Annotated in this window: 50 protein-coding genes and 1 pseudogene; 22 read left to right on the top strand and 29 right to left on the bottom strand. The window is 61.3% G+C overall.

The window, feature by feature from the left end:
* Positions 1–656: 656 nt before the first annotated feature.
* The 3 genes from A462_RS25590 to A462_RS25580 all read right to left on the bottom strand — a co-directional run bounded on the left by A462_RS25590 (position 657) and on the right by A462_RS25580 (position 2,964).
* On the bottom strand, positions 657–1,556 hold the full coding sequence (locus tag A462_RS25590; RefSeq protein WP_008432408.1) for a hydroxymethylglutaryl-CoA lyase: 900 nt from the start codon (positions 1,554–1,556) through the stop codon (positions 657–659).
* A 12-nt stretch (positions 1,557–1,568) separates the two neighbouring features.
* Positions 1,569–1,967 carry a MerR family transcriptional regulator gene (locus A462_RS25585; protein ID WP_003211806.1) on the bottom strand — a complete coding sequence of 133 codons (399 nt, stop codon included), beginning with the start codon at positions 1,965–1,967 and terminating at the stop codon, positions 1,569–1,571.
* 67 nt (positions 1,968–2,034) lie between these two features.
* On the bottom strand, positions 2,035–2,964 hold the full coding sequence (locus tag A462_RS25580) for a LysR family transcriptional regulator (protein ID WP_003211805.1): 930 nt from the start codon (positions 2,962–2,964) through the stop codon (positions 2,035–2,037).
* Between the two features lie 150 nt (positions 2,965–3,114).
* Here A462_RS25580 and A462_RS25575 point away from each other — a divergent pair, with 150 nt between their 5' ends.
* Positions 3,115–4,344: an acyl-CoA dehydrogenase gene (locus A462_RS25575; protein WP_003211803.1), complete on the top strand. Its 1,230-nt coding sequence runs from the start codon at positions 3,115–3,117 to the stop codon at positions 4,342–4,344.
* Between the two features lie 139 nt (positions 4,345–4,483).
* Here the strand turns inward: A462_RS25575 and A462_RS25570 are convergent, their stop codons facing one another.
* Together A462_RS25570 and xthA are read right to left on the bottom strand one after the other, a co-directional pair.
* Positions 4,484–5,824 carry a substrate-binding domain-containing protein gene (locus A462_RS25570; RefSeq protein ID WP_003211801.1) on the bottom strand — a complete coding sequence of 447 codons (1,341 nt, stop codon included), beginning with the start codon at positions 5,822–5,824 and terminating at the stop codon, positions 4,484–4,486.
* Positions 5,825–6,025: 201 nt separating this feature from the next.
* Positions 6,026–6,838 carry an exodeoxyribonuclease III gene (xthA, locus tag A462_RS25565; RefSeq protein WP_003211800.1) on the bottom strand — a complete coding sequence of 271 codons (813 nt, stop codon included), beginning with the start codon at positions 6,836–6,838 and terminating at the stop codon, positions 6,026–6,028.
* A gap of 202 nt (positions 6,839–7,040) precedes the next feature.
* On the opposite strand from xthA, the gene A462_RS25560 reads away from it, so the two are divergent.
* The 7 genes from A462_RS25560 to A462_RS25530 all read left to right on the top strand — a co-directional run bounded on the left by A462_RS25560 (position 7,041) and on the right by A462_RS25530 (position 18,075).
* Positions 7,041–7,691 carry a GNAT family N-acetyltransferase gene (locus tag A462_RS25560; RefSeq protein WP_003211798.1) on the top strand — a complete coding sequence of 217 codons (651 nt, stop codon included), beginning with the start codon at positions 7,041–7,043 and terminating at the stop codon, positions 7,689–7,691.
* 64 nt (positions 7,692–7,755) lie between these two features.
* Positions 7,756–9,483, top strand: coding sequence for an autotransporter assembly complex protein TamA (locus A462_RS25555; protein ID WP_008432416.1), 1,728 nt, complete (start codon positions 7,756–7,758; stop codon positions 9,481–9,483).
* Complete coding sequence (locus tag A462_RS25550) at positions 9,483–13,166, top strand: translocation/assembly module TamB domain-containing protein (protein ID WP_008432418.1); 3,684 nt, start codon at positions 9,483–9,485, stop codon at positions 13,164–13,166. The genes A462_RS25555 and A462_RS25550 overlap by 1 nt, the downstream gene beginning before the upstream one ends.
* Positions 13,167–13,311: 145 nt before the next feature.
* Entirely contained in the window at positions 13,312–13,785 is a 474-nt protein-coding gene (locus A462_RS25545; RefSeq protein WP_003211792.1) for a MarR family winged helix-turn-helix transcriptional regulator, read from the top strand.
* Positions 13,782–15,245 (top strand): efflux transporter outer membrane subunit, encoded by a 1,464-nt coding sequence (locus A462_RS25540; RefSeq protein ID WP_008432421.1) that lies wholly within the window; start codon positions 13,782–13,784, stop codon positions 15,243–15,245. Before A462_RS25545 ends, A462_RS25540 begins: the two co-directional genes overlap by 4 nt.
* A 15-nt stretch (positions 15,246–15,260) precedes the next feature.
* The gene (locus A462_RS25535) at positions 15,261–16,478 is read left to right on the top strand and encodes an efflux RND transporter periplasmic adaptor subunit (RefSeq protein WP_003211788.1); all 1,218 of its coding nucleotides are present in this window, start codon (positions 15,261–15,263) and stop codon (positions 16,476–16,478) included.
* A 64-nt stretch (positions 16,479–16,542) separates the two neighbouring features.
* A complete protein-coding gene (locus A462_RS25530; RefSeq protein WP_003211786.1) occupies positions 16,543–18,075 on the top strand; it encodes a DHA2 family efflux MFS transporter permease subunit in 1,533 nt (510 codons plus the stop codon).
* A 133-nt stretch (positions 18,076–18,208) separates the two neighbouring features.
* Here A462_RS25530 and lpxH read toward each other — a convergent pair whose 3' ends face one another.
* On the bottom strand, positions 18,209–18,958 hold the full coding sequence (gene lpxH / locus A462_RS25525) for a UDP-2,3-diacylglucosamine diphosphatase (protein WP_003211785.1): 750 nt from the start codon (positions 18,956–18,958) through the stop codon (positions 18,209–18,211).
* Complete coding sequence (locus A462_RS25520) at positions 18,955–19,458, bottom strand: peptidylprolyl isomerase (protein ID WP_003211783.1); 504 nt, start codon at positions 19,456–19,458, stop codon at positions 18,955–18,957. The genes lpxH and A462_RS25520 overlap by 4 nt, the downstream gene beginning before the upstream one ends.
* A gap of 246 nt (positions 19,459–19,704) precedes the next feature.
* Here A462_RS25520 and A462_RS25515 point away from each other — a divergent pair, with 246 nt between their 5' ends.
* A complete protein-coding gene (locus tag A462_RS25515) occupies positions 19,705–21,405 on the top strand; it encodes a glutamine--tRNA ligase/YqeY domain fusion protein (protein WP_008432425.1) in 1,701 nt (566 codons plus the stop codon).
* Between the two features lie 20 nt (positions 21,406–21,425).
* Positions 21,426–22,814 carry a cysteine--tRNA ligase gene (gene cysS / locus A462_RS25510; protein ID WP_008432427.1) on the top strand — a complete coding sequence of 463 codons (1,389 nt, stop codon included), beginning with the start codon at positions 21,426–21,428 and terminating at the stop codon, positions 22,812–22,814.
* A 572-nt stretch (positions 22,815–23,386) separates the two neighbouring features.
* Here the strand turns inward: cysS and A462_RS25500 are convergent.
* From A462_RS25500 to A462_RS25485, 5 genes are all read right to left on the bottom strand, one after another.
* Positions 23,387–23,710, bottom strand: coding sequence for a hypothetical protein (locus A462_RS25500; RefSeq protein ID WP_003211775.1), 324 nt, complete (start codon positions 23,708–23,710; stop codon positions 23,387–23,389).
* On the bottom strand, positions 23,707–23,994 hold the full coding sequence (locus tag A462_RS34810) for a DUF4225 domain-containing protein (protein WP_238544216.1): 288 nt from the start codon (positions 23,992–23,994) through the stop codon (positions 23,707–23,709). The genes A462_RS25500 and A462_RS34810 overlap by 4 nt, the downstream gene beginning before the upstream one ends.
* 174 nt (positions 23,995–24,168) lie before the next feature.
* Positions 24,169–24,657: an Hcp family type VI secretion system effector gene (locus tag A462_RS25495; protein WP_008432433.1), complete on the bottom strand. Its 489-nt coding sequence runs from the start codon at positions 24,655–24,657 to the stop codon at positions 24,169–24,171.
* Positions 24,658–24,822: 165 nt separating this feature from the next.
* Positions 24,823–25,164 carry a DUF6124 family protein gene (locus tag A462_RS25490; protein ID WP_008432434.1) on the bottom strand — a complete coding sequence of 114 codons (342 nt, stop codon included), beginning with the start codon at positions 25,162–25,164 and terminating at the stop codon, positions 24,823–24,825.
* 311 nt (positions 25,165–25,475) lie between these two features.
* Positions 25,476–26,027: a dihydrofolate reductase family protein gene (locus A462_RS25485; RefSeq protein ID WP_003211766.1), complete on the bottom strand. Its 552-nt coding sequence runs from the start codon at positions 26,025–26,027 to the stop codon at positions 25,476–25,478.
* Between the two features lie 160 nt (positions 26,028–26,187).
* On the opposite strand from A462_RS25485, the gene lepB reads away from it, so the two are divergent.
* A complete protein-coding gene (lepB, locus tag A462_RS25480; protein ID WP_008432435.1) occupies positions 26,188–26,856 on the top strand; it encodes a signal peptidase I in 669 nt (222 codons plus the stop codon).
* Between the two features lie 8 nt (positions 26,857–26,864).
* Here the strand turns inward: lepB and A462_RS25475 are convergent, their stop codons facing one another.
* From A462_RS25475 to A462_RS25430, 10 genes are all read right to left on the bottom strand, one after another.
* Positions 26,865–27,452, bottom strand: coding sequence for a TetR/AcrR family transcriptional regulator (locus tag A462_RS25475; protein WP_008432436.1), 588 nt, complete (start codon positions 27,450–27,452; stop codon positions 26,865–26,867).
* A 31-nt stretch (positions 27,453–27,483) separates the two neighbouring features.
* Positions 27,484–28,236 (bottom strand): 3-oxoacyl-ACP reductase family protein, encoded by a 753-nt coding sequence (locus A462_RS25470; RefSeq protein WP_008432437.1) that lies wholly within the window; start codon positions 28,234–28,236, stop codon positions 27,484–27,486.
* 134 nt (positions 28,237–28,370) lie between these two features.
* Positions 28,371–29,300 (bottom strand): hypothetical protein, encoded by a 930-nt coding sequence (locus A462_RS25465; RefSeq protein WP_008432438.1) that lies wholly within the window; start codon positions 29,298–29,300, stop codon positions 28,371–28,373.
* 115 nt (positions 29,301–29,415) lie between these two features.
* Positions 29,416–30,351 carry an alpha/beta hydrolase gene (locus tag A462_RS25460; protein ID WP_003211755.1) on the bottom strand — a complete coding sequence of 312 codons (936 nt, stop codon included), beginning with the start codon at positions 30,349–30,351 and terminating at the stop codon, positions 29,416–29,418.
* A gap of 106 nt (positions 30,352–30,457) precedes the next feature.
* Positions 30,458–30,826: a Na+/H+ antiporter subunit G gene (locus tag A462_RS25455; RefSeq protein ID WP_003211753.1), complete on the bottom strand. Its 369-nt coding sequence runs from the start codon at positions 30,824–30,826 to the stop codon at positions 30,458–30,460.
* Entirely contained in the window at positions 30,823–31,101 is a 279-nt protein-coding gene (locus A462_RS25450; protein ID WP_003211751.1) for a K+/H+ antiporter subunit F, read from the bottom strand. The genes A462_RS25455 and A462_RS25450 overlap by 4 nt, the downstream gene beginning before the upstream one ends.
* Positions 31,098–31,586 (bottom strand): Na+/H+ antiporter subunit E, encoded by a 489-nt coding sequence (locus A462_RS25445; RefSeq protein WP_003211750.1) that lies wholly within the window; start codon positions 31,584–31,586, stop codon positions 31,098–31,100. The genes A462_RS25450 and A462_RS25445 overlap by 4 nt, the downstream gene beginning before the upstream one ends.
* On the bottom strand, positions 31,583–33,265 hold the full coding sequence (locus A462_RS25440) for a monovalent cation/H+ antiporter subunit D (protein WP_008432441.1): 1,683 nt from the start codon (positions 33,263–33,265) through the stop codon (positions 31,583–31,585). Before A462_RS25440 ends, A462_RS25445 begins: the two co-directional genes overlap by 4 nt.
* Entirely contained in the window at positions 33,262–33,606 is a 345-nt protein-coding gene (locus A462_RS25435; protein WP_003192163.1) for a Na+/H+ antiporter subunit C, read from the bottom strand. Before A462_RS25435 ends, A462_RS25440 begins: the two co-directional genes overlap by 4 nt.
* A complete protein-coding gene (locus A462_RS25430) occupies positions 33,606–36,527 on the bottom strand; it encodes a monovalent cation/H+ antiporter subunit A (RefSeq protein WP_008432443.1) in 2,922 nt (973 codons plus the stop codon). Before A462_RS25430 ends, A462_RS25435 begins: the two co-directional genes overlap by 1 nt.
* A gap of 186 nt (positions 36,528–36,713) precedes the next feature.
* Between A462_RS25430 and A462_RS25425 the strand changes: the two genes are divergently transcribed.
* Complete coding sequence (locus A462_RS25425) at positions 36,714–38,291, top strand: ABC-F family ATP-binding cassette domain-containing protein (protein ID WP_008432446.1); 1,578 nt, start codon at positions 36,714–36,716, stop codon at positions 38,289–38,291.
* A 6-nt stretch (positions 38,292–38,297) separates the two neighbouring features.
* Here A462_RS25425 and A462_RS25420 read toward each other — a convergent pair whose 3' ends face one another.
* Positions 38,298–39,218, bottom strand: coding sequence for a DMT family transporter (locus tag A462_RS25420; RefSeq protein WP_008432448.1), 921 nt, complete (start codon positions 39,216–39,218; stop codon positions 38,298–38,300).
* A gap of 92 nt (positions 39,219–39,310) precedes the next feature.
* Here A462_RS25420 and A462_RS25415 point away from each other — a divergent pair, with 92 nt between their 5' ends.
* From A462_RS25415 to A462_RS25385, 7 genes and pseudogenes are all read left to right on the top strand, one after another.
* Positions 39,311–39,874 (top strand): helix-turn-helix domain-containing protein, encoded by a 564-nt coding sequence (locus A462_RS25415; RefSeq protein WP_003211741.1) that lies wholly within the window; start codon positions 39,311–39,313, stop codon positions 39,872–39,874.
* A 152-nt stretch (positions 39,875–40,026) separates the two neighbouring features.
* Positions 40,027–40,392: a hypothetical protein gene (locus A462_RS25410; RefSeq protein WP_008432450.1), complete on the top strand. Its 366-nt coding sequence runs from the start codon at positions 40,027–40,029 to the stop codon at positions 40,390–40,392.
* Positions 40,393–40,629: 237 nt separating this feature from the next.
* On the top strand, positions 40,630–41,826 hold the full coding sequence (locus A462_RS25405; RefSeq protein ID WP_003211739.1) for an SfnB family sulfur acquisition oxidoreductase: 1,197 nt from the start codon (positions 40,630–40,632) through the stop codon (positions 41,824–41,826).
* Between the two features lie 12 nt (positions 41,827–41,838).
* A complete protein-coding gene (locus A462_RS25400) occupies positions 41,839–42,180 on the top strand; it encodes an acyl-CoA dehydrogenase (RefSeq protein WP_008432452.1) in 342 nt (113 codons plus the stop codon).
* The gene (locus A462_RS25395; protein ID WP_003211735.1) at positions 42,180–43,595 is read left to right on the top strand and encodes an LLM class flavin-dependent oxidoreductase; all 1,416 of its coding nucleotides are present in this window, start codon (positions 42,180–42,182) and stop codon (positions 43,593–43,595) included. The genes A462_RS25400 and A462_RS25395 overlap by 1 nt, the downstream gene beginning before the upstream one ends.
* Positions 43,596–43,719: 124 nt before the next feature.
* Positions 43,720–44,301 (top strand): annotated as a pseudogene (locus A462_RS25390) (AMP-binding protein); the annotation flags it as partial.
* A 92-nt stretch (positions 44,302–44,393) separates the two neighbouring features.
* Positions 44,394–45,812, top strand: a complete 1,419-nt coding sequence (locus A462_RS25385; RefSeq protein ID WP_003211731.1) for an FAD/NAD(P)-binding protein — start codon at positions 44,394–44,396, stop codon at positions 45,810–45,812.
* A 103-nt stretch (positions 45,813–45,915) separates the two neighbouring features.
* Here A462_RS25385 and A462_RS25380 read toward each other — a convergent pair whose 3' ends face one another.
* Genes A462_RS25380 through A462_RS25365 form a run of 4 tightly spaced genes read right to left on the bottom strand, consistent with a single transcriptional unit; the run spans position 45,916 to position 50,548 of the window.
* Positions 45,916–47,181: an efflux RND transporter periplasmic adaptor subunit gene (locus tag A462_RS25380; RefSeq protein ID WP_008432457.1), complete on the bottom strand. Its 1,266-nt coding sequence runs from the start codon at positions 47,179–47,181 to the stop codon at positions 45,916–45,918.
* Positions 47,171–48,652, bottom strand: a complete 1,482-nt coding sequence (locus tag A462_RS25375) for a TolC family protein (RefSeq protein WP_008432459.1) — start codon at positions 48,650–48,652, stop codon at positions 47,171–47,173. Before A462_RS25375 ends, A462_RS25380 begins: the two co-directional genes overlap by 11 nt.
* A complete protein-coding gene (locus tag A462_RS25370) occupies positions 48,645–49,844 on the bottom strand; it encodes an ABC transporter permease (RefSeq protein WP_008432461.1) in 1,200 nt (399 codons plus the stop codon). The genes A462_RS25375 and A462_RS25370 overlap by 8 nt, the downstream gene beginning before the upstream one ends.
* The gene (locus A462_RS25365; protein WP_023658970.1) at positions 49,841–50,548 is read right to left on the bottom strand and encodes an ABC transporter ATP-binding protein; all 708 of its coding nucleotides are present in this window, start codon (positions 50,546–50,548) and stop codon (positions 49,841–49,843) included. The genes A462_RS25370 and A462_RS25365 overlap by 4 nt, the downstream gene beginning before the upstream one ends.
* Positions 50,549–50,911: 363 nt before the next feature.
* On the opposite strand from A462_RS25365, the gene A462_RS25360 reads away from it, so the two are divergent.
* Together A462_RS25360 and A462_RS25355 are read left to right on the top strand one after the other, a co-directional pair.
* The gene (locus A462_RS25360) at positions 50,912–51,664 is read left to right on the top strand and encodes a TetR/AcrR family transcriptional regulator (protein ID WP_003211721.1); all 753 of its coding nucleotides are present in this window, start codon (positions 50,912–50,914) and stop codon (positions 51,662–51,664) included.
* 397 nt (positions 51,665–52,061) lie between these two features.
* The gene (locus A462_RS25355; RefSeq protein WP_008432463.1) at positions 52,062–52,661 is read left to right on the top strand and encodes a LysR family transcriptional regulator substrate-binding protein; all 600 of its coding nucleotides are present in this window, start codon (positions 52,062–52,064) and stop codon (positions 52,659–52,661) included.
* Here A462_RS25355 and A462_RS25350 read toward each other — a convergent pair whose 3' ends face one another.
* Both A462_RS25350 and A462_RS25345 read right to left on the bottom strand, forming a co-directional pair.
* Entirely contained in the window at positions 52,662–53,723 is a 1,062-nt protein-coding gene (locus A462_RS25350; RefSeq protein WP_003211716.1) for an FUSC family protein, read from the bottom strand.
* Positions 53,724–53,877: 154 nt separating this feature from the next.
* Positions 53,878–55,503, bottom strand: a complete 1,626-nt coding sequence (locus A462_RS25345; RefSeq protein WP_008432465.1) for an NADP-dependent glyceraldehyde-3-phosphate dehydrogenase — start codon at positions 55,501–55,503, stop codon at positions 53,878–53,880.
* Between the two features lie 159 nt (positions 55,504–55,662).
* On the opposite strand from A462_RS25345, the gene A462_RS25340 reads away from it, so the two are divergent.
* On the top strand, positions 55,663–56,523 hold the full coding sequence (locus A462_RS25340) for a Dyp-type peroxidase (RefSeq protein ID WP_008432467.1): 861 nt from the start codon (positions 55,663–55,665) through the stop codon (positions 56,521–56,523).
* The last annotated feature ends 98 nt before the right edge of the window (positions 56,524–56,621 follow it).

The raw sequence follows: 56,621 nt of genomic DNA on the forward strand, positions 1-56,621 counted from the left end.
GTGGGGCAAGAGCGTTTTGCTTACTTTTGCGCTGTTCAAAAGTGAGCCGCTGTAAGAGCGGAACCAATCTCAGCCATCACCCAAAAAACGGATATACACGCAAATCACCTTCCCCGAGAAAGCACAAAGGGGACCCGAAGGTCCCCTTTAATTTGTCGTTGCGTGCTCTTTTTTTATTATTGAGGGGCGGTCTATTGTTGTTTTTGGCAACCGTGGCCCTTTACCGCTGTTTTTGGCGACCCCCATCCGGGGTCAAGAGCAAACGTATTTTTTTGAGCGCTGATCTGCTTCTTCGCACGCGATCCAACCAGTGGGTAGCTACCTTGAGGTAGTTTTTTGTTCTTCTCTATCCGGTTGCGGGTTTCGGCAAGCCGTACCCTGCGAAGCACATCTTCTCCAAAAAAATCTGTTAGCTGCGTCTCTGCCGTGTTGTTTTTGTTATGTCAGAGTCGTTACGTCTTATTTTTATTAGGTTTGGTGCTTTTTATTCTTGTTATGCAATAGAGATAGCAGAAGCCGTGCCAACTTTATAAAGTCCTTTAAAATCAATGCCTTGATTTTTTGGCGAGAAATTTCCTTCAGGAAATGCGACAAAATATGTTCCCGTGTTACCCGATGTGTAGCCGCGAGGTAACACATCGTCACAAGCGCACTACTCAACCGGCGCTGCGAGCCTTCGCCACGCGCGAACCGGTGGGGCGGCCGAGTACCGTACAAATCTGCTGACCCGCCAGAATCAGCTTGTCCATGTCGATACCGGTCTCGATGCCCAAGCCATTGAGCAGGTACAACACATCTTCAGTGGCAACGTTACCGCTGGCCCCCTTGGCATAGGGGCACCCGCCGAGGCCCGCAATAGAGCTGTCGAACACCTGGATACCTTCCTCAAGGCTGGCGTAGATATTGGCGATGGCCTGGCCATAGGTGTCATGGAAGTGCCCGGCCAGCTTGTCCCGTGGCACCTGCGCGCCGACCACCTCGAACATCCGGCGTGTTGCGCCTGCAGTGCCGGTGCCAATCGTGTCGCCCAGGGACACCTCATAGCAGCCCATGGAGAACAGCTCGCGAGCGACTGCCGCGACCTGTTCCGGCGCGACCTGACCTTCATAAGGGCAACCCAACACACACGACACATAACCCCGCACACTCACACCACGCTGCCTGGCCGCGGCCATGATCGGCACGAAGCGTTCCAGGCTTTCGCTGATGGAGCAGTTGATATTGCGCTGGGAAAACGCCTCGGAAGCCGCCGCAAATACGGCCACTTCTTTTACGCCCGCCGCCAGTGCATCTTCAAAACCCCGCAGGTTTGGCGCCAGTGCGCCATAGGTCACGCCCGGCTTGCGCTGGATCTGCGCAAACACCTCGGCCGACCCGGCCATCTGCGGTACCCATTTGGGCGACACAAAACTGCCGACTTCGATGTAACCCAGGCCGGCGGCACTCAGGGCGTCCACCAATTGCACCTTGTCGGCGACGCTGATGGGTTGCGCTTCATTCTGCAGGCCGTCGCGGGGGCCCACTTCCACCAGGCGCACATGAGAGGGGAGGGACATGGCAGCTACCTTTTATGAATGGCCAACCTGGCCCTGAATGGTCTGTTCCAGCGCCTGGGTGCAACGCTCTTCGGCGGTGTCCAGTTCGAGCTTCATCTGTTCGATGTCGAGCAACTGTTGTTCCAGCTGCTCGCGGCGCTCGGCGATTTTCGCCAGCATGCTGTGCAGCTGTTTCTGGTTGCCGCTGGTAGGGTCGTAGAGTTCGATCAGTTCCCGGCACTCGGCCAGGGAAAAACCGATGCGCTTGCCCCGCAGGATCAGCTTCAGGCTGACCTTGTCGCGGGGCGAATAAATGCGCTCCTGGCCCCGGCGTTCCGGGGACAGCAGGCCTTGTTCTTCATAGAAGCGAATGGCGCGGGTGGTGATGTCGAGCTCGCGGGCGAGGTCGGAGATGCTGTAGGTCGTGCTCATGAGGGCGCTCAAGGAGTGTCTTGAGCGTTAAGCTAATGGCTGGTTGACGTTAACGTCAAGCTCGCTCCTACAGTTTGTCCAGCTTCTTCTCATGGGCCGTCACCTGCTGGCACAACTCGATCATCTGCTCGCGCATCCAGCGGTTGGCCGGATCCTGGTCGGTGCTTTCATGCCAGTACAGATGGGTTTCCACCATCGGCACATCATTCACCGGCAGGTTGAACCAGTGCAGTTCATGGCGCCGTGCAAAGCGCTCCGGCACGGTCATTACCATGTCGGTTTGCTGCAGCACCTGCGAGGCCATCAGGTAGTGCTGGGAGCGCAGGGCGATCTTGCGTTGCAGGCCCATCTTGCCCAGCGCCAGGTCGACATGGCCCAGGCCGTTGCGCCGGCTGGAGATATGAATGTGGGTCAGCGACAGGTAGTCATCCAGCGTCAGTTTGTCCTTGCCCGCCATCGGATGGCCCTTGCGCATGGCGCACACGTAGCGGTCTTCCATGAGCTTGACGTGGCGCACTTGCGGGTCGGTGTTGAGCGGCGCATCCACGGCAAAGTCCAGGCGACCGGCCGCCAGTTCCTTGGTGGTTTCCCGGCGCTTGGACAGGAAGCTCTCGATTACCACCGTCGGTGCCAGGCGGCGCAGGCGCTGGAACAGCGGCGGCAGAATCACCGCTTCGGTGAGGTCGGTCATGCTGATGCGGTAGGTCTTGGCCGCCTGTTGCGGGTTGAAGATTCGGCTTTCCTGTACCGACACCCGCAGCAGCGACAGCGCGTTACGCACCGGGCCAATGATGTTCTGGGCCATGGGCGTGGGCACCATGCCTTGGGCTGTGCGCACGAACAGCGGGTCGTTGAAGGTCTCCCGCAGGCGGGCCAGAGCGTTCGACACCGCAGGTTGAGTAATCCCGACAATCTGCCCGGCGCGGGTCAGGTTGGCTTCGGTGTAGATCGCGTCAAAGACGATGAAGAGGTTGAGGTCGACCTTGCTCAGATTCATTTCGCTGCGCTCTTATTGTTAGGTGTCCATACGCCGATCATATATCGGTGATGAATGTTAATACACGCCGAGAATAGGCTAGGTAAATTATCAACGCTGTTCTAGCATCGATTCATGACCTCAACAACCTCCATTGAGAAGGTGCTGCCCATGGATTTCGCCTATTCGCCCAAGGTTCAGGAACTGCGTGAACGCGTCACCGCGTTCATGGACGCCTACGTTTATCCGGCCGAGCCTGTGTTCGAACGCCAGGTTGCCGAAGGTGACCGCTGGCAGCCCACCGCCATCATGGAAGAGTTGAAGCTCAAGGCTAAAGCCGAAGGCCTGTGGAATCTGTTCCTGCCGGAATCCGAATTGGGCGCCGGCCTCACCAACCTGGAATACGCACCCCTGGCCGAAATCATGGGCCGCTCCTTGCTGGGGCCAGAGCCGTTCAACTGCTCGGCACCGGATACCGGCAACATGGAAGTGCTGGTGCGCTACGCCAACGAAGAGCAAAAACAGCGCTGGCTCGAACCGCTGCTGCGCGGCGAAATCCGCTCGGCATTTGCCATGACCGAGCCGGACGTGGCTTCCTCCGACGCCACCAACATGGCCGCCCGTGCAGAACGCGACGGCGACGAGTGGGTGATCAACGGTAAAAAATGGTGGACCTCCGGCGCCTGTGACCCGCGCTGCAAGATCCTGATCTTCATGGGCCTGAGCAACCCGGATGCGCCGCGTCACCAGCAGCACTCGATGATCCTGGTACCAGTGGATGCGCCCGGTGTGAAGATCGTGCGCCCGCTGCCGGTGTTCGGCTACGACGACGCACCCCATGGCCACGCCGAAGTGCTGTTTGAAAACGTCCGCGTGCCGTACGAAAACGTCCTGCTGGGCGAAGGCCGGGGCTTTGAAATTGCCCAGGGGCGCCTTGGCCCGGGCCGTATTCACCACTGCATGCGTTCCATCGGCATGGCCGAGCGCGCACTGGAACTGATGTGCAAGCGTTCCGTCAGCCGTACTGCCTTCGGCAAGCCGCTGGCCCGCCTGGGTGGCAATATCGACAAGATCGCCGACTCGCGGATGGAAATCGACATGGCGCGCCTGCTGACCCTGAAAGCTGCCTACATGATGGACACCGTGGGTAACAAGGTCGCGAAAAGCGAAATCGCCCAGATCAAGGTGGTGGCGCCGAACGTGGCGTTGAGGGTGATCGACCGCGCCATCCAGATCCACGGTGGCGCCGGCGTATCCAATGACTTCCCGCTGGCCTACATGTACGCCATGCAGCGCACCCTGCGCCTGGCCGATGGCCCGGACGAAGTGCACCGCGCAGCAATCGGCAAGTTCGAGATCGGCAAGTATGTGCCGCGGGAAATGATGCGCAGCGGGCAGTAAAACCGAGGTGTCTTCATCGCAGGCAAGCCAGCTCCCACAGGGGAATGCAGCCAACTGTGGGAGCCGGGCTTGCCGCGATGAGGCCAGTTGATCGTTTCCACGCTCTGCGTGGGAATGCTGCCCCGGACGCTCCGCGTCCTCAATACACCCAGACCTCCACCCGCCGGTTCTTGATCCGTCCCTCATCCGCCGTATTTGCCGCCACTGGCATCTCGGCACCGAACCCCTGAATGTCCCTCAGCACCACGCCGCTTTTAACCAATTCCCGGCGCACCGCCATCGCCCGCAACTTCGACAATAGCGCCGCCCGTTGCGCATCACTCTTGGCATCCCCAAACCCCACCAGCGTCACCTGCTTGTCCAGCTTGCCGTGGCTCTTTATATAAGCCACTACCCGCATCAGGTCCTGGCGCGCCTTGTTGTCGAGGCTGGCACTGCCTTCCTCAAACCGGAAATTTACCGTCAGGCGCTGCGCTTGTCGGGCAATCGCCTGGTAATCCCCGGGCATCGGCGCCCGTGGTTCCACCGCCATGGCCTGCACCTGCTGTGCGATAAAACCGTTGGCGGCGACGATCGCCTGGCCCTTGCTGCTTTGTGCAAAGTCCACCAGGGCCTTGGCCCAGGGGTTTTGTGCAACAGGTGGCAGGTAGAAGAACAACCGGCGTGACAGCGGGTAGTCCTCGGTGGCGATCAAGCTGTTCAGCGGCAGCATCGGCTGCGAGTCGCCATCGACGATGGCCACCGCCTTGGCCTGGCGCACATAGGGCAATCCGATAAAACCGATGCCCTGGGGGTCATGGCTGACAGCATCCGACAACTGCTCGCTGGATTCGAAGCGCTTGGCGCTGCCATCCAACGACTTGCCGCGCCGGCTGAGCACCAGTTCCTTGAAGGTGTCATAGGTGCCGGATTGATCATCCCGCGCGTACAGGTGAATCTGGCCACCGATGCCGCCCAGTTGTTCCCAGGTCGAGACTTCGCCGCTGAAGATTTGCGCCAGTTGCGCGGTATTCAACGTCCCCAACGGGTTGCGTGGGTTGAGGATGATCGCCAGCCCGTCAATGGCGATGACCTGTTCGGCGTCGGGGCTTTTCAGGTCGCCGAGGGCTTCGAGGTCCACCAGTTCGCTGTCCTTGATCGGCCGGGAAGACGCCGCGAGGTCGGCGCTGGCGTTTTTCAGGGCTGCGAACCCGGTGCTGGAACCATGGGCCGCCACTTCCACCGTCACCTTCTGGCCCTGGCGAGTCTTGCCGACGATGTGCTGTTCGTTGGCCTGGTCAGATGGCTCGCTGTGCACCGCTTGCAACCCCTGTTGCTCCATCAGCCCCTTGACCAGCGCCGGGCCAAGCGCCGCGCCGATGGTGTTGGAACCCTGGATGCGCAAGGCCGGGCCATGTTCGGGGAAGGGCAGAGGGGTGGAAAAAGCGGCGAGGGGAAATGCGCTGAGCAGGGCCAGCAGGGATAGAACGCGCAGCATCATGCCGGCACCTTCTCAAGCCAAAGGGAGTGCCGCGAGATTAAGTCAGAGAGGTTTCAGCAATATGACCGGCATCACGCCGTCAAAAAGTGTGGGAGCGGGCTTGCTCGCGAATACGGAGTGTCAGTCGACGTATCCGGTGACTGACACTCCGTATTCGCGAGCAAGCCCGCTCCAACATTTAACGGCGCTGCTGTTAAGAAATCAGCTCAATTCCAGCCATATCGGTGCATGATCGGAGGGTTTTTCCATGCCGCGCAGGTCGTAGTCCACACCGGCATCCTTCACCCGGGGCAACAAGCCTTGGGAAGCCAGGATCACGTCGATTCGCAGCCCGCGCTTTGGCTCGTCTTCAAAACCACGGCTGCGGTAATCGAACCAGCTGAAGCGGTCTGCCACATCCGGGTTGAGGTGGCGGAAGCTGTCCACCAGGCCCCAGTTCTTCAGGCGGGCCATCCACTCGCGTTCTTCCGGCAGGAAGCTGCACTTGCCGGTCTTCAGCCAGCGCTTGGCGTTGTCGGCACCGATGCCGATGTCGCAGTCTTCCGGGGAAATATTCACATCACCCATCACCACCACGGCCTGGTCATTGCTGAACTGCGACTCCAGGAGGGTTTGCAGGTCCTCGTAGAAGCGCTGCTTGGCCGGGAACTTGGTGGGGTGGTCGCGGCTTTCGCCTTGTGGGAAATAGCCGTTCATGATGGTAATCGGGTTGCCGTTGGCGTCGGCGAAGGTGCCCCAGATAAACCGGCGCTGGGCGTCTTCTTCGTCACTGGCAAAGCCTTTGTGCAGCGCCAGCGGTTCCTGGCGCGAGAGCAGGGCAACACCGTAGTGGCCTTTCTGCCCGTGGTAATACACGTGATAGCCGAGGGCCTTGATCTCATCCAGCGGGAACTGGTCGTCGTGGACCTTGGTTTCCTGCAGGCCGATCACGTCCGGCTGGTGTTTCTCGATCAGTGCCGCCAGCTGATGAGGGCGGGCGCGCAGCCCGTTGATATTGAAAGACACGATTTTCATGGTCGGCGGTCCAGTCTGGCAAAAGGGCGATGCTAGCCGACAAGTCGGATGGGGGCCAGCCTTGTAGCAACTGCCGAGGTACGAGGCTGCGTTAGGCTGCGAAGCGGCCTCTGGTGGCTACACTGAACGAAACAGTGCCGCAGACGTTCGTAATAACAAGAGCGCGACCTTTTGAGTCAGCGCCCAGGGGAGATTCACTGTTATGCCTGACACCTCGACTGCCATCGCCCAGATCCACATGCTCGACAGCGGCTACTCCCGCGAAGCCCGTTCGCTGTTGTACCAGGCCTATCGCCACGAGCCGACGTTCGCCTATATCTTCGAAGCCGAACGTCCCGGCTACGAACAGCGAGTCCGCGCTACGGTGCGTGAACTGGTCAAGCAACACTTCTTCCAGAAACTGCCGGCCATTGGCCTGTTGGTCAACGACCGGCTGATCGGCATCGCCCTGATCGCGCCACCGACACGCCGCCTGGGCATCACCGAAAGCTGGGCCTGGCAGTTACGGATGTGGCTGAGCACCGGTGTGCGCGGCACTCGGCGCTACCTGGAATACCATCAGGCGGTGCTGGCGTGCCTGCCCTCGGATTCGGTGCATGTGCTGCCGTTGCTGGGGATTCACCCGCAATTCCAGGGCAAACACTACGGTGAGCAATTGCTGGAAGCGGTGCACAACTGGTGCGCCGAAGACCCGCATTCCTCCGGCGTGGTGCTGGATACGGGGAATTCTCGCTATCTGGAGTTCTATAAGCGCCAGGGCTACGAAGAGATTGGCGAGGTGGCTGTAGGACCTGTTCTGGAACACGTGTTCTTTCACGCAAATCCGCAGGTGTTACAGGCTGCAACGGTTTGAGACAGAATTATTCAGACAAATCCGGGTTCTAACCCGCTCCCAAGCTCGTGTAGCATCCCGGCCTATGAAGTTTCCAGGAAGATTTACCAGCGGCTTGATTCTGCTGTTCACGAGCTGCGGCGCCTTGGCGCAAAGCGAATTGGATGTGCGCATCAAGCCTTCAAACGACGCGTTGAAAGCCAACATCGAAGGCTATATCGGCGGGGTCGGCGATCGTGACGAAGAAGCCCTGCTGCGGTTCAGCCGTGGCGCCGAGGAGCAGGCCCGCAAGGCTGCCCAGGCGTTGGGCTACTATCAACCGCAGATTGCCAGCGATGTGAAGGGCGGCAAGAACCCGCGCCTGATCCTCACCATCGACCCCGGCGAACCGGTGCATTTGCGCAATGTGACCATTCGGGTCGACGGCCAGGCCGCCGACCTCAAAGCCTTTCGCGTGCCCGCCAGCGACCAACTCAAATCCGGCGCCGTGCTCAACCACGGCAACTACGAAGACGCCAAGCGCGTCATCCAGAACCAGGCGTCACGCTACGGCTTTTTCAGCGGGCGCTTTACCAGCCAGAAACTCTCGGTCGACCCCAAGGCGGGTGTGGCCGATATCGAACTGATTTATGACAGTGGCCCACGCTACACCTTGGGCAAGGTCAGCTTTGCCGGCGATACGCCGTTTGATGAAGACCTGCTGCAACGCATGGTGCCGTTCAAGAGCGGCACGCCTTACGACTCCGAACTGATCGCCGAACTCAACCAGAACCTGCAATCCAGCGGCTTTTTCGAGGGCGTGCGCGTGGACGCCGCCCCGGCGGCCTCGACCAATGACGTGATCCCGGTGGCCGTGCAACTGGAAACCCGCAAGCCGCGCACCATGGGCCTGGGCCTCGGTTACTCGACCGATGTCGGTCCACGGGGCAAGGCCAACTGGACGCGCCACTGGGTCAACCCCCAGGGCCACAGTTATGGCTGGGAAGCCGAGCTTTCCGCGCCTCGGCAGAACGTCGGGTTGTGGTACGACATTCCCATGGACCCGCCACTGACCGACAAACTGCGCTTTGCCGGCGGCTACCAGAATGAAGAAATCGCCAACACCGACACCCTGAGTAAACTGCTCACCCTCGGCCCCGAGTGGCACAGCAAGTTGCCCAGCGGCTGGACGCGGGTGATCTCGCTCAAATGGCAGCGCGAAGAATATCGCCTGGGCAACGACTCGGGCCTGAGTACGCTGCTGATGCCGGGCATCAGTTATTCCTACCTGCGCAGCGACAACCGCATCGACCCGCACAATGGCTATCGCCTGCTGTTCGACGCCAAGGTCGCCAAGGAAGGCCTGGGTTCCGACACCAATCTGCTTTACGGCACGGCGACGATCAAGGGCCTGACCACCCTGTGGGATAACCATCGTTTCCTGGCGCGGGCGCAGTTTGGCGGCAGTGCCACCAACGGCTACAAATCCGTGCCGCCGTCGTTGCGCTTTTTTGCCGGTGGCGACCAGAGCGTACGGGGTTACGAGTACCAGACCCTGTCCCCGGAAAACGATCGTGGCGACCGCATCGGCGGCCGCTACATGGTGGCCCTGAGCGCCGAGTACCAATATTCCATCGCCGAAAAATGGCGGATCGCGACCTTTATCGACCAAGGCAACTCGTTCAACACCCTGGAAATGCCAAGCCTGAAAACCGGCGTGGGTGTGGGTGTGCGCTGGGTGTCGCCGGTTGGCCCGATCCGCCTCGACCTGGCCCATGCCCTCGAAGATCCGGGCGGCATTCGTTTGCACTTTTCCATGGGGCCTGAGCTGTGATGCGTGGTTTGAAAATAGCGGGGCTGGCCATTCTGGCGGTCCTCGCGGTGATAGTGCTGGCACTGTGGACGGTGCTGGGTACCCAAGCCGGCAGCCGGTGGGTGCTGGGCCAGGTGCCGGGTTTGACCGTGGAGAATTTCCAGGGTCGCCTGGGCGGGCAGTGGAGTGCCGACCATCTGTTATGGCAGCAGGACAGCAGCCGCGTGGAGCTTCAGGCGCCGAAGTTCGACTGGTCGCCCGCGTGTTTGATGCGCATGACCTTGTGCATCAACCAACTGGATGTGGAGCAGGTGAGCCTGCAATTTCCACCCGGCACCGAAGAAAGCAGCGGCCCGATTACCCTGCCGGACCTGAAACTGCCGGTCGCCCTTCAGTTGGGTGACATCCGCGTTGGCAGCCTGCTGTTCAATGGCAGCGAAGAGCTCCAGGGCCTGCAGCTGGCGGCGCACTGGACTGCCGCCGGGATGCAGATCGATTCGGTGCACCTGCAACGGGACGGTTTGGTCCTTGACCTGTCCGGCCTGCTGCAACCCACCGGCAATTGGCCGCTGGCCGCCAGCGGCAACCTGAGCCTGCCTTACGCGCCGGGCGGTGCGCCCTGGACGCTGGCGCTCAAGGTCGATGGCGATTTGCTCAAGACCCTCAAGCTCGACGCCGACAGCAGCGGCTACCTGCCGGCCAAGCTCAGCGGCGAATTGCAACCGCTTGTGGAAAACCTGCCGGCGCAGTTGCACATCACCGCCGACGGCTTCAAACCCAGCGCCGATTTGCCCGATACCCTGCAACTCAATCAGCTGGACCTGACCGCCAAGGGCGACCTGAGCAACGGTTACCAGTTGCTGGGCAAAGCCGTACTGCCCGCGGAAAAAGGCCCGGTGGACCTGCTGCTGCAAGGTAAGGTCGACGCCAAGGGCGCGCAGATCGCCGGGCTGGATTTGAATGCCGGTGACAAGCAAAGCCTCAAGCTCAGTGCCAATCTGGACTGGCAGCAAGGCTTCAGCGCCGACGCAAAAATCGACTGGCTGGATTTCCCGTGGCATCGCCTGTACCCGGTGATCGACGAACCCCAGGTGGCCTTGCGTACCTTCAATGGTGAAGTTTCCTACAAGGACGGCAACTACCTGGGCAACTTCAAGGCCGACCTCGACGGCCCTGCGGGCAAGTTCAGCCTGGCCAGCCCGTTCAGCGGCGACCTCAAGCAAGTGTTCCTCCCCGAGCTGAAACTCGCGGCCGGTCAGGGCAAGGCCGAAGGCCACCTGAACCTGCAATTTGCCGATGGCATCGCCTGGGACACGGCGCTGGACCTGTCGGCCATCAACCCGGCGTACTGGGTCGCGGAACTGCCGGGTACTCTGGCCGGCCCGCTGCGCAGCAAGGGCGAAATGAAGAACGAGCAACTCAAGCTCAATGCCGACCTCGACCTCAAGGGCCGTCTGCGTGGCCAACCTGCCGTGCTCCAGGCCAAGGCCGAAGGCGCAGGCGAGCAATGGACCCTCGGCACCCTGGACATTCGCCTCGGCGACAACCGCATCTATGGCAGCGGCAGCCTGCAACAGCGCCTTGCCGGGCAGATCGACATCAAGCTGACGCGCCTCGCCCAGCTCTGGCCGCAACTGCGCGGGCAGATGAATGGTCGCCTCGACGTCGCCGGCACCCTGAAAGCGCCGCAAGGCAAGCTCAACCTGGTTGGCCAGCAACTGGCGTTTGAAGATAACCGCCTGCAAAACCTGACCCTGGACGCGAACCTGGATAATGCCCAGCGCGCCAAAGTCGACCTGAAAGGCAGTGGCATCCAGGCCGGTGAAACCCAGCTCGGCACCTTCAGTGCCAGCGCCCAGGGCGATATCAAAAGCCAGAAAGTCCAGCTCGACCTGGCCGGCCCGTTGCTCAAGCTGGCCCTGGCCCTGGACGGCAACCTCGACAAAGGCAACTGGCGCGGGCGCCTGGCCAGCGGCGATGTGCAAGCCGGTGGCCAGGACTGGAAGCTGCAAGCGCCGGCGAAGATCGAGCGCCTGGCCGATGGCAAGCTGACCTTTGCGGCGCACTGCTGGGTCTCCGGCCCGGCGAGCCTGTGCGGCGAAGACCAGCGCCTGATGCCCGAGCCGAAGCTGCGTTATCACCTCAAGCAGTTCCCAATCGACAGCCTGGCGCAGTGGTTGCCCAAGGATTTCGCCTGGCAGGGCAAGCTCAATGCCGACGTGCAGCTCGACCTGCCGGCCAGCGGCCCCAAAGGCGTGGTCTCGGTGGACGCCAGCGGCGGTACCCTGCGGGTCAAGGACAAGGACCAGTGGCTGGATTTCCCCTACGACACGCTGAAGCTGGAAACCACCCTCAACCCCACGCGCATCGACACCCAGCTCAATTTCCGTGGCGGCAAGCTCGGCGAGTTGCTGTTGCAGGCGCAGCTCAATCCGCTGGCAAAGAACAAGCCGATCACCGGCAACTTCACCCTGACCGGCCTCGACCTCGCGGTGGCCCGCCCCTTTGTACCCATGGTCGAGAAGCTCAACGGCAAGCTCAACGGTAACGGGCGAATTGGCGGCAGCCTGCTGGCGCCTCAGGTCAACGGCAGCATCAACCTGGTGGGGGGTGAAATCTCCGGCCCGGAACTGCCCACCAGCATTGAAGGCCTGAATATCCAGGCGTTGATTGCCGGCGAAAGCGTGCAGCTCAATGGCGGCTGGCGCAGCGGCAAGGCCGGGCTGGGCACTATCAAGGGGCAGATCGACTGGGGCCAGGCCCTGGCGGTGGATATCGCGCTGCAAGGCACGCAACTGCCGGTCACCGTGGAACCGTACGCGGCCCTGGAGGTGGCGCCCGACCTGAAGATCAGCATGAAGAACGACAAGCTGGCGATCTCCGGCAAGGTGCAGATTCCCAAGGGCGAGATCACCGTGCGGGAATTGCCCCCATCGACGGTCAAGGTCTCGGATGACACGGTGATCGTCGGCAGCCAGACCGAAGAGGGCAAGCCGCCGATGGCCATGGCGATGGACATCGATGTGGAGGTAGGCAAGGACAAGCTGAGCTTCGCCGGGTTTGGCCTTACCGCCAACCTGCAAGGCCATGTGCACATCGGCGACAACATGGACACCCGTGGTGAACTGTGGCTCAACGACGGCCGCTACCGTGCCTACGGCCAACGCCTGACTGTGCGCCGCGCGCGATTGTTGTTTGCCGGGCCGATTGACCAGCCGTTCCTGGATATCGAAGCGGTGCGGATCACCACCGAGCCGTCCCGGACCGTCACCGCCGGTATTCGTCTGAGCGGCAGTGCCGAGCAGCCGACTACGCAAATTTTCTCGGAGCCGGCCATGGCCCAAGAGGATGCATTGTCGTACCTGGTGTTGGGGCGTTCGCGCACCACCAACGGTGAGGACAACAACATGCTGGCCGAAGCGGCGCTGGGTCTTGGGTTGATGGGCAGTGCCGGGGTTACGTCGGACATCGCCAAGAACCTGGGCATCCAGGACTTTGAACTGGACACCCAGGGCAGTGGCAACAACACCGCCGTGGTGGCCAGCGGCAAGATCTCCGAGAAGCTCAGCCTGCGTTATGGCGTGGGGGTGTTCGAGCCGGCCAACACCATCGCCTTGCGCTATTTGCTGAGCAAGAAGGTGTACCTGGAAGTGGCCAGCGGCGTGGCCAGCTCCCTGGATATTTTCTACAAGCGCGATTTCTGATCCGTCCACGGTAATGGTGGGAGCCTGGCTCCCACCATTTATCCGCTAATTAGCAAGCAACCTAACTATTCGTTTGACATTCGCTGCCTAGGCAGTAACATCGTGACATACATTCACTGCTTAGGCAGTTAATAGGTTGATCTCGATGAAGCACTTCACCCCCGAAAACTTCCACAACTGCCACCTCGGCCTGCTGCTGGGCCGGGCTGCGCTGCTCAAAGACAAGATCATCGACACCCACATGGAACCCCACGGCATCACGGCCGCGCAGTTCAAGGTGTTGATCATCATGGCCCAGTACGGCGTCGACACCCCCGCCGAGCTGTGCCGCAACCTGTCGTTGGACAGCGGCTCCATGACCCGCATGCTCGACCGCCTGGAACAAAAGGACCTGCTGGCGCGCAAGCGTTCCGAGCAGGACCGGCGCCAGGTGCAGTTGGTGCTGACCGCCGAAGGCCAGCGCGTGGCCGACATGCTGCCGCACATCGGTGCCCAGGCCCTGAACCAGTTGGCGGGCGCCCTGGAGCCGGGTGAATTGCAAACCCTGGAAAAAATCCTGAAGAAAATTCTGATAGCTGCGGGTGACCCCATCACCATCCAGCGGGTAGGTAGTGCATGAACAATCGCTCCTTGCGTGCCGGCCTCAGCCTTGTGCTGGTGGCCATGACTATGGCCGGTTGTGCCAATTTCAGCGGCTTGGACACAGAAGGCAAACGCCTCGAAGCCAATAACCTGCAAACCGGCAAATCCCTCAGCGGCGTGACCCTGTCCACCGCTGCCTGGCCCACCGCCGACTGGTGGAAAGGCCTTGGCGATCCACAGCTCGACGGCCTGATCCAGGAAGCCCTGCAGAACAGCCCCGACATGCAAGTGGCCAGCGCCCGTGCCCACCAGGCCGAAGCCGCTGCCTATGCCGCCGACGCCGAGCGCATGCCGACCCTGGATGCCAGCGCCGGTGTCAGCCGTTCGCGCCTGGCCAAGGACCAGGACCCGTTGGGCCAGGGCGATGCCTACGCCACCGTGCGCAACATCGGTGCCAGTTTCAATTACAACTTCGACCTGTGGGGCGGCCAGCGCGCCGCCTGGGAAGCCGCGCTGGGCCAGGCCCGCGCTGCCGAAGTCGACCAACAGGCCGCGCGCCTGACCCTCGCGGCCAACGTCGCCAAGGCCTACAGCGACCTGGGCCAGGCCCATATCGTGCGTGACCTGGCCAATGATGACCTCAAGCGCACCCGGCAGATGCTCGACCTGGGCCAGCGTCGCCTGAACTCCGGGATCGACAGCCAGTACCAGTACCAGCAAACCGAAAGCCTGGAAGCCAGCTCCCAGTCGCAACTGATCGATGCGGAAAAGCAACTGCAGAGCGCGAAGATCGCCCTCGCAGTGTTGCTCGGCAAAGGCCCGGACCGTGGCAGCGAACTGGTACGCCCCAACGTGCTCAAGCCGAGCGCGGTTGCGGTGCCTTCGGTGTTGCCTGCCGAGCTTGTGGGCCGTCGCCCGGACCTGATCGCCGCACGCTGGCGGGTGGAGGCGGCGAGCAAGAACATCGCGGCCAGCAAGACCCGTTTCTACCCCAACCTCAACCTGAGCGCGAGCGCCGGGGCCGAGTCGTTGCTGGGGGATGCGATGTTTGGTTCGGCCAGCCGCTTCTTCAGCATTGCGCCGACCGTCTCGCTGCCGATCTTCGACGGCGGCCGCCTGCGCGCCGACCTCGACGCTCGCGACGCCGACTACGACCTGGCCGTGGCCCAGTACAACAAAACCCTGGTGCAAGCCTTGGGCGATATCGGCAACACACTCTCGCAATTGCGCGAGACCGGCCGCCAGATCCAGGCCCAGCAACACGCCGCTGACATTGCCCAGCAGTCCTACGACACCGGCGTCCAGCGTTACAGCTCAGGTATCGGCAATTACCTGGACGTGCTCAGCATCGAACAGCAACTGCTCCAGGCCCAGCGTCAGTTGGCCACCCTGAATGCCGAGCAAATCGATCTTTCGATTCAACTGATGCAGGCCCTGGGCGGCGGTTTCCACGCCGATAACGTGGCCTCGACCACCCCAGCCACGCGCACTGAATAATTCAAGGTACTTGTCATGGCCACTGCCGAAACCAGCAACAACGCTCCTGAAACAAACAAGGCTGAACAACCCAACACCAGCAATCCGCGCAAACGCAAAGTCATGCTGTTTGTGCTGGCGCTGATCGTCATCCTCGGCGCCTTGGGCGTGTGGGGTTGGTACGAATTGTATGGTCGCTTCAGCGAAAGCACCGACGACGCCTACGTCAACGGCAACGTGGTGGAAATCACCCCGCTGGTGACCGGCACCGTGGTGAGCATCGGCGCTGACGACGGCGACCTGGTGCATGAAGGCCAGGTGCTGATCAACTTCGACCCCAACGACGCGGCCGTCGGCCTGCAAAGTGCCCAGGCCAACCTGGCCCGCACCGTGCGCCAGGTGCGTGGCTTGTACAGCAACGTCGATGGCATGAAAGCCCAGGTGCTGGCGCAACAAGCCAACGTGCAAAAGGCCCAGGACAACTACAACCGACGCAAGAACCTCGCTGCCGGCGGGGCGATTTCCCAGGAAGAACTGTCCCACGCCCGTGACGACCTGACCTCGGCGCAAAACGCCTTGGCCAACGTGCAGCAACAGTTCAAGACCAGCAGCGCCCTGGTGGATGACACGGTGATTTCGTCCCACCCGGACGTGCAGGCTGCCGCCGCACAGTTGCGCCAGGCTTACCTGACCAACGCCCGCAGCACCCTGATCGCACCGGTGACCGGCTATGTGGCCAAGCGTACCGTGCAATTGGGCCAGCGGGTCCAGCCGGGTACTGCACTGATGGCGGTGATCCCGCTGGATCAACTGTGGATCGACGCCAACTTCAAGGAAACCCAGCTGCGCAATATGCGTATCGGCCAGCCGGTGGATATCGAATCCGATATCTACGGCAGCGACGTGAAATTCAGTGGCACCGTCGACAGCCTCGGCGCGGGCACGGGCAGCGCGTTTGCCTTGCTGCCGGCGCAGAACGCCACCGGTAACTGGATCAAGATCGTGCAACGGGTGCCAGTGCGTATCCATGTGAACGCCGATGAGTTGGCCAAGCACCCGCTGCGCGTGGGCCTGTCCACCGTGGTCGACGTCGACCTGCACGACCAGAGCGGCCCGGTACTGGCCCAGCAGGCGCCGCAGAAGGCGTCGTTCACCACCAACGTTTACGACCGCCAGTTGGCCGAAGCCGACGCGATGATCACCCAATTGATCCATGACAACAGCGTCGCCGCTCCCAAGGCTGCCCAGCGCTGATTCGCCAATCCATCAGCTGCGGCCCCGGCGGCCGTAGCGCCAATCATGTTGCACAGGATTCGCGATGAGTAACGCTAACGCCTCCTTCACGCCGCCCAGCTTGCTGATGGCCACCATCGGCCTGTCCCTGGCGACCTTCATGCAGGTGCTCGACACCACCATCGCCAACGTGGCGCTGCCGACGATTTCCGGCAACCTCGGCGTGAGTTCGGAGCAGGGCACCTGGGTCATCACCTCGTTTGCCGTGAGCAACGCCATCGCGCTACCGCTCACCGGTTGGCTGAGCCGTCGCTTCGGCGAGGTGAAGCTGTTTCTGTGGGCCACCATCCTGTTTGTGCTGGCCTCGTTTCTCTGCGGTATTTCCACCTCGATGCCCGAGCTGATCGGCTTTCGGGTATTGCAAGGCCTGGTTGCCGGCCCGTTGTACCCGATGACTCAGACGCTGCTGATCGCGGTCTATCCCCCCGCCAGGCGTGGTATGGCCCTGGCGTTGCTGGCGATGGTCACGGTGGTGGCGCCGATTGCCGGGCCGATCCTCGGCGGCTGGATTACCGACAGCTACAGCTGGCCGTGGATCTTCTTTATCAACGTACCCATCGGCATCTTTGCCGTGATGGTGGTGCGCTCGCAACTGAAGAAACGCCCGGTGGTCACCAGCTACCAACCGATGGACTACGTCGGCTTGCTGAGCCTGATCGTCGGCGTCGGCGCCTTGCAGATCATCCTCGACAAGGGCAACGACCTGGACTGGTTCGAGTCGAACTTCATCATCATCGGCGCGGTGATCTCGGCTGTCGCCCTGGCGGTGTTCGTGATCTGGGAAATGACCGACGAGCACCCGGTGGTCAACCTGCGGCTGTTCGCCTATCGCAACTTTCGTATCGGCACGATTGTGTTGGTACTCGGGTACGCGGGTTTCTTCGGGATCAACCTGATCCTGCCGCAATGGCTGCAAACCCAGATGGGCTACACCGCCACCTGGGCGGGCCTGGCGGTGGCGCCGATCGGGATCCTGCCGGTGTTGATGTCGCCATTTGTGGGCAAGTACGCGCACAAGTTCGACCTGCGCTTGCTGGCTGGCCTGGCGTTCCTGGCGATTGGCTTGAGTTGCTTCATGCGTGCCGGGTTTACCAATGAAGTGGACTTCACCCACATCGCCCTGGTGCAGTTGTTCATGGGGATCGGCGTGGCGTTGTTCTTCATGCCGACCTTGAGCATCCTGATGTCCGACCTGCCGCCGGCGCAAATCGCCGACGGTGCAGGCCTGGCGACCTTCCTGCGGACCCTGGGTGGCAGCTTTGCGGCATCGTTGACCACCTGGATCTGGATTCGCCGGGCGGACCAGCACCATGCCTACATGAGCGAAAACATGACCACCTACGACTCGGCCACCCGGGACGCCTTGCAGGCGCTCGGCGGGGCAGGGCACAAGGCGTATGCGCAGTTGGACCAGATATTGACGAGCCAGGCGTACATGATGTCCACCGTGGATTACTTCACGTTGCTGGGGTGGATGTTCATGGCGTTGATCGTGATTGTATGGCTGGCGAAACCGCCGTTTGCAGCGAAGGCGGGGCCGGAGGCTTCTGGCCACTGATCGAAAGACCGAACTCGGTCAATGTGGGAGCTGGCTTGCCTGCGATGCAGGCACCTCGGTACATCAGATGCATCGAGGTGATGCTATCGCAGGCAAGCCAGCTCCCACATTTGATGGGTGTTGTGTCTGAGGATCAGGCGCCAGGCAAGGCCAACTGCGGGTTGACGAAGTCAAACGCCGCCAGTTGAAACCCTTGCTCATCCACCTGCAATGCCCACCCTTGCTTGTCCCAATCCCCAAGCACAATGCGCTTGGCCGCTTGCTCGCCAATCTGCAACTTGTGAATCGCCGGGCGGTGGGTGTGGCCATGCACCAGCGTACGCACGCCGAACTGCTGCATCACCCTCGGCACTTCCTCGGGCGTTACATCGACAATGTCGTTGGTCTTCATTCGCGTCTGCGCGCGGCTTTCACTGCGCAGCTTGCGCGCCAGCTTGTGCCGCGTGCGCAAGGGCAGGTGGCGCAGGATGAACAGCGTGATGGGGTTACGCAGGATGCGCCGCAGCTTCATATAGCCAAGGTCGCGGGTACACAGGCTGTCGCCGTGCATCAACAGCACGGGCTCGCCTGCGAGTTGCACCACACTCGGGTCCTTGAGCAAGGTTGCGCCTGCGGCTTTGCAGAACGCCTTGCCGATCAGGAAATCCCGGTTGCCATGCATGATGAAAATCTGGGTGCCGCTGTCGCTCAGCTCGCGCAGAGCCTGGCAAATCGAACGCTGGAAGGGCGTCATCCCATCGTCGCCAATCCAGGCTTCAAAGAAGTCCCCCAGAATGTACAACGCCTGGGCAGAACGGGCGCGGCCGTGCAGTAAATCCAGAAACGCCCGGGTTATGTCCGGGCGCTCCTCTTCCAGATGCAAATCTGAAATCAGCAATATCACTCAACGATCTCGGCTTTCTCGACGATAACGTCTTCTACCGGAACGTCCTGGTGACCTGCCTTGCCGGTGGTTTGCACACCCTTGATCTTGTCGACAACGTCCTGGCCTTCGGTGACTTTACCGAATACCGCGTAGCCCCAGCCCTGCACGTTCTTGCCGCTGTGGTTCAGGAAGGTGTTGTCGGCGACGTTGATGAAGAACTGCGCGGAGGCCGAATGCGGCTCCATGGTACGGGCCATGGCGACGGTGTACTTGTCGTTGGAAAGGCCGTTGTCCGCTTCGTTCTGGATGCTTGGACGCTTGTCTTTCTTTTCTTTCATGCCAGGCTCGAAACCGCCGCCCTGGACCATGAAGTTGCCGATGACACGGTGGAAAACAGTGTTTTCGTAGTGGCCGGCTTTAACGTACTCGATGAAGTTGGCGACGGTGATCGGCGCTTTCTCGGCGTTCAGCTCGATGACGATGTCACCGTGGTTGGTGGTCAGTTTGACTTGAGTCATGTTCACTACTCTTTCAAGGAATTCGTGGGTTTGGGCGTTTTGCGCCTTACCTGCTTGGCAAAAACGGCAGCCAAGGCGCGCAGTTTAGCGTGACCTGCGGGAATTTCGAGGTGGTTTTTTACCGCCCGTGCAATAAATGCAGCAGTTTTTGGCCACGCTCTGTCAGGGCCTTGACAGCATCGGCTATGATAAGCCCTTTGTTTGTCGGCCTCACCCGGCCAAGTACTTCGTCTGTTCAAGGATCCTATGAGCAAGCCCACTGTCGACCCTACCTCGAATTCCAAGGCCGGACCTGCCGTCCCGGTCAATTTCCTGCGCCCGATCATCCAGGCGGACCTGGATTCGGGCAAGCACACGCAGATCGTCACCCGCTTCCCGCCTGAGCCCAACGGTTACCTGCACATCGGCCACGCCAAGTCGATCTGTGTGAACTTCGGCCTGGCCCAGGAGTTCGGTGGCGTCACGCACCTGCGTTTCGACGACACCAACCCGGCCAAGGAAGACCAGGAATACATCGACGCCATCGAGAGCGACATCAAGTGGCTGGGCTTCGAATGGTCCGGTGAAGTGCGCTATGCCTCCAAGTATTTCGACCAGTTGTTCGACTGGGCCGTCGAGTTGATCAAGGCCGGCAAGGCCTACGTAGACGACCTGACCCCGGAGCAAGCCAAGGAATACCGTGGCACCCTGACCGAGCCGGGCAAGAACAGCCCGTTCCGCGACCGTTCGGTGGAAGAGAACCTGGACTGGTTCAACCGCATGCGCGCCGGCGAGTTCCCGGACGGCGCCCGTGTACTGCGTGCCAAGATCGACATGGCCTCGCCGAACATGAACCTGCGCGACCCGATCATGTACCGCATCCGCCACGCCCATCACCACCAGACCGGTGACAAGTGGTGCATCTACCCGAACTACGACTTCACCCACGGTCAGTCGGACGCCATCGAAGGCATCACCCACTCCATCTGCACCCTGGAGTTCGAAAGCCACCGTCCGCTGTACGAATGGTTCCTCGACAGCCTGCCGGTACCGGCGCACCCGCGTCAGTACGAGTTCAGCCGCCTGAACCTGAACTACACCATCACCAGCAAGCGCAAGCTCAAGCAACTGGTCGATGAAAAGCACGTGTTTGGCTGGGACGACCCGCGCATGTCGACGCTGTCGGGCTTCCGCCGCCGTGGCTACACCCCGGCATCGATCCGCAATTTCTGCGAGATGGTCGGCACCAACCGCTCCGACGGCGTGGTCGACTACGGCATGCTCGAATTCAGCATCCGTCAGGACCTCGACGCGAACGCCCCGCGCGCCATGTGCGTGCTGCGTCCGTTGAAGGTGGTGATTACCAACTACCCGGAAGGCCAGGTCGAAAACCTCGAACTGCCACGTCATCCGCAGAAAGAAGAACTCGGCGTGCGCAAGCTGCCGTTCGCCCGTGAAATCTACATCGACCGCGATGACTTCATGGAAGAGCCGCCAAAAGGCTACAAGCGCCTTGAGCCGAACGGCGAAGTGCGCCTGCGTGGCAGCTACGTGATCCGTGCCGACGAAGCGATCAAGGACGCCGATGGCAACATCGTCGAACTGCGTTGCTCCTACGACCCGGACACCCTGGGCAAGAACCCGGAAGGCCGCAAGGTCAAAGGTGTGGTGCACTGGGTGCCGGCGGCGGCCAGCGTCGAGTGCGAAGTGCGCCTGTACGATCGCCTGTTCCGCTCGCCGAATCCCGAGAAGGCCGAAGACAGCGCCAGTTTCCTGGACAACATCAACCCTGACTCGCTGCAAGTTCTCACGGGTTGTCGTGCCGAGCCATCGCTTGGCGACGCACAGCCGGAAGACCGTTTCCAGTTCGAGCGCGAAGGTTACTTCTGCGCGGATATCAAGGACTCGAAACCCGGTGCTCCGGTATTCAACCGTACCGTGACCTTGCGTGATTCGTGGGGCCAGTGATTCTGTTTTAAGGAACTGTCGTGCTAACGATCTACAACACACTCAGCAAGACCAAAGAAGTCTTCAAGCCGCTGGATGGCAACAAGGTGCGCATGTACGTGTGCGGCATGACCGTGTACGACTACTGCCACATCGGCCACGGCCGCAGCATGGTTGCCTTCGACCTGGTGACCCGCTGGTTGCGTTTCAGCGGTTATGACCTGACGTATGTGCGCAACATCACCGACATCGACGACAAGATCATCAATCGCGCCAACGAAAACGGCGAGTCGTTCGACGCGCTGACCGAGCGCATGATTGCTGCGATGCACGAGGACGAGGCACGCCTCAACATCCTCAAGCCGGACATGGAGCCGCGCGCCACGGACCATATCCCGGGCATGCACGCGATGATCCAGACCCTCATCGACAAGGGTTACGCCTACGCCCCGGGCAATGGCGACGTGTACTACCGCGTCGCCAAGTTCATGGGCTACGGCAAGCTGTCGCGCAAGAAAATCGAAGACCTGCGCATCGGTGCGCGGATCGAAGTCGACGAAGCCAAGCAAGACCCGCTGGACTTCGTGCTGTGGAAAGGCACCAAGCCCGGCGAGCCGAGCTGGGAGTCGCCATGGGGCGCCGGGCGCCCGGGCTGGCACATCGAATGCTCGGTGATGTCCACCTGCTGCCTGGGGGAGACCTTCGACATTCATGGCGGCGGCAGCGACCTTGAGTTCCCGCACCACGAAAACGAAATCGCCCAAAGCGAAGCGGCCACCGGCAAGACCTACGCCAACGCGTGGATGCACTGCGGCATGATTCGCATCAATGGCGAGAAGATGTCCAAGTCCTTGAACAACTTCTTCACCATTCGCGACGTGCTGGAAAAGTATCACCCGGAAGTGGTGCGCTACCTGTTGGTGTCGAGCCATTACCGCAGCGCGATCAACTACTCGGAAGACAACCTCAAGGACGCCAAGGGCGCCCTGGAGCGTTTCTACCACGCGTTGAAAGGCCTGCCCTCCGTGGCGCCTGCGGGCGGCGAAGCGTTTGTTGCGCGGTTCACCGAAGTGATGAACGACGACTTCGGTACGCCTGAAGCCTGCGCGGTGCTGTTTGAAATGGTGCGCGAGATCAACCGCCTGCGCGAGAGCGATCTCGACGCAGCGGCGGGGCTTGCCGCACGTTTGAAAGAGCTGGCGAGCGTGCTGGGCGTATTGCAGATGGAAGCCGATGACTTCCTGCAGGCGGGCGCTGAAGGGCGTGTGGATGCCGCTGAAGTTGATGCGCTGATTCAGGCACGTTTGACTGCCCGGGCCAACAAGGACTGGGCGGAGTCTGACCGTATCCGTGACCAACTGACCGCGATGGGTGTGGTGTTGGAAGACGGGAAGGGCGGTACGACGTGGCGGTTGGCTGATCAGGCTTGATCGGTGATTGCTGAATGAAAAACGCCCCGACTGGTTCGGGGCGTTTTTTTTTGCCTATCTATCCGTTATTCGGGGGGCGATTCTTACAGCATGTCTTGGACGGGACACCTGTGCGGGGACATGGTTGACACATCGAGGGGCGAGCAAGCCATCTCAAGATCAAACGCAGAGCTGCTTAATGTGGGAGCGGGCTTGCTCGCGAAGAACATGAGGGCGCCGCGTTGAATCAGGACGCCCACATCATCGTTAACGACCTTCGCGAGCAAGCCCGCTCCCACATTTAAACCGTGCCCGCTTCTGATTTTGCTGTTGCTTCACCACACTCAAGCCGGCCGGTAGGCCGCTGTGCTCTTGATCTGCTTTTGATCTTGATCTTAGGCGCTAGCCTAAGCGAGGTGCCGAGTGGTGGGGCAAGAGCGTTATCGATTGTTCCCATGCTCCGCGTGGGAATGCCGCCCCGGACGCTCTGCGTCCCGCCGCCAATGTGAGGTTGAAGTTCTGCACGAGTTGATGCGGGGTGTCACGGTATGCATTCCTACGCAGAGCATGGGAACAATCAAACGTCCAGGTGATCATCTTTGGGACTTTCCGGGTAAGCGCTGCCACCACCACTTCAAGTCACGTTTGACAGGAAGTGCTAACGCATGGAGGAAAAGACAGATAAATGCGAGCCAACCAACCGACTCGTAGTTATTAATGATTTCCGGGTGATGCCCGAAGTACAAGAAATTATCAAATTTAACGATGTCCATGTGTACGCTCATAAAAAGCATGTTTACCCCCAGACCTAGCAGGAGCTTGGTGTAACCAATATTTTTGCTGGAAAGGATCACTTTGAGGCTGTACGCAAATAGAATGCCGAATACCGAAAAAATCAAGAAAGCTAAAATAATCAATTTTTTGTCTCTTGATATAAGTTCTTTAGCGTTAAGACGTCTGCGCCTGCTTCAAATGCCAATGAAGTTGGCCCCATGGTCTTGTATGCTCGTATTTTGTCCGTATTGAGATACCTAAATAAACGCCAGGCATCTGGTTTTAACACGTGCCTTGTAACGCTGTAGGCAGAAAGCCCAATATCAACAGAGCCATATGCCATATTCGCTTCACGCTCGCCATATCCCATCGCAGATAACGCCGAGTGATACCCCTTGCGCAATAGTCTTCTTACCTTGTTCAACATCCCTGACAATACTGCGCGCGTAATAAGCAACCTCCCGGTTGAATATGGACCGTGTTATCCCATCCTTGAGATGCCGCGCACTGATCGCACAGGCGTGATTCGTCAGCTTTGCTGCGGCTTGACTAACTTCCCACAGTTCATGAAACGTTGGCGTCGATGGTTCTTGATTTAGTTTCATAGATCGGTCTCGGGCCATGAACTGTAGCCACTGGTACCGGCCAGATGGTGAGTCCAGATGATTTCCCGATACCGGATGGAGAGATGCTCTTGTGCATCTATATCGTGCATCAGTACTGCGTGGGGCACGTCAAGGGAAAGGTCCGCGATGATGCAACCCCGTAGGTCGACGGTGTAGTACTTCTGGTGTTGGCCAAACTGAGAAATACGGTAGAAATGGATGATGCAGTTAAGCTCTTCTCTTTTGGAAAGTGCCATCGCCAACAGAGGTGAAGCTTTATCGACGTTTTTTGTAATGACCACTGGCCAATGAGTCGCAGCTCTGACATTCCCTTCATTGAGCATGTTGTGGTTATAGGACATCACCATTATTTCGTCGCGATGCCCTTCCTGGCATTTGTTACCGATAGAGTCTTGTGTAGAGCAGTCTGCGGAAATAAGACCCTGGGTTTTTCCGTTGATAGTCATGTAACCGTGGTTAGCCATAAAGAAGCATCCTGATCTATTGGTTTTCAGAATACAAAAAATGGCAAATAGGAAATATCGGAAGATTCTCTTTGAAGTGTGTGAGTAATATGTAGGATTTTTCTCTAATGGAGGGGCGGGTCTAGTTGAAATCGAATAGATCCACCCCGTTGTGTTTTTTCCTCTTTAACGTAGTTGGTTGTGTGTTGCGCCGTATTGATCAAGGGTGCTATCGACCAATAACTGAATCCCCTCCAACATCCGGCAAATCCCCAACGCCACACTCCGGGACGGCCCATCGATTTCAAATGCCAGATTCGTAGCTAACACCTGCACCGACGCCAAGTTCTCCGATGCATTGACCAACAACGTCTCCGCGTCCAACCCTTCACGCACGACAAAAAGCCTGGAGCTCTCGTCAGGCGAATCAGGTTCAGAAGAGGGATTCAGATAATGATTAATCGCCCGATGAGCAGCCGCGTGAAGCGAGGGTGAATCGAGTGGCGGGTTTGGACTGTCTTTGATCATGACGACGCTCCTAGAGTAATGGAGCCGCCACCCATCGCTGCGAAACGACAATCGGGTGGCAGCTGTACGCAGGTTCGCAGACCGGGACTCTAGGCACCCGGCATACCCGAAGGTATCCCGCGCACAGCCGCCATAACATCAGGCATAAAAAAGCGCCCGCTATCTTGTGGTGGACGCTGTGCGTCTAGAGTTTACCCGGGCTGCGAAACCCGGTCGCTGAATTTGCAGCGACCACCGAAGAGTAGGGAGCCATCTTCTGAGCGACAACCCTACAAAGCTGTCGGAAATTTCCGGGTGTTAACCCGCGACCATCAGCGCTTGCCACTCACCTCATACCGGCTTTGAACAAACCCGTTATCCGACGCATACGTGCCGATATGCCGAAGCTCATGCTCGCCACCCAACTGGCTGAACAAGGGGATCCCCTGGCCCAGCACAACCGGAATACGCGTGATGATCATCTCGTCGATCAAACCCGCCTCAAGAAACTGCTGAATCGTCTGGCCTCCGTCGATATACAGGTGTTTCATCCCGCGCTCGGCCAACGCTGCCACGAGGCTGGTGACATCCTGGCTCACCACCTCAACCTTGCCCTTCAAAGCTGCAGGTAGCTCAACCGATTGGTGAGAGAGTGCTATGACCGGCGTGCCCTCATAGGGCCACTCCGGAAAGGACAACACTTTTTCCAGGGTCTTGCGGCCCATCACTAGCGCATCCACGGTGGCGATGAAGTGTTCATAGGTCACGCCGTTCAATTCGGCGCCTTCGTACTCAGGGCGATGAAGCCACTCGATATCACCGTCTGGCCTGGCAATAAAGCCGTCGACGCTGGCTGCGATAAAGACCGAACATTTGCTATCCATGGGGCGTGAAACTCCTTTTCTGTGTGCTTGAAAATATCGACTGTCATGGGTCGGCAACGCTAATGTTAATTTAATCTTGCGATGCAATAAGCGAGCATTGCCAAAAATCACCGTGGGTACCCGGCGCAGGCCGGTGTGCCTTTTCGTATTGCGAGGATCTATGCGCCGTTGGTTAATCCGCTACCGTTACGCGATCATTTTCTGGCTGTGCTTCGGGGTTTTCCGCACCTCCCTGGCTGACTGGAATCCCATCCCGTCCGGTTCCATGCGCCCGACGTTGCTTGAGGGCGATGTGGTGCTGGTCAATCGCGTCGCGTACGACCTCAAATTGCCCCTCACCGATATTTCCCTGGCGAGACTGGATAACCCCCAGCGCGGAGATGTCGTCACGTTCTCTTCGCCCAAGGATGGCACGCGCTTGATCAAACGCATTGTCGGTATCCCCGGCGATACCCTGGAAATGCGCGACGAGGTGTTGTGGGTCAACGGTACGCCGGCCACCTACAGTAATGGGCAGGACATCAGCGAGCCTATTGCGCCTGGCCAAACAGTTCCGGGGATCAAGGTGACGGAGCGTGCGAACAGCAGCCAGCGCACGGTGCAGTTCATGCCGACAGTACGGGCGCTGCGCGATTTCGGCCCGGTGGTGGTGCCTGCCGACAGTTACTTCATGCTGGGCGACAATCGCGATAACAGCGATGACTCCCGCTATATCGGGTTTGTGCCGCGTCGGCTGTTGATCGGGCACGCCCACCATATCCTGGCGTCAGCGCAGATCCTGGACCATTGGATGCCACGATTGGGTCGATTTGGCGCGCCGATACTCTAGTGGGCTGATCACGCTTTTGCGCTCAGCGCCCGCAGTGCAAACCCCGCAATGCGCTCCAGTTGCTCAGTGGTGGCGCCGCCCTTGCTGGCGACTTTCATGCCGCTGAGGGTGGCCATCAGAAAATCACACGCGCCCGAGCGATCGGTGCCGACGGTCAATTCGCCTTGTTCCTGCGCACGCTCCAGCGTCTGTTCGAATGCATTGCGCAAGCGTTCGGCGCTGTGGGCGGTGAGTTGATTGATCTCATCATCTTCCAGGCCGAACTCGCAGATGGCATTGACGCCCATGCAACCCGCCGTTCCTTCCCGCAGGGCGCGGGTGGCGAAGGATTGCAGGGTGTCGTGCAGTGCCTGCAGCGGGATCGGGCCCTGGTTCAGGCGCTCGATCAAGTCGTCGACGCCGGTGCGCTGATACTCGGCCATCGCCAGCAGGTACAACTGACGTTTGTCGCCAAAGGTGTTGTACATGCTCTGGCGGCTCAGTCCCATGGCCTGCATCAGTTCTTCAGTCGAGGCCGCGGCAAAACCCTTGTCGCAGAAAACCCGGATGGCCTCGCGCAGCACCTGGTCGCGGTCGAATGCTCTGGGTCTTGCCATGGTTACCTCGGGGGAAATTGCAGGTGAAGGCTCAGGCCAGGTAGCCGCCATCGATGGTCATGCTTGTGCCGGTGACAAATGCCGCTTCTTCGGACGCGAGATAAGCAACCATGCCGGCAACATCGTCGGCGGTACCTACGCGGCCCAAGGGGATCAGGCTTTTGATCATGTCCGCATGGGGCCCGTCTGCCGGGTTCATGTCGGTGCTGGTCGGGCCCGGCTGCACGTTGTTGACGGTGATGCCGCGCGGCGCGAAATCAATCGCCAGGCCGCGGATCATACCGGCGATCGCCGACTTCGTCATGCTATAGACGCTGGAGCCCGGGAAGCCCGAACGTTGGGCGACCACGCTGCCGACGGTGATTATTCGGTCACCCGTGTGCATCACCGCCGAGCTGGCCTTGGCCGCCGCAAACGTGGCCCGCACATTGACCGCAAACATTCGGTCGAAGTCTTCCAGGCTGAAGGTGTCGACGGTACCCATCAGCAGGATCCCGGCGTTGTTGACCAGGATATTCAAGGCGCCGAAATGCTCGACAGTGGCCGCGACCGCCCGTTCTATTGCCGCCACATCGGCGCTGTCGGCCTGAATCGCCAAGGCTTTTCCGCCCTTGCTTTCGATCAGGCCAACCAGCGCTTGCGCCTTGTCGGCAGAGGAGGAATAGGTAAACGCGACCGCTGCACCTTCAGCTGCAAGCCGGCGGACAATCGCTTCGCCGATACCGCGGGAACCGCCGGTGACCAGGGCGACTTTGTGGTTGAAGCGAGGGGTGTGAGCTGTCATGGGGGAGGCCTGAGGTTTAGTGGACTAAATAATCCACTAAACCGTACCAGCCTGGAAATACTTAGCCAAGCTGTTTTTGGATTAATTAATCTTTAACTGCCGGATGTGCTCTCGAATCCTTCATCAGACGCCGGTCATTTCAGGTCGCTGTAGGTCAACCTGAACTCCGACAGCGCCGGGTGCTCGGTTTTCCACTGGCGGCCATACGCCTTGGCTGTTTCCATTTCTTCGGCAGTCAGCGCGCTGGCCAGTTGTTGCAGGTAGCCTGCGGCATCGGCGTGCCGTGGGTTTTGCCGGGTACTGTCCATGACCAGCCAGTAGAGCCCATAGGCGTGGATTTTGTTCTCGGGGTAGTGATAGCGGTTGGTGCCACTTTCATCGATATCGAACCCGCCGAGCGCACCGGCATAGGTCATGACGCCATCAAGGTCATTCAGCGCCAGCCGTTTTTCCAGGTGTATGCGCTGGTAGGAGAGGTTGCGGTAGTAGGTCTGCATGTTGGCCAGCCACTTCATCGCTGGCGGGAAGCCCTTGAAGGCCGCATACCTGAGCATGGAGTCGCGGTTGTCACTGGCCTCCGGGTTTTTGTCGTACAACAGCGCCGCAATGTAATAGGCCTCGGCGCAGCCGGCATCACCTGCCTTTCTCAGCCACGAGCGATCTTTGGTCAGTTCATACAGCTGCAGCATCGCTGCGCCGTCGCCAGCATCGGCACCTGCCTGGGCGAGGGCCTTGGCCTTGGCCAGGTTGGTTTCGCCACCCAGGCGCATCAGGGCGTACACATGATCCTGGGCGGCGGCCAGGCGGTACCACGCCTGGGCCTCGGGGTCGACACTGCCGACCCGGCGCCGGATGGCTTCGCCCAGGGCGTATTGGGACGGCGCATCGCCGGCCGAGGCGGAGATGGTCAGGTGGATTTCGCACTCTTCGAATTCACCGAGTTGATACAACTCGAGACCCCGCTGCTTGGCTGCCTGTTGCTGGCTCGTCAAATGTGAAATCAGCGCATTCAGCGAGTTGAGCAAATCAAACAGCGTGGTCAGTGCATCGGAATGGGTATACATGATCATTACCTGTATCGGGATACGTTGTCCGATAAAGGTAGGTGGAGCGGTGGGGCCCCAGGTGACAGATAGTTATCGGCAGGAGCGCTACCTTTCCCGCGCTCTGGGCAACCCCTCAAGCGCTACGGCTGCCACGTATTGCCTGGTCCAGAAACAACGCCGCATTCGCCACGGCCTGCATGCCTTCGGGCAAGATTGCCGCAAACAAATGCCAGACATGAAACATCCCGGGCCAAACCTCCAGCGACACGCGTACCCGGTTTTCCCCCAGGTGGGTGGCCAGGCGCATGGCGTCGCTGAGCATGACTTCGTTTTCGCCGATCTGCACCAGAATGGGCGGCAATCCCCGGACGTCCGCGAACACCGGCGATGCATCGGGATCATTCGGCAGCGCGCCGTTGAGAAACGCTTTTGCAAGCAGCGTCAGCCCCAGGCGGGAGGCTTGCGGGTCGAGGCCGTCACGGTTGTCGATGGAGGCGCCGGTGTGTTCCAGGTTGGCCCACGGCGACAAGGCGGCGCCCCCGGCAGGCAGTGGCAGGCCTGCGTTGCGGGCCTTGACCATCACCGACACCACCATTGCGCCGCCGGCCGAATCGCCCGAGAACACGATGGACCTGGGGTCATTGCCCTGGTCGAGCAGCCAGCGATAAGCCTGCAACGTATCATCAATAGGTACGGGGAACGGATGCTCGGGCGCCAGGCGGTAGTCGGGCAGGTAGACTTTTGCACCCAGCAGTTTTGCGAAGTGGCCGGCAAGGCCCAGGTAGCCCCGCGGACTGCCGCCGACATAACCACCGCCGTGGATGTAAAGCAGCACCCGGTCACCCTCAAACCCATCCGGCACGACCATCATGCCCGGTACGCCACCCATATCGACGTCACAAAAGCTGACACCGGCGGGAATCGGATGGGAACAAAGCACCTGCTCATAAGCCTTGCGCTGCTCATTGAGGGTGAGGGTGGTTTCCTGGCCCGTGAGAAATGGGCCGAAGTCAGCGGCGCAGGCAACCCACGCGTCGAGATGGGCCTGGACAAGGGGAGTGAATGCCATGGGGGAGAACCTCATAAAGTGATCCCGATACCGGGATTAGCGATTGAGGTTCTATTTTATGGATTCTATTGGAGAACGAATTTCACCACTGCGGCGCCTGTGGGGATCAGCTGCCGCTGTCAGTGCGACGGCTGCTGACTTCAGCCGGCACATCATCCCCGGCCATGCGCTTGCGGAACAACGCGGTGCGTGCCAGCAGCAATGTGGTCACCGGCACTGTGATCGACAGCAGGATCGGGATCAACCAACCGTGCAACACCGGCCCGGACTTGAGCACCGAAAAGTAGATGATCGAGGCCAGCGCCACACACCAGGCGCCCAAGGTCGAGGCCAACGCCGGCGGGTGCATGCGCTGGAAGAAGTCTTTCATCCGCAACAACCCAATCGCCCCAATCAGCGCAAACAGGCTGCTAAGCACCAACAATACCGCGACGATCACTTCAACCCACAGCGGCAACACATCGACATTGATCATTCGATCACCTCCCCACGCAGCAGGAATTTCGCCAGGGCAAACGACCCCACAAAACCAAACAGCGCAATCAACAGCGCCGCTTCAAAATACGTGTCACTGGCATACCGAATACCCAGCACCAGCATCATCAGCATGGCCAGGATGTACAGGTAATCCAGCGCCAGCACCCGGTCCTGGGCCGACGGGCCTTTGAACAGGCGCACCAGGGTCAGCACCATGGCCAGGGAGAACAGGAACAGGCTGAACAGGATCGCATTGGAGAGCAGGGCGCTCATTCGAAGATCTCCATCAGGGGCCGTTCGTAGGCGTGTTTGAAGTGCTCGATAAACTGCGCTTCGTCATCCAGGTCGAACACGTGGATCAGCAGGACGCTGCGGTCCAGGGCCAGTTCCGACCATACGGTGCCCGGCGTCACGCTGGTGATCATCGCCAGCACGGCCAGGCCGTTGGCATCCCGCAGGTCCAGGGGGATCTTGATAAAGCGCGAACGCGGTGGGCGCGAGCCGCAGGTCAGGATGCCCCAGGCCACGGCGAGGTTGGAGATGATCACGTCACGTCCCACCAGGAAGAACAAACGGATGATCACCCCCGGGCGGCGGATGCGGATCGGCAGCGGGCGCAACGGCGCCATCATCAGCGGTGCGGCAAAGCCGAGGATTGCCCCCAGCAGCAGGTTGCCGGGGCTGACGGACAGGTTCAACACCAGCCACAACAACCACAATGCCAATGACAGCCACGGGGCAGGGAACAGGCGCTTCATGGCTGCACCTCCAGGGCGGCGGCCTTGGCTTCAGGGCTCGGCACCGGACGCGTCGCCATGACCGCCATCACATAGTGTTCCGGGTTGTTCAGGCTCTCGGCGGCCGCCTGGGTATAGCGCATCAGCGGCTCGGCCTTGAACGTCAGGGCGATGCTCAGGCCCAGCAGGAAGAAAATCGGCACGCATTCGAAGCGGCGCAGCAGCGACGATGGACGTTCTTCCGGGGTCCAGAAGCGCTGGATGCCGAGGCGGGCGAAGGCGATCAGCGAAGCCAGGCCGGAGAAGATCAGCAGTGCCACCAGGCCCCAGGCGGCCGGACGCACCGGTTCGTCGATGGCATTGCCCAGGCCCAACGGGTTGATCAAGGCGCTGAGCAGGCTGAGCTTGCCGATAAACCCGGACAGCGGCGGCATGCCGATGATCAGCAGGGCGCAGGCGATAAAACTCAGGCCGAGGAACGCCACCGTCCAGGGAATCACCTGGCCGACCACGGCTTTCTGTTCATCGTCGAGGTTGGTGCCGGGCGGTGGATGCAGGGATTCCATGGCCTTGGGCAGGGCTTCGATTTCGTCGTCCAGGGGCATGTCGTTGGCCGAGCGCGAACGCTCGATCAATTCGGCCAGCAGGAACAGCGCACTCAGCGCCAGGGTGGAGCTGACCAGATAAAACAGCGCCCCGGCGGTCAGGCTTGGCTGGGCAAAACCCACCGCCGACAGCAGGATCCCGGCGGACACCAGAATGCTCAGGCTGGCCATGCGTTCCAGGCGTTGCGCGGCAATCATCGCCAGCGCCGCGCAGACGATGGTCGCCATGCCGCCGTAGATCAGCCAGTCGCCACCGAACAGCGCCGAGGCGCCCGCCTGGCCGGAGAACAGCAGGTTCCACAGACGCAGCACGGTGTACACGCCGACCTTGGTCATGATCGCAAACATCGCCGCCACTGGCGCACTGGCCGAGGAGTAGGCAGGCGCCAGCCAGAAGTTCAGCGGCCACATCCCGGCCTTGGCCAGGAAGGCGACGGCGAGGATGCCCGCACCGGCATGCAGCAGGCCGCGATCGGCTTCCGGCACCAGGGGGATTTTCAGTGCCAGATCGGCAAAGTTCAAGGTACCGGTGACGCCATAGATCAGCGCCGCGCCAATCAGGAACAAGGTCGAGGCCAGCAGGTTGATCGAGATGTAATGCAGCCCCGCCGACACCCGCGCCCGGCCGGAACCGTGGAGCATCAGGCCGTAGGACGCCGCCAGCAGCACTTCGAAAAACACGAACAGGTTGAACAGGTCGGCGGTCAGGAAGGCGCCATACAGGCCCATCAGCTGAATCTGGAACAGCGCATGGAAACTGGTGCCGGCGCGGTCCCAACGGGCCATGGCGAACAGCAGGGCGCTGACGCCGATGATCCCGGTGAGCACCAGCATCATCGCCGAGAGTTGGTCCACCACCAGCACGATGCCGAACGGCACCTGCCAGTTGCCCGGCAGGTACACACCGATGGAGCCGGGGCCGCCTTTCTGGGTCCAGTACAGCAACAGCACGGCGATGCCCAGGCCCACCATGCTGGAGAACAGGTTGATCCGCGCCTTGAGCGGGCGGTGCTTCTCGCCGAGCATCAGCATCAGCGCGGCGGTCAGCAACGGCAGCAGGATCGGCGCGATGATCAGTTGATTCATCCAGGTCATTCCTTGGGCTCCCGGCCGTCCACATGGTCAGTGCCGGTCAGGCCCCGGGATGCCAGCAGCACCACCAGGAACAGTGCGGTCATGGCGAAGCTGATCACGATTGCCGTCAGCACCAGGGCCTGGGGCAGCGGATCGGTGTAGTTGAGCAAGTCTTGCGGCACGCCATCCTTGATGATCGGCTCCTTGCCGATAAACAGGCTGCCCATGCTGAAGATGAACAGGTTGACCCCGTAGGAGAGCAGGCACAGGCCCATCACCACCTGGAACGTCCGTGGCCGCAGGATCAGCCAGACGCCGGAGGCCGCCAGGACCCCAATGGCAATTGCGATGACTTCTTCCATCAGGCGGCTCCTCCTGGGCTGGCAACGGCTTTCGCCTGGTTGCTGGGTTTATGGGCGCGCACCGATTGGTGGCCGAGGGCGGTGAGCATCAGCAAGGTCGAGCCGACCACCATGGCGTACACACCGACGTCGAAGAACAGCGCGCTGGCGACGTGGATGTCCCCCAGCACCGGCAGGCTGAAGTGCCAGGTGTGCGTGGTGAGGAACGGGTAGCCGGCGAGCAGTGCGCCCAGCCCGGTCAGGGTTGCCGACAACAAGCCAAAACCCATCCAGCGCATCGGCCGCAGGCTCATCTGCGCCTCGACCCACTGGGTACCGGCGACCATGTATTGCAGGATGAACGCGACGGACATCACCAGACCGGCGACAAACCCGCCGCCCGGTTGGTTGTGCCCACGCATGAACAGGTAGAACGAGACAACCAGGGCAATCGGCAGCAGCAGGCGCACCAGCACCGCCGGCACCATCATGAAGCCCAGGGCGGTGTCGCTGGCCTGGCGCGGGTTGATCAGGTCGGTGGCCACGTCGGGTGCCAGTTGGCGCTGTTGCGCGGGCAGTTCCATGCTTTCCTTCGACGGGCGGAAGCGGCGCAGCAGGGCGTAGACGGTCAGCGCCACGGCGCCGAGCACGGTGATTTCTCCCAGGGTGTCGAAGCCCCGGAAGTCCACCAGCATCACGTTCACCACATTGCTGCCACCGCCTTCTGGCAGGGCACGGCTGAGGTAGAAGGAGGAGATGTCGTTGGGCGTCTGGCGGGTCAGCATCGCGTAGGAGAGCAGCGCCATGCCGCCACCGACCACGGTGGACAGCAGGAAGTCCCGCAGGCGGCGGATGCGTGCCTTGCGCAGCGAGCTGGGCAGTGGGGAAACTTCTTCGATCCGCCGTGGCAGCCAGCGCAGGCCCAGCAGGATCAGCACGGTGGTGACCACTTCCACCACCAGTTGCGTCAGCGCCAGGTCTGGCGCCGAGAACCAGACGAAGGTCACGCAGGTCACCATCCCGCACACGCTGACCATGGTCAGGGCTGCCAGCCGGTGGTACTTGGCTTGCCAGGCGGCGCCCAGGGCGCAGGCGATTGCCAGCAGCCACAGGGTGACGAACACGATGGAGCCCGGGATCTTCGGCCGGTCGCCCCAACTGATGCCGCTGTAGAGCATCGGGATCAACCCGGCGATCACCGCCGCCAGCACCAGCAGGAACAGCTGGGTTTGCAGGCGTTTGGTGCTGATGCGTTTTTCGATCTTGCGCACCCCGCGCATCATCACCACCAGGCAGCGCTCGAAGCCGCGCTTGCCATTGAAGTAGCTGATGATCGGCGGGTATTTGAAGCGGCCCAACTTGAGTTGCTTGCGCAGCAGCAGATAGAGCACGACACCGCCGGACATGGCCACCAGGCTCATGATCATTGGCGCGTTCCAGCCGTGCCAGATGGCGAGGCTGTATTCCGGCAGTTCGCCGCCGACCACCGGCAGGGCCGCTGCGGCGAGGATCGAACCGACCACCTGGGCCGGGAAAATCCCCACCAGCAGGCAGGTAAACACCAGCAACTCCACCGGCGCACGCATCCAGCGTGGCGGCTCGTGCGGGGTGTGGGGCAGGTTGGTGGCCTTGGTGCCGAAGAACACATCCACGGTAAAGCGCAGGGCATAGGCCACGCTGAAGGTACCGGCGATGGTGGCGATGACCGGCAGGGCGATTTCCACCCAGGCGGTGGCGGAGATGAACACGGTCTCGGCGAAGAACATTTCCTTGGACAGGAAACCGTTGAGCAGCGGCACGCCGGCCATGGACGCACTGGCGACCATCGCCAGGGTGGCGGTAAACGGAATCAGCTTGAACAGGCCGCTGAGCTTGCGGATGTCACGGGTGCCGCTTTCGTGGTCGATGATTCCCGCCGCCATGAACAGCGACGCCTTGAAAGTGGCGTGGTTAAGGATATGGAATACGGCGGCGACAGCGGCCAGCGGGCTGTTGAGGCCCAGCAGCAAGGTGATCAGCCCGAGGTGGCTGATGGTGGAGTAGGCCAGCAGGCCCTTGAGGTCGTTCTGGAACATGGCGCAATAAGCGCCGAGCAGCAGGGTAATGGCGCCGGCACCGCCGACAATCCAGAACCACTCTTCGCTGCCGGACAGCGACGGCCACAGGCGGGCCAGCAGGAACACGCCGGCCTTCACCATCGTTGCCGAGTGCAGGTAGGCCGACACCGGCGTCGGTGCAGCCATGGCGTGGGGCAGCCAGAAGTGGAAGGGGAATTGCGCGCTTTTGCTCAGGGCGCCGATCAGCACCAGGGCGAGCATGATCGGGTACAACGAATGGGCACGGATCTGATCACCGGCAGCCAGGACCTGATCCAGGTCGTAGCTGCCGACGATATGCCCGAGCAGCATCACCCCCGCCAGCAGGCACAAGCCGCCCGCGCCGGTGACCATCAGCGCCATATAGGCGCCACGCCGGGCATCGGCGCGGTGGTGCCAGTAGCCGATCAGCAGGAACGAGAACAGGCTGGTGAGTTCCCAGAAAAACACGATCTGGATCAGGTTGCCGGAGATCACCAGGCCAAGCATCGCACCCATGAAGGCCAGGAAAAACGCGAAGAAGCGCGGCACCGGGTCTTCCGGCGACATGTAATACCGGGCGTACAGCGACACCAGGGTCCCGATGCCCAGCACCAGCATCGAGAACAACCAGGCAAAACCGTCCATGCGCAATACGAAGTTCAGCCCGAGGCTGGGCAACCACATGAATTCTTCACGTATCACGCCACCGTGGGCGATCTGGGGGTAGAGCAGGGCGACTTGAACCGTCCCGACCAGGGCCACAAGGCCGGCCAGCAGGGACTCTGTGTTGCGTGCGTTGTGCGGCAGCAAGGCCGCCAGACAGCTGCCGATAAAAGGCAGAAGCAGTAGAACTATCAGGGACATAGGCTTCTAATCTGCGGGAGTTTGGGATGCATCATACGTGCCGGAATCTTGATCACCAAACGGCAAGATGTGGCAGGATCCTACAAGGTAGGCTGAAAAAGGCTGTTTGGCATTGTTTCAATGCCCGTATCCAGGGCAGGTATGCTGTTCAGAGGTTTTTTTCAGCCTGTTGCATAAGGACGTGTGATGACCCAGCGATTGCTCCACCTTGACCATGTCGCCTGCAGCCTGCCGGATGGACGCAGCCTGTTCGACAACCTGAACCATGCCTTCAGCGCCCGGGCGACCGGCCTCGTGGGGGCCAACGGGACTGGCAAGTCCTTGTTGGGCGCAATGCTCGCGGGCACCCTGCAGCCCACCCGCGGGCATGTGCGCCGTGAGGGCAGTGTGTACGCGGTGACGCAACTGCTGGAGCCCGAACACTATCCCAGCGTGGCGGCGCTGGCAGGTGTCGACCAAGTGCTGGCGGCGTTGGCGCGCATCGCCGAGGGCAGCGTGGACGAACAGGACCATGCACTGGCCGTTGATCAATGGGATTGCGCGCCTCGACTGGCGGCGGCCCTGGAGCAAATCGGCCTGGGGCACTTGACTGCCGACTCGCCAACCGCGGCCCTCAGTGGCGGCGAACGCCAGCGCGTCGCTTTGCTGGGCGCCTGGTTGTCGAGGGCAGACTGGTTGATCCTCGATGAGCCCAGCAACCACCTGGACATCGATCAGCAGCACAAGCTTGCCCAGCAGATTGATCGCTGGCCCGGCGGCCTGGTGCTGATCAGCCATGATCGCGGGCTGCTGGAGCACATGGACGAGATTGTCGAACTGTCGCCCAAGGGCTTGGCGGTCTACGGCGGTAATTACAGCCACTATGCGGCGACACGGGAGCAGGAGCAGCAGGCGTTCCAGTCGGCGTTGCAGGGGGAGCGCGCGCACGCCAAACGTGAGCAGCGTGAAGCGGTCATCCAGATGGAGCGTCAGCAGCGCCGCAATGCCCGGGGCGACCGCCAGGCCCGGGATGGCAACCAGACCAAACTGATCACCAACGCCCAGAAAGAGCGCAGTGAAAACAGCCAGGGCAAGTTGCGCCTCAACCAGCAGCTGGCGCGTGAGCAGCAACAGCAACGGATCGCCGAGGCGCGTGCGCGGTGTGCGCCCGAGATCCAGCGCATGATGCTGTCGCCGGAAAGCGTGGTGCCCCAGGGCAAGCTGGTGCTGCAGTTGAACGACGTGGTGTTGCCGTTTGGCAGCCCGGCGCCGATCAATCTCACCCTGACCGGCCCGACGCGCATGGCGATCCTGGGAGCCAATGGCAGTGGCAAGTCGACCCTGCTGCGGGTGATTGCCGGCCAGTTGCCGGTGGCTGCCGGTGAGTTGGCGCGCAGTTGCCATATCGGCTGGCTGGACCAACACGCCGGGCTGGAGCACCCCGAGCGCACGGCGGTGCAATGGCTTTACGAAAGTAATCCGCTACTGGCGCAAAGCGAAGCGCGTACACGGCTGGCGCAAATGGGCATTGATGCTGACCGCGCGATGCTCGACACCTGCCAACTGAGCGGCGGCGAGCGTCTGAAAATTGCCCTGGCCGCACAGCTCTACGCCGAGCATCCGCCGCAATTGTTGTTGCTGGACGAACCCGACAACCATCTGGATTTGCCCAGCCGGATTGCCCTGGAGCAAATGCTCAATCAGTACCAGGGCGCGCTGATCGTGGTGTCCCATGACGAGGCGTTCCTGCAGGCCATCAACCTGGACGGTGAGTTGCGCCTCTGAGGCCGCTTAACCCTGGTTTTCATGTTCCAGTTCGGCCTGGGGCTCGGCGAGCCGCTGCCGGCGGGTTTTCATCTCACTGACAATCACCGCCGCCACGATCAACGCCGCGCCCACCATGGCAATCGGCGGGAAGCGCTCCCCGGCAATCCGCCCGACCACGCCGGCCCACACCGGCTCCCCGGCATAAATCAGCGTGGCGCGAGTCGGCGAGACGCTTTTCTGCGCCCAGTTCATCGCCACCTGAATCACCGCGCTGGTCAGCCCCAGGCCCACCGCGCTGAACAGCAGCAACCAGGAAAACCCCGGCAGCGCCTCGCCCATCGGCACCACCATCAGGAACGACAGCACCGACGCCGTGGCCAGTTGCACCACCGTTACCCGGCGTACATCCACCTGCCCGGCAAAGGCGCTGATCAGGATGATCTCGGCGGCAATTGCTACCGCACCGATCAACGTGGCGATTTCACCGGGGCTGAAATTCAATGATGCCCCGGCCGGGCCGGTCAGCAGCATCAGCCCGGTAAACGCGAGCATGATGCCGATGCTCGGCATCAACCCCGGCCGCCGTCCCAGTACCAGCCATTGCAGCAGCGGCACGAATGGCACATACAGCGCAGTAATAAATGCCGACTGGCTGCTCAGGATCGTCTGCAAGCCAATGGTCTGCAAACCGTAGCCGAACATGATCGCCACACCGATAAAGCAGCCAGCCTTCAATTCAAACAGCGTCAGGTTCCGCAGGCTGCGGAATGAGAACGCCCCGACGATGAGCGCCGCTGCAGCAAAACGCAGGCCGACGAAAAACATCGGGCCGCTGACCGCCATGGCGTGCTGCACCAGCAAAAAGGTGCCGCCCCAAAACATGGTGATCACCACCAATACACATTCGGCTTTGCTGAAACGGGAAAACAATGGGGAGGTGGTCATGGCGGCTCGGTCTTGCACAGGAAGGGCGCGGACCGCACAATGCGCCGCAAGCTGGGCAGTATACTGCGCAACCCCACCCTGTGAGCAATATAGTGCACAAAGAAAATCCGCAACGGGCCTCGGTCCTGCAACACGTCAGCCAGAACGTTCGGCGCCTGCGCCATGCGGCTGAGTTGAGCCAGACGGCGCTGTCCGAAAAATCCGGCGTCAGCCGGCGCATGCTGGTGGCAATCGAGGCGGGGGAGAAAAACGTCAGCCTGTCGACCCTCGACCGGGTGGCCGAAGCCCTGGACGTGGCCTTCAGCGACTTGATCCAGGCCCCGGATGCCGCTGATCACAGCCGTATCAACGAACTGGCCTGGGCCGGTGACATCCCCGGCAGCAAAGCCGTGCTGCTGGCCAAGGCCACCGCGCGTCGCGAGGTGGAACTATGGGAGATGCGCCTGGAGCCCGGCGATCGCTACATGCCTGAACCGGACCCCGAGGGTTGGAGCGTGCAGTTGTTTGTGTTCGAAGGCACCCTGACGCTGGTGCTGGGGGATGAGGAAAAAAACGTCGCCACCGGTGAGTTCCTGATGTTCGCCAGCCGCTACCTTCATGCCTATCGCAATGACGGCGACGTGGCGGTGCGGTTTGTGCGCAACGTGGTGATTTAAGACTCTTGGCTTTGAGTGTTGTCAACTGTCAGATTTCACAGCTTACATCAGCGTTGGATTGAATCTAGTGTGGGAGTTACTGCTCAGAGAACTGGCTCAATCGGAGCGCGGGCGGAAGGGGCAGTTGGCTTCACTAAATGGAGAGCACACTGATGACAGCGCAAGACTCAAAGCACATCAAGAGTAGTGAATTGCTTCCCCGTCCACGCATTAATCCCTCTCACGGGAACCATGTGAATTATCCCGAGATGCAGGGTGGGCAAGCCTCGATCATTATTCCCGCGTACCCGGGCCTGGCCATTGGGCAAACAATCAGGTGGACGGTCAGGGGGAACGGCTTGCTGTTTGGTCACATCGAGGTAAAGTCGCTGGAGCACCAATACAAAGATGTTGTGAACGGTATTGTCTTCCGCCGTGAGGTGGTGGAGGCAAAATATGGCGTGCGTCAAGATGGACATGACGAGCGCCTTTCTGACCATAGTTTTTATATCGTGGACGACCGTCCTGCCGATGCCTGAGTGGTAGTGAGTTGGCTTTCAATACCGAAGTCAGTGTCGCCGGTATTGAAAGCCACCACGGGGCCTTGCTCCCGGATGATCAACTGTTGGCAGTGCAACAGTGGTTGGACACTTTGCTGTTTTGAACCGCCAACGACTTCCCTGATATACCGGCAACCCGCTGATTTCATTGCACATTGCATTCGGGCACGACTCCTGCAATCACTCCAGTATCTCTCTGGAGCCTGGAGTCGGCCCATGTCAGCCCAACCCCTACAACCTGCCCACATCATCCGTTCGGACGCCGAGGCCATTGCGGTTGCCACCGAGTTGGCCAAGCGTTTTGCCGTGGACGCCGGCGTGCGCGACCGCGAGCGACGCCTGCCGGTGGCCGAGCTGGACGAATTCTCTGCCAGTGGCCTGTGGGGCATCACCATTCCCAAGGCCTACGGCGGCGCGGGAGTGTCCTATGTGACGGTGGCCGAGGTGATCAAGCTGATCTCCGCCGCCGACCCGTCCCTGGGGCAGATTCCGCAGAACCACCTGGGCGTCGTCGACATCCTCCTGCAAACCGCCAGCGAGGAGCAAAAGCAGCACTACTTCGCCAAGGTCCTGCTGGGCTATCGGTTCGGCAATGCCTTCTCCGAAGCCAAGAGCAAGAACGCCGGCACGTTTGACACACAAGTGCGCTTTGACGGCGACAGTGCGTACATCAACGGCGAGAAGTTCTACTGCACCGGCGCACTGTTCGCCCATATCGTGCCGACGGTGGGCGTCAACGAAAAGGACCAGGCGTTCATCGCATTTGTCGAACGGGACGCGCCGGGCCTGCAAGTGATCGACAGCTGGGACGGCTTCGGCCAGCGCACCACCGCCAGCGGCGGCGTGACCCTCGACGGTGTGAAGGTGCCGCTGAGTGCGGTGATCCCCGCGCACCAGGCCTTCGACCAACCCACCGCCAACGGCCCGATTTCGCAGATCATCCAGGCGGCCGTCGACACCGGCATCGCCCTCGGGGCCCTGGAACAAGCCAAGATTCATGCACGCCAGGCCCGGCCCTGGATCGACAGCCAGCAGGATCACGGCTGGCAAGACCCGTTCACCATCGCCGCCATCGGCGACCTGGAATGGCGGGTCCACGGCACCGAAGCGATCCTCGCCAAGGCCGGCATTGCCGTCGACCAGGCCCTGGCCAACCCCAACGAAGACACCGTGGCCAATGCCTCGTTGGTCGTCGCCCAGGCCAAAGTGCTGTCGGCGGAAACCGCCTTGCTCGCCAGCAGCAAACTCTTCGAACTGGCCGGCACCCGCTCGGTGTCCGGCAAGCACAACCTCGACCGCTTCTGGCGCAACGCACGTACCCACACCCTGCACGACCCGGCCCGCTGGAAATACCACCTGATCGGCAACTTCGTGCTCAACGGCGTCAAGCCCGCACGCCATGCCTGGAACTGAGGAGCTGCATCCATGACCGCACTGAATCAGGCGCGCCAACTGCTGGAAAGCACCCGGCGCTTTGTCGAGAAAAGTGATGACCCCTACGTGATCAGCCGCTTTGGCGATTTGCAGATTCGCGTGGAGGTAGCGGCTGCTTTGTTTGAGCGTGCCGAAACCCACCCATGCCCGGTGGCCCTCACAGAAGCCCAGATAGCGGCTGCCGAGGCCCTCATCGCTGTCAGCAACGCCGAATTCGAACTCACCGGCCAGCGTACTGCGCTGCCGCCGACCCTTGATGATCCCCTGCGCTGGAAATACCAGATTGTCGGCAACTACCACCTCAACGGTGTCGCCCCCCGGAGTAACGTTTAATGCCTCGTGAAATCCGTTTGAATGCCTTCGACATGAACTGTGTCGGCCACCAGTCGCCGGGCCTGTGGGCCCACCCGCGTGACCGCTCATGGCAGTACAAGGACCTGGAATACTGGACCGACCTGGCAAAAATTCTCGAGCGCGGCAAGTTCGACGGCCTGTTCATCGCCGACGTGCTGGGCATCTACGACGTCTATAACGGCAACGGTGACGCAGCGATTCGCCAGGCGACCCAGGTGCCGGTCAACGACCCGCTGTCGCTGATCGCACCCATGGCGCTGGTCACCGAACACCTGGGTTTTGGCCTCACCGCTTCACTGTCCTTCGAACACCCGTACCCGTTCGCCCGGCGCCTTTCCACCCTCGACCACCTGACCAAGGGCCGCGTCGGCTGGAACATCGTCACCTCGTACCTGGAAAGCGGCGCGAAGAACCTCGGCCAGAAAGCCCAGACCGAACACGATGCGCGCTACGACTACGCCGAGGAATACCTGGAGGTTTGCTACAAGCTCTGGGAAGGCAGCTGGGAAGAGGGCGCGGTGTTACGCGACCGCGAACGGCGGATCTTCAGCGACCCGAGCAAGATCCACGAGATCCGCCACGTCGGCAAACACTTCCAGGTGCCCGGCATTCACCTGTGCGAACCGTCGCCACAACGCACGCCGGTGCTGTACCAGGCCGGGGCGTCGAGCCGTGGCAAACAGTTCGCCGCCGAACAGGCCGAATGCGTGTTCGTTGCCGCACCATCGAAAGTGCTGCTGAAGAAAACCGTTGCCGATATCCGCCGCCGTGCGGCTGAGGCAGGCCGTGATCCGAAGAAAATCCTGATCTTCAACTTGCAGACGGTGATCGTTGGCGAGACCGATGCCAAGGCCAAGGCCAAGTTCGACGAATACAAATCCTATGTCAGCTACGAAGGCGCGATGGCCCTGATCTCCGGCTGGACCGGCATCGACTTCAGCCAGTTCAAGCCCGATGAACCCCTCAAGCATGTGCATACCAACGCCATTCAATCGGCGGTGGAAGCCTTCTCCACTGCCGACCCGAACAAGGTCTGGACCCCGAATGAACTGGCAGACTGGGTCGGCATCGGCGGCTTCGGCCCGCTGTTCGTCGGCGGCCCGGAAACCGTGGCCGATCTGTTGCAGGAATGGGTTGAAGAGACCGATGTGGACGGCTTCAACCTGGCCTATGCACTGACCCACGAGACCTTTATCGACGCGGTCGAGTTGCTGGTGCCGGAGTTGCAGAAGCGCGGCGTGTACAAGACCGAATATGCCCAGGGCACCCTGCGGGAGAAATTGTTTGGGGACGGCGCGCGGTTGGCGGACAACCATCCGGGGGCCAGCTATCGTGATTTGTCGGGTGTACATAAAACAAATGTGGGAGCGGGCTTGCTCGCGAATGCGGACTGACATTCAGCATTGATGTTGCCTGACGCACCGTTTTCGCGAGCGAGTCGAGCCGTCCCACCGCCGCCCACATAAATCCGGCCAGCGGACCACCGCATGCTTGTTTCACCAATAGGAGCATCACCCTATGAGCGTGCATGAACTTGAACTTGCGCTGGATGTGGAATGGCCCGCCGAACGGGTTACGGTGTTGCCCGAGGCGTTGGCGCAGTTGCGCCATTGGGCACAAGTGACCCCGTTGCACAGCGCCCTGCGCCACAAGCGTGACGGCCAGTGGTATGCCTGGCGCTGGATCGATGCGTTGCGGGATGTCGAGCGCCTGGCTGATGGCTTGCGTCAGCAGGGCTTTACCGAGCAGTCGCGGCTGGCCCTCAGCGGTGCCTTCGAACCCGGCCTATTGCTGCTGGCCCTGGCCGCCCAGGTGATCGGTGGCCAGATCCTGACCCTGGCGGATGACCTCGAGCCCGCTGCCCTGCAGCAACAAGTGTGGCGCATCCGGCCTACCCACGCGTATGTCCCTGGGCTCCAGACGTTGGCGATGGTGCGACGGATCGACCCTGTGGACACCTCACAACGGCTCTGTCGCTGGTGGCAGCCTTCGGGCAAGACCGAATTGTGGAGCGGGGAAAGCACCCATTGGCAAGGCGGCCTGGCGACGGTGCTGGAGCAATGGCTGATTAGCGGCCAGAGCCTGGGCTTCCCGCAGTCGGGCTGAACTAGGCGTCCCGGGTGGATGTGCTGGATACTGCACGGGGCGATTTTTACCACAACCATTCAGGCAGACAGTAAGGGCGCAATTTCATGAGTGAAACCGAACGCGGACAGGCGACGAGCGCCATTCGCAACGCCGATGTGCTGATTGTCGGCGGCGGCCTGAGCGGGACGATGCTGGCGGTGCAGTTGCTGCGCCTGCCGGGCACGCGGCAGATCCTGGTGATCGAGCCGCGCCAGGAACTGGGGCGCGGCGAGGCCTACAGTGCGGTAGAGCTTGGGCACACCTTGAACGGCAACGCCGCGCGCATGAGCGTCGACCCGGACAACGCCGATGACCTGACCCAGTGGCTGACCGCCTACATCGCCGGCGGCGGCTGGCCCGAGTCGGACCAGCAGCACGTGCCCATCAGCGAACTGTTTCCGCCCCGCGGGATTTTTGGCCTGTACGCGCAGCAGCGGCTGGCCGAGGCCAAGGCGATTTCCGCGTCGACCGTCGAGCACATTCGCGCCGAGGTGACAGACCTTGAGGTGGATGAACACGCCACGCGGCTGACCTTGAGCGACGGCCAGCAACTGCGCGGTGCCTGTGCGGTATTGGCCACCGGCATGTTCCCGGCGGCACGCACGCCACAGACCGAATCCAGCGGCTTGAATGCCGCTGCCGTCGACCCGTGGGATGTACCGGCCATGACCCAACTGGACCCGCAATCCACCGTGCTGATCATCGGTTCCGGGCTGACCATGGTGGACGCCGTGGTGTCCCTGGAACAGGCCGGCCATCGCGGGCCCATCGAGATTTTTTCGCGCCACGGCCTGTTGCCCCATGTCCGTCGGCAGCCGCCGGCCTGGGTCGACTTCCTGGGAGAAGACCACAGCCTGCGCAGCCCCCGGCAATTGCTGCGGGAGGTGCGGCGCCAATGCCGGCTCGCGCTGGAGCAGGGGATTGACTGGCAAGCGCCGCTGGACACCGTGCGTGCCAACATCGGGCGGTTGTGGAGCCAGGCCAGCGAGGGCGAGAAACGTCAGTTCGTGCGGCATGTGCGGCCCTGGTGGGAAAGCCACCACCACCGTTCGCCGCCGTTGAGTGCCGAGTTGGTGGCGCGGTTGCATGGGGAAGGGCGGCTGCGGATCCGGGCGGCTTCGTACAAGGGGCTGGTGCCTTCGCAAGGTGAGGTGACGATCCGCCTGCGTCATCGTGGAGAGCAGGATGTGGTGCAGGTGTCGGGGGCAGCGCTGATCAACTCCAGCGGGATTGAATATGACTGGCGGCGCGTGGCCCGGCCGTTGCCCAGGCAGTTGCTCAAGCGCGGGCTGATTCAGCCCGGGCCGTTGGCGTTGGGGATTGCGGCGGATGTGTCGGGGGCGGTGCTGGATGCCCACGGGAATGTCAGCCGGCGGCTGTTTGCCATGGGCCCGCCGTTGCGCGGGATGTGGTGGGAAAGTACCGCAGTGACGGATGTCGCGATTCAGGCCAAGGCGCTGGCCGCGAGGTTGGCACACCTCTGAATCTAATGTGGGAGCTGGCTTGCCTGCGATAGCGGTGGGTCAGCTGCATCTTTATCAACTGAGAGATTGCTATCTCGGGCAAGCCAGCTCCTACAGGTCGGGTTCATGGACCGACCTTCACAAACCCGGGCTTCAACCCAAACACTTCAACCCCCTGGGCCGTCGACTGCCCGGTGGTCACCGTCACCCGCTCCACCGGTTTATCCATCGCTGCCCGATATTCCACCGTCATCACCCCATCCCCGCGACTGATCGCCTGGGCCGGTACGACAATCGCCTGGTCATTGTTGTAGGTCACAATGGTCAACCGCGCACTCATCCCCAACCTTACCCGTTGCAACTGTTGTGGGGTCAGCTTGGGAATCGACAGGGTCACCGGAAACTGCGCGCTGCCCTGGCTGTCGCTGGCAATCGCCAAGCCACTGACCACGCTGACCGATCCCGTCAGCCGTTCCCCATCAAACCCGTCGCCCATCACCTCCACCGCCTGCCCTTGGTGCAACTGGTTGATGTCCAGCTCCGACACCTTGGCGACGATTTTCAGTTTCTCGATATTCGCCAGTCCAAACAGCACCTGGCCCTGGCTGACCTTGCTCCCGGCCTGCACCGGCGCGTTATTGCCCCCGCCGCCCTGGGTCGATGAATTACTGCCCGGCGCCGGCACCACAATGCCGGAGAACGGTGCCTTGACCTCCTTGCCATCGAGCAGGGTGCGCAGGGCTTCATATTTCACCGTGGCGTTGGTCAGCTCCATATCGGCGATCTGCCGGTATTCGCCCTTGCCTTGTTCAACGGTCTGTTGCAGCTCAGCGCGGGCGGCCGTCAGGTCGAGTTGTTGCTGGGTGGCCTGTTGTTTCAGGTCGTCGAGTTCGTTGCGCGGGATGATGCCGCGCTTGAACAGGTTTTCGCTTTCGGTGAGTTTGCGCTGGGTGTTGCTGGCGGTCATTTCGGCAGTGCGCAGGGTGCGGCGGGCGCGCCCGACTTGCTGGCCGCTGTCCCAGTCCTGCATTTCCTGCACCGTGCGCCGGGCCTTGAGCTGGGCGGAGAGGGCGTCGCGCAGTTGCACTTCGAGGGTGGCCGGGTCCATGCGCAGCAGCACCTGCCCGGCCTCGACCCGCTGGCCCTGTTCCACCAGGTTGGCCTGCACATTACCGTCGAACGGCGCGGTGAGGGTGATGGTGGTGTCAGGCTCGATCTTGCCCACCAGGCCGATCTGATGCACCAGCGGGTCGACCTTCACCGCCAGCCACTGGTCGGCGTTGCCGGGCTGGTTGGCGGCCGGGCTTTGACGGCTGAGCAGCGAAATGCCGACGCCAGCCACCAGCACAATCAACACGGCGCCCAACAGGCGCTTCTTATTAGTAGTCATTGAGGGCGATTTCCCAACTTTCCAGCGTCATGCCCAAGGTCAAGTCGAGCTGAGTCTGGGCGTTCAAATAGGCAATCAGCGCATTGAGCCGCGAGTTCTCGGCGTTGCGCAGGTCGGTTTCGAAACTCAATACCTGGAAGTTCGTGGAGCGCCCGGCGCTGAGTTTTTCCCGTTCGATTTCGATCTTGCGCTTGGACAACTCTACCGCCCGCTGGGAAATTTCATACTGGCGCCAGCGAGTGCCCAGGTCGCGCACCACATCGTTGACGTCGCGCTCCAGTTGCTGGCGGGCGTCGGCGATGATGATCTCCTGGTTTTCCACATCGACCCGCGCGTGCACCTCGGCCTGGCGAGTGCTGATGTCGCCGATGGGAATCTGCACCTGCACGCCCGCGTAGCTGTCCCAGCGCCGGTTGCTGTTGTAGCCGTTATCGTCATTGGTGGCGGCCCGAATCTGGTTGGCACCGGCCACCAGGTCCACTTGCCAGCGGCCGGAGTCCTTGGCGATCACCAGGTTGAGGTCGGCCTGCTGGCTGCCGAGCAGGGTGGCGAGGTATTCCGGCTGCTGGTTCTGCGCCAGCACGAAAGCCTGGCGTTTATCGATGTCCATGGGCCTGGCTTCAAGGGCCTCGGTGGCGCGGATCGGTGTCGACAGGTCGAGGGCCAGCAGGCGCAGCAGGGCCAGGCGGCTGGTGTCCAGTTGGTTCTGGGCTTCTTCCACCCCCAGTTGCTGGGTGGCGATATCGGCTTCGGTCTGCACAATCTCGAACTCGGCCATACGCCCGGCGCTGATCAGCGCCTTGTTCACTTCAAGCAAGGTGCCGGAGCGCTTGAGGGCGTCCTGCACGATGCTCAGTTGTTCCTGGGCCCGCAGCAACTCGCGGTAGGTGGCGATGATGTTGCTGATGGTTTGCGCCACGTTGGCCTTGAGGTTCAGGCGGTTGGCCTGTTCCGACAGGCGTGACAGGCGCAGCGGGGCGGTGGTGGCGTCCCAGCCGGCACCGCGCATCAGCGGTTGGATCAGTGACAGGTCGAGGCCGTCGCTGCGGTAGCGCCCGGCGCGATCGGCGTTGTTCAGTTGCTGGGTCCAGTTCATGCTCAGGCGCGTGCCGTACTCACCGAGCAAGGTGGCATTAGGCGCGAGGTTAGCGTTGCGGGAGCTGTCTTCAGTGCCTTTAGTCGTGCGGTAGTAGCTGTTCAGGGTCAGCTTGGGGTTGAACGTGTCTTCAGCTACCCGCAGGTCGAATTTCTGCGCCACCCGTTGCAGGTACGCGCTGCGAATCGCCGGGTTGTTGCGCAGGCCCAGGTACACCGCATCCCCCAGGGTCAGGGTGGTGGACTGGGCATTCAGCGACACGCTGCGTTCATAGCCACTGCGGGTGGTACTGGGTGCGGAGGGGCGAATCACCACGTCGGCGGCCACGCTGTGCAGGCTTACCAAGGCGGTCAACAACAGCAGGCGTTTATTCATCGCGCAGGGCCTCCACCGGCTGCAGCCGCGAGGCCGACACCGCCGGATAGATCCCGAAAAACAGCCCTACCAGCAACGTGCTGCCGACCCCGAGCGGCAGCGCGGCCATCGCCAGGGAAAACTGCCAGCCGGACAGCCTGGCATACAGGTACGCGGCGGTCATGCCCAGTACCGCGCCGCATACCGCACCCACGGCGGTCAGGGTCACGGCTTCCAGCAGGAACAGGTTGCGAATGTCGCGCTGGCGCGCCCCGAGGGCCATGCGAATCCCGATTTCCCGGCGCCGCTCCGAGACGTTCATCAGCATCACGTTCATCACGCCGACGCCGCCGCCCACCAGGGAGATCGCGCCCAGGGCCAGCAGCAGGTAGGCGAAGGTCCGGCTTTGGCGGGTCATGCCATCGATCATTTGCTGGGGCACCTGAATGTCGACATCGTGGTCGGTGAGCTGGGCTCGCAGTGCCACGGCTGAGTCATGGGCGAGGCGTTCCATATCCTGGCCGGGGGTGGCACGGATGATCACGTTGCCGATTTGCGGGCTGGCGTAGATCCGGCGCATGCCCGGGGCGGGGACGAACAGCGATTCGTTGGCCTGTACGGGAATCAGCATTGCCCGGGGCTGGCTGTGCAGAATGCCCACGATCAGGAACAGGTAATCGTTGATACGTACCCGGTCGCCCAGTTGCAGCGGGTCGCCGGGCACGCTCAAGGCCTGGACGACCTGGTCACCGACGACCGCATAGGTTTCCCCAGCATCGAAACTCGACAGGAAGCGCCCGTCGCGCACCGACAGGCGCATGGCATCCTTGAGGTCCGGCGTACTGCCGACGAGGCTTGCGTTCCAGGTACGGCCATGGAACACCACTGGCCCGCTGAACAGCGAGACCGCACCGATATGGGCAATGCCGGGAACGCTGCGGCGCACGGCTTCCAGGTCCAGGCTGGCGGGCATTTGCGCAGTGCTGGCACCCCTGGGCGGGAATTGCGCCACCAGGGTGTCGGTGCCCATGTCCTTGAAAATCATCGCCGCGTCTTCGGCGGCGTTGTGCCCGATATTGATCAGCGCCACCACCGAGGAACTGCCGATGACGATGCCCAGCAAGGCCAGGATCGAGCGCTTGCCCAGGGTGCGCAGGCTGACAAACGCCTCGTGCAGCAATTGGCTCAGGCTTTGTTCGACCCGCAGGCTCATAGGCGCCCGGCCTCTTGCACCACACCATTGCGCACCAGGATCTTGCGATTCAGGCGTTCGGCAATGTGCGGGTCGTGGGTGACGATGATCAGCGTCACCTGCTGCTCGCGATTGAGCGCCAGCAACAGGTCCATGATCTCCTGGGCGGTGGTGCTGTCGAGGTTGCCGGTGGGCTCGTCGGCGAGGATCACCGACGGATTGCCGACCAATGCCCGGGCGATGGCGACCCGTTGGCGCTGGCCGCCGGAAAGGTCGGCCGGGCGATGGTGGGCGCGCTCGGCCAGGCCCACCTGGTCGAGCATGCGCAGGGCCTGTTCCACCGAGTCGTGGCGTGACACGCCGCGGTAGCTCAGGGGCAGGGCGACGTTGTCCAGGGCACTGAGGCGTGGCAGCAGGTTGAAGCTCTGGAAGACGAAACCGATCTGCTGATTGCGGATCGCCGCCAGTTGATCGGGGCTGGCGCTGAAGATGTCATGGCCGGCAAAGCGGTACTGGCCGCAGTCGGGCAAATCCAGCAGGCCGAGAATATTGAGCAGGGTACTTTTGCCGGAGCCGGAGGCGCCGAGGATGCCGCAGCTGTCACCGGTTTCGATGGCCAGGCATACATCATTGAGAATCGACAGGTGTTGACCGGCCAGCTGATAGCTTTTGCCGATGCCTTGCAAGGAGATAAAGCCTGGGTGCGCGGGGGTATCTGTCATCATGACTACGCCTGCAGCCTCGACAGCGCCGTGCTTCCCCCGAAAATCCTTGTAACAAGTTCAGGAGCTGCCTGGTACACGTCACGGACTGGTTTTATTTCTTGTTTTTAAAATATTGTTTGAATACTAACCGCGATCCAGCCGTTCCGCCAGCCATGGATATAGAGCGGTTTTACCCTTTGAAACGATTCTTCAAAGGGACGTTTCCGGCGCTGCAAAAATCCATCAGCTACCCTCAATGAGCCCGTTGCTGTTGGCTTTGAATAGTATGGCGCTGTGTCACTACTTGCTTTCAGGCAGCGGCCCCGGTATAAAAAATCAAATTAATTTTTAAAACAATATTTCCGCAGTGGAACCCCAATCCCTATGGTCGCGAAGAAACTCAGCGCTCCAAACGTTACCAAGACCCGATTGCTGGATGCGACAGAGGCTCTTTTCATCAAATACGGCTATGACGCTGTTTTGTTGCGGCAGATAACCGAGAGGGCCCAGGTCAATCTCGCTGCGGTGAATTACCACTTCGGGGACAAGGACTCCCTGATGAAAACCCTGCTGATGCAGCGCCTGGAGCCGCTCAACGAGCAGCGCCTGGAGTTGCTCGCCCGGTGCGAAGCCGAATCCGACGGCCCGCTGGATTGCGACACCTTGCTCGGGGTGCTGTTCGCCCCGGCCATGGGCCTGGAACGCAGCGACCCGGCCAGCGGGGAAGGGCGTTCATTCATCCGGTTCCTGGGGCGGGTGTACAGCGACACGTCGCCGTTTATCCAGGAATACCTCAAGGTGCATTACCAGCCGGTGTTCCAGCGCTTCTTCGAAGCCTTCGCACTGGCGCTTCCGGACTTGCCGCGCAACGAGCTGGGGGTGCGCCTGCAATTTGCCCTCAAGGCGATCTCCGGGGTGATGGCCGGTACCGAGCTGCGTTTGCTGATGAACTCCATGAGCCTGGGACGCCCGGCCACGGATGCCGAGGTCATGGCCAAGCTGATTACCCTGGTGTCGGCGGCGATTCGTGTGCCGCAGCAAAGTCCTGAAGCCGAAACGGCCCTGGCGCGGGTGCTCGATACCCAGCGCGCGATACGTGAGCAAGCGGCGTCGCCTGTCAACAAGGTGGCTCGTTGACCCATCAAGACCGGCTCGCAATGAGCCGGTTTGCTTCGACTCCTCTCTCCAGAAACCGTGTGCCCACTCAAATCCCGGGCAAAAAAAACCCGCTGGGGCGGCGGGTTTTTAACTACAACGTTTGTAACGGATGAGGCTTTACCCTACGTCTCTGGATGTGAATAAAACGTGAAAAATATGTAAGAGAAAGTGTGAAGTCTATTGGCTTGTGTAATCCCGACAAATGGCAGTCAGCGTTTACTGTGAACCTGGCCGATAAAGTCTACAAGGTACTCACTCACCCGTTCCGGCGCATCCTCCATCAGAAAGTGCCCGGCGTTTTGCACCACCTGCAGCACGGCCCCACGGATGTCGTTGCGCAGGCGCCCACGACGCGGCGCTGGCGCATTTCAATCCGGTGCAGTTACAAGGCTCCATCCGCCTGGGCGCCACCGAACAGGTGCCGATGGCCGAGTTGTCGAACTTGCTCGGCCAGTTTTCCCGGCAACACCGCCAGCTGGATGTGCGAATTGTGGTGGAGCAGAGCCACGTGCTTCGCCAGGCCCTGGTGGACCGCGAGCTGGACCTGGCGCTGCATCAGGATTTTATTCCGCGTATCGAAGCGCGGGACCAATTGCTGTGGACCGAACAGGTGCACTGGTGCGCCCGGCCCGGCTGGCAGCCTGCGCCTGACGAATGCGTGCGGCTGATCACCTTCGGCCCCGGCTGTTTTTACCGGCAACTGGCCCAGGAACGCCTGAGCGCCTTGGGCATTCGCTGGCAGGTGGTGGTGGAATGTGGGTCGGTGGAGGGTGTGGTATCGGCCATCGCCGCCGGGTTGGGCATCGGCCTGCTCAGCAGTGACCATCTCGACAAGCGCGTGGAAGTGTATCGCCCCTTCGACCAGCGGATGCCGCTGCCCGAAGTGGCGAACGTGTTGCGCTTTGCCGAGGACAGCCCCGAGCCCCGGTTACAGGCGTTGCAGCAGCTGTTGATACAGGCGCTGCACCGGGGCTGATCAGATTTTCCAGTGGCTGGCGCTCTTGGCCAGGCGCTGGCGCATGGCGTCAATATTGGCTGCCAGTTGCAGGGTCAATAACCGGTAACCGTCCAACGCGTTGACCACCGGCACTTCAAAGGTCTGTTCGTGGGTCGGCGTGGTGCTCGGACGTTCCAGCCGGTCGGTGGCCCCGGATTGCAATGCCCGCGCCATCCCGATCAACTGCACCCGAATCTGCCGGTGCTCGGCTTTCAACGCCACCTGCATGCGCGCCAGGGCTTCCTTGTCCCGTGGGTCGGGGCGGGTGTTGCCGAGGATCTCCAGGGTGCTGATGCACATCCGCAAATGCCGCTGCAGGGTGTCCAGCTCGGTCATGGAAATCCGCACTTCCTTGGAGACCGATGGCATCAGCGAGCGTAGTTGCAGCATCGCGGCGTTCAGGCGATTCAGCAGCTTGAGGTGTTCATCATCGGTGACCGATTGGCCGCTGATGATCCGGCTATAAATCGCCGCGCAATCGCGCAAGGCACTGGCCAGGTTGTAGCGCCAGGAATACACCGCATACAGCGGCAGGGCGAAGGAAAACGCCAGGGCCAGGACGATCCCGATCAGGATGTCGACCGTGCGCCACAACCCGTCCGATATCGGATTATCGCCATGGCCCGCAACGATAAATACGGTGATGGCCGACAGCAACGCGATGTATCCGCCCTTGCCGATGGCGTGATAGGAAAAGAACCCGCACACCACCGACATCAGCAAATAGGTCAAAAGTGGCTGCCCCAGATACGCCTGTTGCAGCACCAGCAGCAAACCGACGCTGGCGCCGATCAACGTGCCGTAGGCGCGCTCGACGGCTTTCTTGCCGATATTGCCGTGGTGCTGCAAACCGCCGATCACGATCAGCATCGTCACCGAGGCCCATTCACCATGGGGCAGGTTGATGCCGGTGGTGAGCAGGATCGTTGCGAGCAACCCAATGGAAACCCGCACCGCGTGGATCAACTTGGCGTGACGGTAGCGCCGGTACGGGTCCAGCAAGGGACGCAGCAAGCGGCGGGCGAAGAGAGGGAGATTCATTGGTATCAGGGTAACCTCGTTGTTCAGGCTTCACTCAGTTCCAATGTGGGAGCGGGCTTGCTCGCGAAGGCGGCGTGTCAGTCAATACATCCGGTGACTGAACCACCGCTTTCGCGAGCAAGCCCGCTCCCACATTTTTAGATCGGTGTCGGGCTCAGAAAATATAGTCAGTGGTCAGAAAGCTCGACGTGCGTTCCTGCAGGATGTCACTGACCAGTTCCTTGTTGCTCGCCTGGAACTTGGTCGCCACCAGGGTACGGATCGAAAACACCCGCAACGCATCATGTACCGACAGCGTGCCCTCGGCCGAGTTCTTGCGCCCGTTGAACGGGAAACTGTCCGGCCCGCGCTGGCACTGGGCATTGATGTTGATCCGGCCCACCTGGTTGGCGAACGCGTCCACCAGGCGCCCGACTTCCCTCGGGCTGGTGCCGAAGATACTCAGTTGCTGGCCGAAGTCCGACTCCAGCACGTAGTCGATCACCGTCTCCAGGTCGCGGTAAGGCACGATCGGCACCACCGGGCCGAACTGCTCCTCGTGGTACACGCGCATCTGCGGGTTCACCGGGTACAGCACCGCCGGGTAGAAAAACGAGCCACGGCTGGCGCCGCCATTCTCGTTCACCACCTTGGCGCCGTGGGCCAATGCGTCGGTCACCAGGCCGCCGAGGTAATCCACCTTGCCCTGCTCGGGCAGTGGCGTCAGCGACACACCGTCTTCCCACGGCATGCCAGGCTTGAGGGTCGCCAGCTTGCGGTTGAATTTCTCGATAAAGCTGTCGACCACGTCCTCATGCACAAACAGGATCTTCAGTGCGGTGCAACGCTGGCCGTTGAACGAGAGCGAACCGGTGACAGCTTCGTTGACCGCATTGTCCAGGTCGACCTGCGGCAGCACGATCCCGGGATTCTTTGCATCCAGGCCCAACGCCGCGCGTAGCCGGTGCGGTTTCGGGTGCAGTTTCTTCAAATCGCTGGCGGCCTTGTTGGTGCCGATAAACGCAAAGATATCGATCTTGCCGCTGGCCATCAGCGCGCTGACGGTTTCGCGGCCGCTGCCGTAGATCACGTTGATCACGCCGGCCGGGAAGCTGTCGCGGAACGCCTCCAGCAACGGGCGAATCAGCAGCACGCCGAGCTTGGCCGGCTTGAACACCACGGTGTTGCCCATGATCAGCGCCGGGATCAGCGTGGTGAAGGTCTCGTTCAGCGGGTAGTTGTAGGGGCCCATGCACAGTGCCACGCCCAGCGGCACCCGGCGGATCTGCCCCAGGGTGTCCTGTTCCAGCTCGAAGCGGCTGGAGCGGCGGTCGAGTTCCTTGAGGGCGTTGATGGTGTCGGTGATGTAGTCGCAAGTGCGGTCGAACTCTTTCTGCGAGTCCTTGAGGTTCTTGCCAATCTCCCACATCAGCAGCTTGACCACTGCGTCACGCTGTTCGCGCATACGCCGCAAAAACGCTTCGACATGCTGGATGCGATCCACCACGCGCATGGTCGGCCACGCGCCCTGGCCACGGTCGTAGGCGGCCACGGCAGCGTCGAGGGCGGTCAAGGCGGTGTCGGCGTCCAGCAGCGGGGTGCTGCCGATGATCACCGGCGTGTCACCGTCGGCACCGCGCAACTGCACCGGGCTGCGCACTTCGGCCAAGGGGCCGTTCCACACATGCAACTGGCCGCCGACCAGGTAATCACGTTGTTCGATGGGCGCCGCGAGCCGGAATTGCTCGGGAATCTCGGCGGCAGTGGGAAACAGCTGGGCGAGCAGGTTGTCGGTGGTCATGTCGCTACCCCTGGAATGGTTGCAAAACGTGACTAGAGATTCACCCATCAACGCCCCGTGTGGCAAGGGCTAGACGCATTAACCCGCGAACCTTGGAAAACCTTGAGCACAACCGTGAGCTCGCCGGGTAAACTGCGCGGCTTTCTTGAAGGAGTTCACATGAGTCAGTACCAGCCGGGCATTCTTGCCGCACCGGTGCCGTTGCAGGCACGCCATCTGTTTTTTGCCATTGAGTCGCTGGATGCCGTGCCTGCCGCACTGGATGCGCTGGTGCAGTTGGTGGACGCCAGTGCGGTGGTCGGTTTTGGTGAGCCGCTGGTCAATGCCCTTGGCGCCCGGATTGACGGGTTGCGGGCGTTCCCTCATGTGAGCGGGCCGGGGGCGGAGAATCCGTCGACCCAGCAGGCGCTGTGGGTCTGGTTGCACGGTGTGGATCGCGGTGAGTTGCTGTTGCGCAGCCGGGCGTTCGAGAAGGCCCTGGCGCCGGGGTTTGGTCTGGTGCAGATGACCGAGGGGTTTCGCTACAAGACCGGGTTTGATCTGACCGACTATGAGGATGGCACTGAGAATCCGCATGATGATGCGGCGGTGGATGCGGCGGTGGCGCAGGGTGGTGCGAGCTTTGCGGCGATCCAGCAGTGGCAGCATGATCTGGATGGGTTTGCGGCGTTGCCGGCTCTGGAGCGGGACCACATTATTGGTCGGCGCCATGGTGATAACGAGGAGCTGGAGGACGCGCCGGAGTCGGCGCACACCAAGCGTACGGCTCAGGAGAGTTTTACCCCGGAGGCGTTTGTGGTGCGGCGGTCGATGCCATGGGCCGAGAATGGTCAGGCGGGGTTGATGTTCCTGGCGTTTGGGCATTCGTTTGATGCGTTTGAAGCGCAACTGCGGCGGATGAGTGGGCTTGAGGATGGGATTGTTGATGGGTTGTATCGCATTAGCAAGCCGTTGACTGGGGGGTATTACTGGTGTCCGCCGGTGCGTGATGGGCGGTTGGATTTTAGCTTGGTGCTCTGAGGTTTTTGTTCGGGGTACATATCCATTATTTAGGTAACGGCCGCCTATGGTTCCGCTCTTACAGCGGGTCACTTTTGGCAAACGCCCGGAATGCGGGC

This window comes from Pseudomonas sp. Ag1 (genome assembly GCF_000278565.1).
Classification (GTDB): Bacteria; Pseudomonadota; Gammaproteobacteria; order Pseudomonadales; family Pseudomonadaceae; genus Aquipseudomonas.

What these genes read in the sequence shown, in the direction of transcription:
- A462_RS25340 (WP_008432467.1), top strand. Translation starts at nt 55,663, where the DNA reads ATGAGTCAGTACCAGCCGGGCATTCTTGCCGCACCGGTGCCGTTGCAG.
- A462_RS25455 (WP_003211753.1), bottom strand. Translation starts at nt 30,826, where the DNA reads ATGATCAATGTCGATGTGTTGCCGCTGTGGGTTGAAGTGATCGTCGCG.
- A462_RS25470 (WP_008432437.1), bottom strand. Translation starts at nt 28,236, where the DNA reads ATGACAGCTCACACCCCTCGCTTCAACCACAAAGTCGCCCTGGTCACC.
- A462_RS25450 (WP_003211751.1), bottom strand. Translation starts at nt 31,101, where the DNA reads ATGAGCGCCCTGCTCTCCAATGCGATCCTGTTCAGCCTGTTCCTGTTC.
- A462_RS25350 (WP_003211716.1), bottom strand. Translation starts at nt 53,723, where the DNA reads ATGAATCTCCCTCTCTTCGCCCGCCGCTTGCTGCGTCCCTTGCTGGAC.
- A462_RS25445 (WP_003211750.1), bottom strand. Translation starts at nt 31,586, where the DNA reads ATGAAGCGCCTGTTCCCTGCCCCGTGGCTGTCATTGGCATTGTGGTTG.
- A462_RS25580 (WP_003211805.1), bottom strand. Translation starts at nt 2,964, where the DNA reads ATGAATCTGAGCAAGGTCGACCTCAACCTCTTCATCGTCTTTGACGCG.
- A462_RS25360 (WP_003211721.1), top strand. Translation starts at nt 50,912, where the DNA reads ATGGTCGCGAAGAAACTCAGCGCTCCAAACGTTACCAAGACCCGATTG.
- A462_RS25430 (WP_008432443.1), bottom strand. Translation starts at nt 36,527, where the DNA reads ATGTCCCTGATAGTTCTACTGCTTCTGCCTTTTATCGGCAGCTGTCTG.
- A462_RS25555 (WP_008432416.1), top strand. Translation starts at nt 7,756, where the DNA reads ATGAAGTTTCCAGGAAGATTTACCAGCGGCTTGATTCTGCTGTTCACG.
- lepB (WP_008432435.1), top strand. Translation starts at nt 26,188, where the DNA reads ATGCGCCGTTGGTTAATCCGCTACCGTTACGCGATCATTTTCTGGCTG.
- A462_RS25545 (WP_003211792.1), top strand. Translation starts at nt 13,312, where the DNA reads ATGAAGCACTTCACCCCCGAAAACTTCCACAACTGCCACCTCGGCCTG.
- A462_RS25380 (WP_008432457.1), bottom strand. Translation starts at nt 47,181, where the DNA reads ATGACTACTAATAAGAAGCGCCTGTTGGGCGCCGTGTTGATTGTGCTG.
- A462_RS25590 (WP_008432408.1), bottom strand. Translation starts at nt 1,556, where the DNA reads ATGTCCCTCCCCTCTCATGTGCGCCTGGTGGAAGTGGGCCCCCGCGAC.
- A462_RS25570 (WP_003211801.1), bottom strand. Translation starts at nt 5,824, where the DNA reads ATGATGCTGCGCGTTCTATCCCTGCTGGCCCTGCTCAGCGCATTTCCC.
- A462_RS25425 (WP_008432446.1), top strand. Translation starts at nt 36,714, where the DNA reads ATGACCCAGCGATTGCTCCACCTTGACCATGTCGCCTGCAGCCTGCCG.
- A462_RS25535 (WP_003211788.1), top strand. Translation starts at nt 15,261, where the DNA reads ATGGCCACTGCCGAAACCAGCAACAACGCTCCTGAAACAAACAAGGCT.
- A462_RS25440 (WP_008432441.1), bottom strand. Translation starts at nt 33,265, where the DNA reads ATGACCTGGATGAATCAACTGATCATCGCGCCGATCCTGCTGCCGTTG.
- xthA (WP_003211800.1), bottom strand. Translation starts at nt 6,838, where the DNA reads ATGAAAATCGTGTCTTTCAATATCAACGGGCTGCGCGCCCGCCCTCAT.
- A462_RS25375 (WP_008432459.1), bottom strand. Translation starts at nt 48,652, where the DNA reads ATGAATAAACGCCTGCTGTTGTTGACCGCCTTGGTAAGCCTGCACAGC.
- A462_RS25345 (WP_008432465.1), bottom strand. Translation starts at nt 55,503, where the DNA reads ATGACCACCGACAACCTGCTCGCCCAGCTGTTTCCCACTGCCGCCGAG.
- A462_RS25520 (WP_003211783.1), bottom strand. Translation starts at nt 19,458, where the DNA reads ATGACTCAAGTCAAACTGACCACCAACCACGGTGACATCGTCATCGAG.
- A462_RS25530 (WP_003211786.1), top strand. Translation starts at nt 16,543, where the DNA reads ATGAGTAACGCTAACGCCTCCTTCACGCCGCCCAGCTTGCTGATGGCC.
- A462_RS25495 (WP_008432433.1), bottom strand. Translation starts at nt 24,657, where the DNA reads ATGGCTAACCACGGTTACATGACTATCAACGGAAAAACCCAGGGTCTT.
- A462_RS25515 (WP_008432425.1), top strand. Translation starts at nt 19,705, where the DNA reads ATGAGCAAGCCCACTGTCGACCCTACCTCGAATTCCAAGGCCGGACCT.
- A462_RS25435 (WP_003192163.1), bottom strand. Translation starts at nt 33,606, where the DNA reads ATGGAAGAAGTCATCGCAATTGCCATTGGGGTCCTGGCGGCCTCCGGC.
- A462_RS25420 (WP_008432448.1), bottom strand. Translation starts at nt 39,218, where the DNA reads ATGACCACCTCCCCATTGTTTTCCCGTTTCAGCAAAGCCGAATGTGTA.
- A462_RS25560 (WP_003211798.1), top strand. Translation starts at nt 7,041, where the DNA reads ATGCCTGACACCTCGACTGCCATCGCCCAGATCCACATGCTCGACAGC.
- A462_RS25485 (WP_003211766.1), bottom strand. Translation starts at nt 26,027, where the DNA reads ATGGATAGCAAATGTTCGGTCTTTATCGCAGCCAGCGTCGACGGCTTT.
- A462_RS25410 (WP_008432450.1), top strand. Translation starts at nt 40,027, where the DNA reads ATGACAGCGCAAGACTCAAAGCACATCAAGAGTAGTGAATTGCTTCCC.
- A462_RS25490 (WP_008432434.1), bottom strand. Translation starts at nt 25,164, where the DNA reads ATGATCAAAGACAGTCCAAACCCGCCACTCGATTCACCCTCGCTTCAC.
- A462_RS25400 (WP_008432452.1), top strand. Translation starts at nt 41,839, where the DNA reads ATGACCGCACTGAATCAGGCGCGCCAACTGCTGGAAAGCACCCGGCGC.
- A462_RS25365 (WP_023658970.1), bottom strand. Translation starts at nt 50,548, where the DNA reads ATGATGACAGATACCCCCGCGCACCCAGGCTTTATCTCCTTGCAAGGC.
- A462_RS25465 (WP_008432438.1), bottom strand. Translation starts at nt 29,300, where the DNA reads ATGTATACCCATTCCGATGCACTGACCACGCTGTTTGATTTGCTCAAC.
- A462_RS25395 (WP_003211735.1), top strand. Translation starts at nt 42,180, where the DNA reads ATGCCTCGTGAAATCCGTTTGAATGCCTTCGACATGAACTGTGTCGGC.
- A462_RS25550 (WP_008432418.1), top strand. Translation starts at nt 9,483, where the DNA reads ATGCGTGGTTTGAAAATAGCGGGGCTGGCCATTCTGGCGGTCCTCGCG.
- A462_RS25540 (WP_008432421.1), top strand. Translation starts at nt 13,782, where the DNA reads ATGAACAATCGCTCCTTGCGTGCCGGCCTCAGCCTTGTGCTGGTGGCC.
- A462_RS34810 (WP_238544216.1), bottom strand. Translation starts at nt 23,994, where the DNA reads ATGTTGAACAAGGTAAGAAGACTATTGCGCAAGGGGTATCACTCGGCG.
- A462_RS25575 (WP_003211803.1), top strand. Translation starts at nt 3,115, where the DNA reads ATGGATTTCGCCTATTCGCCCAAGGTTCAGGAACTGCGTGAACGCGTC.
- A462_RS25585 (WP_003211806.1), bottom strand. Translation starts at nt 1,967, where the DNA reads ATGAGCACGACCTACAGCATCTCCGACCTCGCCCGCGAGCTCGACATC.
- A462_RS25475 (WP_008432436.1), bottom strand. Translation starts at nt 27,452, where the DNA reads ATGGCAAGACCCAGAGCATTCGACCGCGACCAGGTGCTGCGCGAGGCC.
- A462_RS25385 (WP_003211731.1), top strand. Translation starts at nt 44,394, where the DNA reads ATGAGTGAAACCGAACGCGGACAGGCGACGAGCGCCATTCGCAACGCC.
- A462_RS25370 (WP_008432461.1), bottom strand. Translation starts at nt 49,844, where the DNA reads ATGAGCCTGCGGGTCGAACAAAGCCTGAGCCAATTGCTGCACGAGGCG.
- A462_RS25460 (WP_003211755.1), bottom strand. Translation starts at nt 30,351, where the DNA reads ATGGCATTCACTCCCCTTGTCCAGGCCCATCTCGACGCGTGGGTTGCC.
- A462_RS25405 (WP_003211739.1), top strand. Translation starts at nt 40,630, where the DNA reads ATGTCAGCCCAACCCCTACAACCTGCCCACATCATCCGTTCGGACGCC.